52 protein-coding genes (1 of these 52 running past the window's edge) are annotated in these 57,671 nt (G+C 50.4%); 26 read left to right on the top strand and 26 right to left on the bottom strand.

Annotated elements, in window-relative coordinates; all coding sequences use genetic code 11:
- The 4 genes in view from FHP88_RS14970 to FHP88_RS14955 are tightly spaced (each overlapping or abutting the next) and all read right to left on the bottom strand, a layout consistent with a single transcriptional unit that may run on beyond the window.
- Window positions 1–220, bottom strand: the start of a protein-coding gene (locus FHP88_RS14970) for a Ni/Fe hydrogenase subunit alpha (RefSeq protein ID WP_144359899.1). Its footprint begins 1,286 nt before the window's first position; only the first 220 of its 1,506 coding nucleotides appear in the window; it begins with the start codon at window positions 218–220; its stop codon lies beyond the left edge, outside the window.
- Entirely contained in the window at window positions 213–752 is a 540-nt protein-coding gene (locus tag FHP88_RS14965; protein WP_144359898.1) for an NADP oxidoreductase, read from the bottom strand. Before FHP88_RS14965 ends, FHP88_RS14970 begins: the two co-directional genes overlap by 8 nt.
- Window positions 745–1,467, bottom strand: a complete 723-nt coding sequence (locus FHP88_RS14960; RefSeq protein ID WP_144359897.1) for a 2Fe-2S iron-sulfur cluster-binding protein — start codon at window positions 1,465–1,467, stop codon at window positions 745–747. The genes FHP88_RS14965 and FHP88_RS14960 overlap by 8 nt, the downstream gene beginning before the upstream one ends.
- Window positions 1,464–3,260 (bottom strand): NAD(P)H-dependent oxidoreductase subunit E, encoded by a 1,797-nt coding sequence (locus FHP88_RS14955; RefSeq protein ID WP_260843328.1) that lies wholly within the window; start codon window positions 3,258–3,260, stop codon window positions 1,464–1,466. The genes FHP88_RS14960 and FHP88_RS14955 overlap by 4 nt, the downstream gene beginning before the upstream one ends.
- Window positions 3,261–3,429: 169 nt before the next feature.
- Here FHP88_RS14955 and FHP88_RS14950 point away from each other — a divergent pair, with 169 nt between their 5' ends.
- Window positions 3,430–5,817 carry a serine/threonine protein kinase gene (locus FHP88_RS14950; protein WP_186297745.1) on the top strand — a complete coding sequence of 796 codons (2,388 nt, stop codon included), beginning with the start codon at window positions 3,430–3,432 and terminating at the stop codon, window positions 5,815–5,817.
- Window positions 5,818–5,863: 46 nt separating this feature from the next.
- Window positions 5,864–6,271, top strand: a complete 408-nt coding sequence (locus FHP88_RS14945) for a hypothetical protein (RefSeq protein WP_144359895.1) — start codon at window positions 5,864–5,866, stop codon at window positions 6,269–6,271.
- Between the two features lie 97 nt (window positions 6,272–6,368).
- Here FHP88_RS14945 and FHP88_RS14940 read toward each other — a convergent pair whose 3' ends face one another.
- Together FHP88_RS14940 and FHP88_RS14935 are read right to left on the bottom strand one after the other, a co-directional pair.
- On the bottom strand, window positions 6,369–6,575 hold the full coding sequence (locus FHP88_RS14940) for an aldehyde dehydrogenase (protein ID WP_144359894.1): 207 nt from the start codon (window positions 6,573–6,575) through the stop codon (window positions 6,369–6,371).
- Window positions 6,576–6,625: 50 nt separating this feature from the next.
- Window positions 6,626–7,279, bottom strand: a complete 654-nt coding sequence (locus FHP88_RS14935) for an HAD family hydrolase (RefSeq protein ID WP_144359893.1) — start codon at window positions 7,277–7,279, stop codon at window positions 6,626–6,628.
- 187 nt (window positions 7,280–7,466) lie between these two features.
- On the opposite strand from FHP88_RS14935, the gene FHP88_RS14930 reads away from it, so the two are divergent.
- Window positions 7,467–7,991, top strand: a complete 525-nt coding sequence (locus FHP88_RS14930; protein WP_144359892.1) for an RNA pyrophosphohydrolase — start codon at window positions 7,467–7,469, stop codon at window positions 7,989–7,991.
- Between the two features lie 6 nt (window positions 7,992–7,997).
- Window positions 7,998–10,262, top strand: a complete 2,265-nt coding sequence (gene ptsP, locus FHP88_RS14925) for a phosphoenolpyruvate--protein phosphotransferase (protein WP_144359891.1) — start codon at window positions 7,998–8,000, stop codon at window positions 10,260–10,262.
- A gap of 8 nt (window positions 10,263–10,270) precedes the next feature.
- Here the strand turns inward: ptsP and FHP88_RS14920 are convergent, their stop codons facing one another.
- Complete coding sequence (locus FHP88_RS14920; protein ID WP_144359890.1) at window positions 10,271–11,398, bottom strand: NAD(P)/FAD-dependent oxidoreductase; 1,128 nt, start codon at window positions 11,396–11,398, stop codon at window positions 10,271–10,273.
- A 260-nt stretch (window positions 11,399–11,658) separates the two neighbouring features.
- Here FHP88_RS14920 and FHP88_RS14915 point away from each other — a divergent pair, with 260 nt between their 5' ends.
- Entirely contained in the window at window positions 11,659–12,588 is a 930-nt protein-coding gene (locus FHP88_RS14915; RefSeq protein WP_144359889.1) for an ABC transporter ATP-binding protein, read from the top strand.
- The gene (locus FHP88_RS14910; RefSeq protein WP_144359888.1) at window positions 12,585–13,361 is read left to right on the top strand and encodes an ABC transporter permease; all 777 of its coding nucleotides are present in this window, start codon (window positions 12,585–12,587) and stop codon (window positions 13,359–13,361) included. The genes FHP88_RS14915 and FHP88_RS14910 overlap by 4 nt, the downstream gene beginning before the upstream one ends.
- A gap of 3 nt (window positions 13,362–13,364) precedes the next feature.
- On the opposite strand, the gene FHP88_RS14905 is transcribed toward FHP88_RS14910, so the two are convergent.
- The 4 genes from FHP88_RS14905 to mobB form a co-directional block, all read right to left on the bottom strand.
- Window positions 13,365–14,108, bottom strand: coding sequence for a substrate-binding periplasmic protein (locus FHP88_RS14905; protein WP_144359887.1), 744 nt, complete (start codon window positions 14,106–14,108; stop codon window positions 13,365–13,367).
- 61 nt (window positions 14,109–14,169) lie between these two features.
- Window positions 14,170–16,299, bottom strand: a complete 2,130-nt coding sequence (gene pdsS / locus FHP88_RS14900) for a proteobacterial dedicated sortase system histidine kinase (protein ID WP_144359886.1) — start codon at window positions 16,297–16,299, stop codon at window positions 14,170–14,172.
- Window positions 16,296–17,009 carry a proteobacterial dedicated sortase system response regulator gene (pdsR, locus tag FHP88_RS14895; RefSeq protein ID WP_144359885.1) on the bottom strand — a complete coding sequence of 238 codons (714 nt, stop codon included), beginning with the start codon at window positions 17,007–17,009 and terminating at the stop codon, window positions 16,296–16,298. Before pdsR ends, pdsS begins: the two co-directional genes overlap by 4 nt.
- 127 nt (window positions 17,010–17,136) lie before the next feature.
- Entirely contained in the window at window positions 17,137–17,715 is a 579-nt protein-coding gene (gene mobB / locus FHP88_RS14890; RefSeq protein WP_144359884.1) for a molybdopterin-guanine dinucleotide biosynthesis protein B, read from the bottom strand.
- A 458-nt stretch (window positions 17,716–18,173) separates the two neighbouring features.
- On the opposite strand from mobB, the gene FHP88_RS14885 reads away from it, so the two are divergent.
- From FHP88_RS14885 to FHP88_RS14875, 3 genes are all read left to right on the top strand, one after another.
- Window positions 18,174–19,553 carry a sigma-54 dependent transcriptional regulator gene (locus FHP88_RS14885; protein ID WP_313957296.1) on the top strand — a complete coding sequence of 460 codons (1,380 nt, stop codon included), beginning with the start codon at window positions 18,174–18,176 and terminating at the stop codon, window positions 19,551–19,553.
- 58 nt (window positions 19,554–19,611) lie between these two features.
- On the top strand, window positions 19,612–21,696 hold the full coding sequence (locus FHP88_RS14880; RefSeq protein ID WP_144359883.1) for a sensor histidine kinase: 2,085 nt from the start codon (window positions 19,612–19,614) through the stop codon (window positions 21,694–21,696).
- 108 nt (window positions 21,697–21,804) lie between these two features.
- Window positions 21,805–22,053: a hypothetical protein gene (locus FHP88_RS14875; RefSeq protein WP_144359882.1), complete on the top strand. Its 249-nt coding sequence runs from the start codon at window positions 21,805–21,807 to the stop codon at window positions 22,051–22,053.
- A gap of 17 nt (window positions 22,054–22,070) precedes the next feature.
- Here FHP88_RS14875 and FHP88_RS14870 read toward each other — a convergent pair whose 3' ends face one another.
- The gene (locus tag FHP88_RS14870) at window positions 22,071–22,985 is read right to left on the bottom strand and encodes a helix-turn-helix transcriptional regulator (protein WP_260843327.1); all 915 of its coding nucleotides are present in this window, start codon (window positions 22,983–22,985) and stop codon (window positions 22,071–22,073) included.
- Between the two features lie 295 nt (window positions 22,986–23,280).
- On the opposite strand from FHP88_RS14870, the gene FHP88_RS14865 reads away from it, so the two are divergent.
- Genes FHP88_RS14865 through FHP88_RS14855 form a run of 4 tightly spaced genes read left to right on the top strand, consistent with a single transcriptional unit; the run spans window position 23,281 to window position 26,990 of the window.
- Window positions 23,281–24,084, top strand: a complete 804-nt coding sequence (locus tag FHP88_RS14865) for an OmpA family protein (protein ID WP_144359881.1) — start codon at window positions 23,281–23,283, stop codon at window positions 24,082–24,084.
- Window positions 24,081–24,242, top strand: coding sequence for a hypothetical protein (locus FHP88_RS19200; RefSeq protein ID WP_186297744.1), 162 nt, complete (start codon window positions 24,081–24,083; stop codon window positions 24,240–24,242). The genes FHP88_RS14865 and FHP88_RS19200 overlap by 4 nt, the downstream gene beginning before the upstream one ends.
- Complete coding sequence (locus FHP88_RS14860) at window positions 24,220–26,400, top strand: marine proteobacterial sortase target protein (protein ID WP_144359880.1); 2,181 nt, start codon at window positions 24,220–24,222, stop codon at window positions 26,398–26,400. Before FHP88_RS19200 ends, FHP88_RS14860 begins: the two co-directional genes overlap by 23 nt.
- Before the next feature lie 11 nt (window positions 26,401–26,411).
- Window positions 26,412–26,990: a class GN sortase gene (locus FHP88_RS14855; RefSeq protein WP_144359879.1), complete on the top strand. Its 579-nt coding sequence runs from the start codon at window positions 26,412–26,414 to the stop codon at window positions 26,988–26,990.
- Window positions 26,991–27,172: 182 nt separating this feature from the next.
- On the opposite strand, the gene FHP88_RS14850 is transcribed toward FHP88_RS14855, so the two are convergent.
- A complete protein-coding gene (locus FHP88_RS14850) occupies window positions 27,173–28,699 on the bottom strand; it encodes a PLP-dependent aminotransferase family protein (protein ID WP_144359878.1) in 1,527 nt (508 codons plus the stop codon).
- Between the two features lie 239 nt (window positions 28,700–28,938).
- Between FHP88_RS14850 and FHP88_RS14845 the strand changes: the two genes are divergently transcribed.
- Both FHP88_RS14845 and haoB read left to right on the top strand, forming a co-directional pair.
- Complete coding sequence (locus FHP88_RS14845) at window positions 28,939–30,672, top strand: multiheme c-type cytochrome (protein ID WP_144359877.1); 1,734 nt, start codon at window positions 28,939–28,941, stop codon at window positions 30,670–30,672.
- On the top strand, window positions 30,669–31,694 hold the full coding sequence (gene haoB, locus FHP88_RS14840) for a hydroxylamine oxidation protein HaoB (protein ID WP_144359876.1): 1,026 nt from the start codon (window positions 30,669–30,671) through the stop codon (window positions 31,692–31,694). Before FHP88_RS14845 ends, haoB begins: the two co-directional genes overlap by 4 nt.
- A 318-nt stretch (window positions 31,695–32,012) precedes the next feature.
- On the opposite strand, the gene FHP88_RS14835 is transcribed toward haoB, so the two are convergent.
- Together FHP88_RS14835 and moaA are read right to left on the bottom strand one after the other, a co-directional pair.
- On the bottom strand, window positions 32,013–32,291 hold the full coding sequence (locus FHP88_RS14835; RefSeq protein ID WP_144359875.1) for a hypothetical protein: 279 nt from the start codon (window positions 32,289–32,291) through the stop codon (window positions 32,013–32,015).
- A gap of 110 nt (window positions 32,292–32,401) precedes the next feature.
- Window positions 32,402–33,430 carry a GTP 3',8-cyclase MoaA gene (gene moaA, locus FHP88_RS14830; RefSeq protein ID WP_144359874.1) on the bottom strand — a complete coding sequence of 343 codons (1,029 nt, stop codon included), beginning with the start codon at window positions 33,428–33,430 and terminating at the stop codon, window positions 32,402–32,404.
- A gap of 311 nt (window positions 33,431–33,741) precedes the next feature.
- On the opposite strand from moaA, the gene FHP88_RS14825 reads away from it, so the two are divergent.
- The 10 genes from FHP88_RS14825 to FHP88_RS14780 all read left to right on the top strand — a co-directional run bounded on the left by FHP88_RS14825 (window position 33,742) and on the right by FHP88_RS14780 (window position 44,276).
- Window positions 33,742–34,266, top strand: coding sequence for a DUF3305 domain-containing protein (locus tag FHP88_RS14825; protein ID WP_144359873.1), 525 nt, complete (start codon window positions 33,742–33,744; stop codon window positions 34,264–34,266).
- A complete protein-coding gene (locus FHP88_RS14820) occupies window positions 34,263–34,868 on the top strand; it encodes a DUF3306 domain-containing protein (protein ID WP_144359872.1) in 606 nt (201 codons plus the stop codon). The genes FHP88_RS14825 and FHP88_RS14820 overlap by 4 nt, the downstream gene beginning before the upstream one ends.
- Entirely contained in the window at window positions 34,861–36,486 is a 1,626-nt protein-coding gene (locus tag FHP88_RS14815) for a 4Fe-4S binding protein (RefSeq protein WP_144359871.1), read from the top strand. Before FHP88_RS14820 ends, FHP88_RS14815 begins: the two co-directional genes overlap by 8 nt.
- Before the next feature lie 95 nt (window positions 36,487–36,581).
- Window positions 36,582–37,244, top strand: coding sequence for a TorD/DmsD family molecular chaperone (locus tag FHP88_RS14810; RefSeq protein ID WP_260843326.1), 663 nt, complete (start codon window positions 36,582–36,584; stop codon window positions 37,242–37,244).
- A 32-nt stretch (window positions 37,245–37,276) separates the two neighbouring features.
- Complete coding sequence (locus FHP88_RS14805) at window positions 37,277–37,486, top strand: twin-arginine translocation signal domain-containing protein (RefSeq protein ID WP_144359870.1); 210 nt, start codon at window positions 37,277–37,279, stop codon at window positions 37,484–37,486.
- Between the two features lie 30 nt (window positions 37,487–37,516).
- On the top strand, window positions 37,517–40,411 hold the full coding sequence (locus FHP88_RS14800) for a formate dehydrogenase subunit alpha (RefSeq protein ID WP_144359869.1): 2,895 nt from the start codon (window positions 37,517–37,519) through the stop codon (window positions 40,409–40,411).
- Between the two features lie 16 nt (window positions 40,412–40,427).
- Window positions 40,428–41,057 carry a formate dehydrogenase FDH3 subunit beta gene (gene fdh3B / locus FHP88_RS14795; protein ID WP_144359868.1) on the top strand — a complete coding sequence of 210 codons (630 nt, stop codon included), beginning with the start codon at window positions 40,428–40,430 and terminating at the stop codon, window positions 41,055–41,057.
- Window positions 41,058–41,252: 195 nt separating this feature from the next.
- Window positions 41,253–42,350, top strand: a complete 1,098-nt coding sequence (locus FHP88_RS14790; RefSeq protein ID WP_144359867.1) for a formate dehydrogenase subunit gamma — start codon at window positions 41,253–41,255, stop codon at window positions 42,348–42,350.
- Window positions 42,347–42,988, top strand: coding sequence for a hypothetical protein (locus FHP88_RS14785; RefSeq protein WP_144359866.1), 642 nt, complete (start codon window positions 42,347–42,349; stop codon window positions 42,986–42,988). Before FHP88_RS14790 ends, FHP88_RS14785 begins: the two co-directional genes overlap by 4 nt.
- A 13-nt stretch (window positions 42,989–43,001) precedes the next feature.
- Complete coding sequence (locus tag FHP88_RS14780; protein ID WP_144359865.1) at window positions 43,002–44,276, top strand: (Fe-S)-binding protein; 1,275 nt, start codon at window positions 43,002–43,004, stop codon at window positions 44,274–44,276.
- 32 nt (window positions 44,277–44,308) lie between these two features.
- Here FHP88_RS14780 and FHP88_RS14775 read toward each other — a convergent pair whose 3' ends face one another.
- Window positions 44,309–45,433, bottom strand: a complete 1,125-nt coding sequence (locus FHP88_RS14775) for a GGDEF domain-containing protein (protein WP_186297743.1) — start codon at window positions 45,431–45,433, stop codon at window positions 44,309–44,311.
- Window positions 45,434–45,487: 54 nt separating this feature from the next.
- Window positions 45,488–47,491: an ATP-binding protein gene (locus FHP88_RS14770; protein WP_144359863.1), complete on the bottom strand. Its 2,004-nt coding sequence runs from the start codon at window positions 47,489–47,491 to the stop codon at window positions 45,488–45,490.
- Window positions 47,492–47,733: 242 nt separating this feature from the next.
- On the opposite strand from FHP88_RS14770, the gene FHP88_RS14765 reads away from it, so the two are divergent.
- On the top strand, window positions 47,734–48,528 hold the full coding sequence (locus FHP88_RS14765; RefSeq protein WP_144359862.1) for a c-type cytochrome: 795 nt from the start codon (window positions 47,734–47,736) through the stop codon (window positions 48,526–48,528).
- 71 nt (window positions 48,529–48,599) lie between these two features.
- Here FHP88_RS14765 and FHP88_RS14760 read toward each other — a convergent pair whose 3' ends face one another.
- The 9 genes from FHP88_RS14760 to FHP88_RS14720 all read right to left on the bottom strand — a co-directional run bounded on the left by FHP88_RS14760 (window position 48,600) and on the right by FHP88_RS14720 (window position 57,229).
- The gene (locus tag FHP88_RS14760; RefSeq protein ID WP_144359861.1) at window positions 48,600–49,889 is read right to left on the bottom strand and encodes an NAD(P)/FAD-dependent oxidoreductase; all 1,290 of its coding nucleotides are present in this window, start codon (window positions 49,887–49,889) and stop codon (window positions 48,600–48,602) included.
- A gap of 18 nt (window positions 49,890–49,907) precedes the next feature.
- Window positions 49,908–50,531, bottom strand: coding sequence for a c-type cytochrome (locus FHP88_RS14755; protein ID WP_144359860.1), 624 nt, complete (start codon window positions 50,529–50,531; stop codon window positions 49,908–49,910).
- 183 nt (window positions 50,532–50,714) lie between these two features.
- Window positions 50,715–51,656 carry an ankyrin repeat domain-containing protein gene (locus FHP88_RS14750; protein WP_144359859.1) on the bottom strand — a complete coding sequence of 314 codons (942 nt, stop codon included), beginning with the start codon at window positions 51,654–51,656 and terminating at the stop codon, window positions 50,715–50,717.
- A 37-nt stretch (window positions 51,657–51,693) separates the two neighbouring features.
- The gene (locus FHP88_RS14745; protein ID WP_144359858.1) at window positions 51,694–52,272 is read right to left on the bottom strand and encodes a NapC/NirT family cytochrome c; all 579 of its coding nucleotides are present in this window, start codon (window positions 52,270–52,272) and stop codon (window positions 51,694–51,696) included.
- Between the two features lie 391 nt (window positions 52,273–52,663).
- On the bottom strand, window positions 52,664–54,499 hold the full coding sequence (locus FHP88_RS14740; RefSeq protein WP_144359857.1) for a nitric oxide reductase activation protein NorD: 1,836 nt from the start codon (window positions 54,497–54,499) through the stop codon (window positions 52,664–52,666).
- A 2-nt stretch (window positions 54,500–54,501) separates the two neighbouring features.
- Window positions 54,502–55,497, bottom strand: a complete 996-nt coding sequence (locus tag FHP88_RS14735) for a 4Fe-4S binding protein (protein ID WP_144359856.1) — start codon at window positions 55,495–55,497, stop codon at window positions 54,502–54,504.
- 6 nt (window positions 55,498–55,503) lie between these two features.
- On the bottom strand, window positions 55,504–56,322 hold the full coding sequence (locus tag FHP88_RS14730; protein WP_144359855.1) for a CbbQ/NirQ/NorQ/GpvN family protein: 819 nt from the start codon (window positions 56,320–56,322) through the stop codon (window positions 55,504–55,506).
- Between the two features lie 28 nt (window positions 56,323–56,350).
- A complete protein-coding gene (locus tag FHP88_RS14725; RefSeq protein WP_144359854.1) occupies window positions 56,351–56,626 on the bottom strand; it encodes a cytochrome C oxidase subunit IV family protein in 276 nt (91 codons plus the stop codon).
- A gap of 9 nt (window positions 56,627–56,635) precedes the next feature.
- Window positions 56,636–57,229, bottom strand: a complete 594-nt coding sequence (locus FHP88_RS14720; RefSeq protein WP_144359853.1) for a cytochrome c oxidase subunit 3 family protein — start codon at window positions 57,227–57,229, stop codon at window positions 56,636–56,638.
- Window positions 57,230–57,671 lie beyond the last annotated feature (442 nt).

The following is a 57,671-nucleotide window of genomic DNA, read 5'->3' as shown; positions in this document are numbered from 1 at the left end:
GCAGTTCCCAGTAGGGACGACCCTGGATAAACTTCTCAAAGCCGCGAAACTCGACAATATGCAGGCGCGCCTGCTGGATACGGTTTTCATCATCCAGCAGAAGCGTCACCTTGCCATGGCCCTCAACCCGGGTCAGTGGCTCGATGGCGATGCGGCGCAGTTTTTCCGGCTGCGCTGCGGTCTCCAGCTGTTCGATAGTTACAGGTCTTTGCTCAATCATAGTGAATCTGCTGATAGGCGAACTGAATGGGTCTGCCGGAGAGCAGTTCATCCAGGAACGTGAAAATGGTGTCGGCGGAGGGTGGGCAACCGGGCAGGAAGTAGTCAATCCATACCACTTCATGGATTGGGTGCACCTGATTCAGCAACAGGGGGAGTTCAGGGTCATTGGGGATCTGTGGGTTATCGATCCCGGTACCATGAAGATAGGCCTCTTCCAGACACTCGGCCAGAGAGTATTGATTCCGCATGGCGGGAACGCCCCCATTGATGGCGCAGGCTCCGACGGCCACCAGAATCTTGCACTGGCGTCGAAAGGCCTTCAATATCTCGACGTTCTCGGCGTTACAGACGCCGCCTTCAATCAGCCCCAGATCGCATGGGCCCACTTTTTTAATATCCGTCAGCGGTGATCGGTCGAATTGAATATGCCCAACCAGATCGATAAGTCTTTCATCAATATCCAATAGCGACATGTGACAGCCGAAGCAACCAGCCAGTGAGGCAGTGGCAACCTTGATCGGACTACTCATCCGCTACCTCCTGATGTTTTGCAACATCACCGACCTGGCTGATGGGGGCTTGATCATAGAGTCGTTGGCCAATCGGTATGTTATACCCCTTATGTTTGGGCAGGATGGCACCTACCGGGCAGACCCGCGCGGCTTTGTCGCTGCTGTTAAAGGCAGAATCGGCCAGCTTACCGCTGGGTGAGTCGATGGTGAGATGGGCTTGTATGCCACGACCGCTGATGTTGAAGACCGCTTTTTTATCACTGTCACGACTGGCCCTGACGCAGAGTTCGCACAAGATACAGCGATTGAAATCGATAATGGTATCCGGATGAGAGGCATCTATGGACCGCTTGGGATAGAAGTGGACAAACTCCGGGGCCAGCATGCCACAGTGATAGGCCACGGCCTGTAGCTGGCAGGCGCCACTTTTTTCACAACCTGGGCAGGTGTGATTTCCTTCAACAAACAGCAGTTTCAGCAGCAGGCGTCGTTGCGTCACCAGCTCATGGGTTTCATTTTCGACCACGATGCCTTCGCCGGCAGGAGTCGTGCAGGCGGCGACACTGCGACCATTGATTAAGACGGTACAGAGCCGGCAACTCCCATGAGGTTTGAATTCAGGATTGTGGCAGAGATGAGGAATATAGATGCCGGCCGTCAGTGCCGCATCCATAATCGTTTGTCCGTTGCTAAATGGTACTGTGATGCCATCTATCTCGAACGAATTTGTCATACGCCACCCCCTTCCAGATGTGCATCAGGGTCGTCTCGCCCGGTCAGTAGACGGGCCTCCTCCAGAGAGGCGTCAAGATCGAAGGCTGGTTCAAAACTCGTGGCACGGAGTCGAGACTGAAATAGGCTGGGAAATTTACCCAGACCATCCAGTATTGGATTGGCTGCAGTCTGTCCCAGGCCGCAATGACTGGTCTTCTGCATAAGGCTACCGAGGATACTCATCTCATCCAGATCCTTAGCCGTGGCGTGCCCCACCATCACTTTACTCAGTTGTTTGGCCAATAGTGAACTACCTACGCGACAAGGGGTGCAGAAACCACAGCTTTCATGACGGAAAAAGTGGGTGAAATTTTCGATAGCCCGTAACAATTCTCGATTCTGGTTGAAGATCATAAAAGAGCCGCCAGTTGAAATATCTTCAAAGGCGATGGTGCGGTTAAACTCTGTAGCTGGAATCATGCGTCCTGCCGCGCCACCAATTTGTACCGCCAAGGTTTGCTGGGCACCACATGCATGGAGGATGTCACGGATTGATGTGCCAAATGGGAACTCATAAATACCGGGGCGTTCGCAATCGCCCGAGATGCTGAGCAGTTTAGTGCCGGGTGAGGCAGGGGTTCCAACTTGTCGAAACCACTCTGGACCACGCTGTGCAATCATTGCCGCATTGCAGAAGGTTTCAACATTGTTGACGACGGTAGGAAATCCGCAATAGCCCTGTGTCACTGGAAAGGGTGGGCGGGAGCGGGGAATGCCTCGCTTACCTTCCAGGGATTCTATGAGTGCCGACTCTTCACCGCAGATATAGGCACCTGCACCGAGATGGATCTTAATATCAAAATTGAAATTGGCTTGTCCCAGTATGGACTGTCCCAGCAGCCCTGCCTTTCGGCGTTGTTCCAAGATTTCATTCAATGGCTGCAGTAGGTAACGGTATTCCCCCCGAAGATAAATAAAGCCTGTACTTGAACCGATAACAGCGGCGCAGAGGGTCATGCCTTCAATCAGACGGTCTGTATGCGCTTGGAGCAGATAACGATCCTTGAAGGTGCCTGGTTCGCCTTCATCCGCGTTGCAGACGACAAATCGTTTTTCTGCATCAGCGGCGGCACAGAAGCGCCACTTCGATGCAGTGCTAAAGCCAGCGCCCCCACATCCGCGGAGTCCTGATTGTTCAAGTTGATTGAGCAGGCTGGTGGGTCCGTTTTTGAGTCCGGCAGCGATGGCGGCACCTGGGATGTATTCGCTGTTCAGGATAATATCTTTGCGTCGCGTTTTGCTAGACACCTCAAACAATGATCTAGGCCATTGATCAAGAGGTGTGCTGGCGTCTACTCGTTGAATAATCTGGTTAATGCGTTCGGTAGTTAGAGCGGTAAGCGTATAGCCATTAATCAGTGCTGCGGGTCCCTGATCGCCCATGCCGATGCAAGAGGTATAGTTCAGGCTGACACGTTTATCTGCCCGGGTTGTGCCTATCTCAATCCCCAATCCCTTTGCTAACAACTCTGCCAGTAGCCGGCTTCCCTGCATCTGGTCGGTGATGTTGTCACTGATGAAAATTTCATATTCACCTTGGTGAGTGGTGTGCAGAAAGCTATAAAACTCAATAACACCGACAATATGGGACTGACTTAGGCTTAATTGTCGTGAAAGTCGTTCTATTTCAGTCCAGGGAATATGGTGATACGTCTGCTGCAGCTCAATTAATCGCTGTAGCAGTTCATGCGCGCTTCCGTCTCCCGTGCTTGTCATGTGAGTGGTACTTTGTGGTGCATCATCTGCAATCATTATAGCGTCCGTTGATTTCCGTGATATGACAGGACAGGCTTCCAGCTGCCACGACCCTCAATATACCGCATAATTTGTTTTGACAATTAGGCGTGGATCAATAAGGAAAGTTTTTTCCATTGCTGCCGATATATTTATCATCTAGAAGATGGGTAAGCGTAGGAATAGTATGCCGAAGATAGGCCGGTTTGAAGTAAAAGAGAAGTTGGGTGCCGGTAATCAAGGTACGGTTTACCGCTGTATTGATTCCGAATTACACCGGTCAGTAGCGATAAAACTACTTGATCGCCAGATGTCGGGCGTCTCCAATAGTGTTGATAGCCTACTTAGCGAGGCCCGGGCTATCAGTCAGATTCAACACCCCAATATCGTATCCCTTTTTGATGTAGGCCACGATAAAAAGCGTCCCTATCTGGTTTTTGAATATGTTAAAGGGGAATTACTCTCTGATCGAATGAAGCGTAATAAACTGACGCTTCAGGAGTCATTGGATATCTTGGTGGGTATCTTGTCTGGTATTGACCAGGTACACCGCAAAGGAATTGTGCACCGTGATCTGAAGCCGGCCAACATCATCTTGAATGGCGAGGGTACGCCAAAGATTATGGATTTCGGTATTGCAAGGATTATTACCGGTACCTCTAACCCCGATGTCGAACTAACAGGTACGCCACGTTATATGGCACCTGAATATATTGTCGAAGGGAAGGTAAGTCCCCAGGCGGACGTCTTTGCTTTGGGGGCGATTTTTTATGAACTGTTAACCGGAAGAGTGGCATTCGATGCACCCGATCAACAGACGCTGCTAAAACATATTCGCGACAGTGCGGTAGTTAACCCCTCGGAGTTGAATTCAGAAATTGGTCAGCCACTGGATGCCATAGTGCAGAAAGCGCTTGAGAAAGAGCCTGATCAGCGATTTTCCAATGCCGGAGAAATGCTGGTTGCCATTAGCGAGTATCGCAAGAGTGATGATGAGAACACGGGCCTGGCGACCAAAGGTACAGTTGATTTTTTGTTACGAAGAATGCAGCACAAGAGTGATTTTCCTGTGCTCTCTGAATCTATTCGTACCCTCAATCGATTGACTGCATCCAATGATAAAGGGATGGATCAGCTTGCCAGTATTATCATTCGTGATTTTGCCCTCGCCAGCAAGATCCTGAAGGTGGTCAATTCAGCTTACTATAGCCATTTTGCTGGCCGCATCGGGACCATATCCCGAGCCATTGTTGTACTCGGAATTCAAACCATTCGATCCATTGCTGCGTCACTGATCTTCTTTGAGCATCTGCATAACAAGACACAGGTCGTTAAACTAAAAAATGAAATCGCCGCCGCGATTTTTAGCGCCACACTGGCGCGCCAGGCTGCAGAAGATGCGGAGTTGGAGCATGTAGAGGAGGGGTTTCTGTGTGGCATGTTGCATACCCTCGGAAAGATTCTGGTGACCTATTACCTGAATGATGAGAGTGAAGAGATTCTGCGCTTGGTCAAGATGGAGTCGATTCCTCAGGCGAAGGCCGAGCAGCGGGTGCTCGGGATGTCATTTCAGGATGTGGGCGTGGCTATTGCAGAGCAGTGGAATTTTCCATCAACCATAACTCATGGCATGGTAAAAGTTGACCCAGCTTCACCCGGCGAACTGAAAAAGAGTGACGTTAAATTGCGTCTGATTGCAAATTTTGCTAACGAGGCTACCCGTATTATTGGTGAATCAAGTGATGGTGGTGAACCCCAGATAAGGCAGCTGATTAAACGCTATAGACGGGGTTTGGCCATCAGTGAGAAACGCTTTGAAAAAATGGTAGAGGAGGCGCGGCGTGAGTTTGTTGAGTTGAGTGGGAGCCTCGGCTCTCATGCAAGCAATAATCCTTTTATGGAGCGATTATCTCGGCCATCCAAGCCGGATACGTCACATGTGGCTAAAGGAAAGAGTGTCAAGCACGACATCACAACAACACTCGCGCTTGAGCAGGCCGCCAATCTCCCCCCCTCTGAATCACTGATTACAGAGGCCGCACCGGATGATCCGGCAATTAATGCAGAGATTGTTCTAACAGAGGGATTGCAGGAAGTGACCGGGATGCTGTTGGATGACGAAACCAATGTTGTGCAGATTTTTAATGTTGTCCTTGAGACAATTTATCGCGCCCTGGCATTTCGGCGTGTTGTTCTCTGTCTGCAGGATCGTGCGACCAATCAGATGAAGGGCAAGCTTGGCTTCGGTGCCGATATCGACAATTTTTTACCCCGCTTTAATTTCCCAAAACAGTACAGTGCCGATGTATTTCATGCAGCGTTGAAGAATGGCGTTGACCTGGCAATCTCCAATGCCCACGATGAAAAAATTCAAGCCGATCTGCCTGAGTGGTATAAACAGATTTCAAATGCTGGGTCGTTTCTGATATTCCCCTTGGTAATCAAGCAGCGTCCGCTGGGTTTGATCTATGCCGATCACTCTCAACCAAACGGAGTTGTGTTGACTGCCAAACAACTGAACCTCATCAAAACCCTCAGAAATCAGGTGATTCTTGCGTTCAGGGCACGAATGTGAAAATGTTGTCATCACTCTGGTTGAGGCTGAAGTAGGAAAAGGCAGCATGTTGGAATATATCTTTTTTGATGAGCGTCCGTGGCGGTTATTCATAGACTACTTAATAGAAAAAGGGCTTCAGCCACTCTCGGCTCAGGAGGATCAGGGATTTATGGTCCGTTTACCGGAAGAGACTGATGATGCGCTCATGGATGACATCGAAGCTTACTATGATGAAATGCTGGATATGAACGAGGCGCTGTTCATCGAGCAGGCTGACCCGTCAGAGCATCAGCACGCTGCAGGTGTAAGCGTCAATCTGAGTGATGGAAAGGTTGTTCAGGCGATGGTGGATCCCACGCTTTTGAATCGTATCCTTGTTGTACTCAGTACCGATGAATTAGGCCAGTTTATCAATTCAATTGTGGATGCCGTTGAGAATCCTGATGAGCGTTCTGTCTGCAGGCGTCTGTAGGCCAATCTTAGAATGCGAAAAGCCTGATTATCGTTCCCACGCGGGAGCGTGGGAACGAGCGCACAAACCGGATAATTATAAGGGCGTGTGTTAAAGACTATTTCTTAGCCTCCTGTAACTTCTCCAAACGTGCCTCTTCGGCCGCCTCCTGTTTGCGTTCTTGCTTTTTCTGTTCAACCAGTTCGATATATTGCTTGGGGGTGAGGGTCGCCGCCCGCTCTGGTGCCTCCTTGGGCGCATAATAGGCATAAATGACCACGCCAATCAGAACGGCCACTATCAGCAGAAACGGTTTTTGTTCCATATGCTCTGTCCAGTATCAGTGCTTCACTTCAGAATACACCAATCAGCTCATTACCGCAGGGTAATGATGGGCCAACCCCGCTGTCCTGCTGTTTGGATTAAGATCTCATCGGGATCAACGGCGACCGGTTTATCTACAAGCTCAAGCAGTGGCAGGTCATTATGCGAGTCACTGTAGAAGCTGCTGTTAGACAGATCTTGTTGATGTGCCGCTAACCAGCTGTTTAGTCGTGATACCTTGCCTTCACGGAAGCTGGGTATGCCTGCGACCTCGCCCGTATAGCGACCATCGATCATCTCCGGGTCGGTGGCAATCAGATGCTCAATTCCCAGGGCTGAGGCGATAGGTGCGGTAACGAAGGCATTGGTAGCGGTAATAATCATCAGGGTATCCCCCGCCTTCCTGTGCTTCTCAACCAAAGCCCTTGCGGCGGGTAGCAAGATGGGTGCGATCTTTTTCTGCATGAATTCATGGTGCCATTCCTGCAGTTGTTCAATCGGGTGTTGGCTTAATGGTTTGAGCGAGAAACGGAGAAATTCATAGATATCCAGCTGCCCTGCTTTGTACTCCTGATAGAAACGGTTGTTCTCTTTTTCATACCACGCCGCATCAACGATGCCTTTCTCAGCGAGAAACACACCCCAGAGGTAGTCCGAGTCCCCATTGAGTAGGGTATTGTCGAGATCAAATATAGCTAATGGCAAAGCAGTTTCTCCTGGTTGAATCAAGCGGCCATTTTAACTCAGAAACGGGTGTGGAGTGTAATGTCAGGGCCACTCCTGGTGGACTGTAGCGAATGCCAATATTAAGGCTATATTACAAGTGGTTGCCGGGATATGGTTACTTGTGGAACAATCAAGCCAGTTTATAGATTCTTAAATAGGTTTTCTTTTGATTGATTCAGAAGGGTATAGACCTAACGTTGGTATCATACTTTGCAATCATCAGCGGCAGCTTTTCTGGGGGAGACGTATAGGGCAGGATGCCTGGCAGTTCCCTCAAGGCGGTATAAACGAAGGAGAGTCGCCTGAACAGGCGATGTACCGTGAATTAGAAGAAGAGGTGGGACTCAAGCAACACCAGGTAGAAATGGTGGGTGTAACGTCCGATTGGCTCAGATATCGCTTGCCAAAACGATTTTTGAGACATCACTGCAAGCCGTTATGCATTGGCCAGAAACAGATCTGGTATCTGCTTCGGGTGTTATGTGAGGAGACAGATTTCTGTCTTGACCATGCCCCGAAGCCAGAATTTGATAGCTGGCGTTGGGTAAAATATTGGCATCCGCTGCGTGAGGTGGTCTATTTCAAACGCAAGGTCTATGTACAGGCGCTTGAAGAGTTGGCGCCGCTGTTGTTCCCTGACGGTGCACCTAATAGGACACAGGCCAATTATCTGCGTCAGAACAGGCGCTAGCGGCTAGTGCTGGAGACACTTCATCGTATTGTCCAGGAGGTCAATGCCGCTCCCGATTTGGGTGAGGCACTACGGCTGATTGTGCAGCGGGTAAAGCAGGCGATCAGTGCTGACGTATGTTCTGTCTATTTGACCGATTTTGATCGGCGAGAGCACATCCTGCTTGCCACAGAGGGTCTGAATCCGGATGCCGTGGGTAAGGTTAGCTTACCTATGCATCGCGGTCTGGTGGGTCTGGTCTGTGAACGTGCAGAACCCGTGAATCTGGATGATGCCACTTCACATCCCCGTTATCTGTTTATCCATGCAACCGGCGAAACCCAGTATCGGGGATTTCTGGGTGTGCCGATTATCCAGAATCGTAAGGTGCTAGGCGTACTGGTTGTTCGCCAAGTAGAGCCCCGTAAATTTGACGATGATGAAGTTACCTTCCTGTTTACGCTTGCGGCTCAGTTAGCGGGTGCCATCACTTACGCCAGAGCCAGTGGTGAACTCAATCAGATCCAGCATACCCGCAGTCCCCTAAACCGTTATCTCAGTGGTCAGCCGAGTGCGCCGGGTGTGACTACCGGGCAGGCGGTTGTGGCCTATCAGCTTGCGGACCTGGATGCCGTACCTGATCGTACAACGGATGACCCTGGGGCTGAGATTACCGCCTTGAAAGAGGCAGTGGCCCTGACGCAACAGGAGTTGAAAAGCCTCAAGTTGCGTCTCTCTGCCGAATTGCCGGTTGAAGAGCAGGCGCTGTTTGATGCCCTGTTGTTGATGCTCGGTAGCGATACCCTGATCAGCCAGACAGTTGAACGTATTGAGCAGGGGCAGTGGGCACAGGGCGCCCTTCATCACACCATTGAAGCGCATGCCCGGGTCTTTGATAACATGGATGATGTCTATCTGCGCGAACGGGCCTCTGATATTCGGGACCTGGGTCGGCGTATTCTGATGCATCTTCAGCTGGATAAGCCCAGGGAGATTCTTTATCCGGATAAGACGATCCTGGTGGGTGAAGATATCAGTGCCGTGCAATTGGCCGAGGTGCCGATTGAGCGGCTGACCGGTATCGTCTCTGCCATGGGTTCCAGTTCATCCCACGTGGCGATTCTGGCCCGTGCTATGGGTATCCCGGCGGTAATGGGTGTGACCGATCTGCCGGTAGGACGTCTGGAGGGCCTGGATGTCATTATCGATGGCTATCGTGGGCGCGTCTATGTGACTCCCGATCCATCGGTCAGGGATGAGTATGCGCGTCTCGCCAAAGAAGAGACCGAGATAGCGGTAGAACTTGAGGCCATGAAAGGCCTTAAGGCTGAAACAACCGATGGCACCGCTATCCCACTGTATCTGAATACCGGTCTGATATCGGATGTCATGACGCTTGGGTTGGAGGAGTCTGAAGGGGTCGGTCTGCATCGAACAGAATTGCTCTATATTACCCGTGACCGTTTTCCTGGTGAAGATGTTCAGGTGGAGAGTTATCGGCAGTTATTGAGCTCATTCAATCCTCGTCCGGTCATCTTGCGCACCCTCGATATTGGTGGTGACAAGCCGCTTCCCTATTTTCCGTTTTCTGAGTCGAATCCCTTTCTGGGGTGGCGCGGTGTGAGAATCTCTCTGGATCATCCTGAGATCTTTTTGACCCAGATTCGCGCGATGATACGGGCTGATATAGGGTTGAATAATCTGCAGATCATGTTGCCGATGGTCAGTATGGTGTCTGAGGTTGATGAGCTGCAGATGTTGATTCAGCGTGCCTACGATGAGTTGATTGAAGAGGAGTATGAGGTATCAATGCCCCCGGTAGGGGTCATGATCGAGGTGCCTGCGGCGGTTTATCAGATTGATGAGATTGCCCGGCGGGTCGATTTTCTCTCCGTCGGTACTAACGATCTGACTCAGTACTTGTTGGCCGTTGACCGGAACAATCCACGGGTTGCGGATATCTTTGATGATATGCACCCGGCCGTGCTGCGTGCGATTAGCCAGATTGTTGAGGGTGCGGCACTCTATCGCCGCCCGGTCAGTGTCTGCGGCGAATTGGCGGGAAATCCTCTGGCGGCCATCCTGTTGCTCGGTATGGGGGTCGATAGTCTCAGCATGAGTGCGGGAAGTCTGCTCAAGATTAAGTGGGTTATTCGCAGTTTCAGTCGGGCACGGGCAAAAAGCCTGCTACAGGCCGCCCTGCGTATGACCGATGCCCGACAGGTGCGTGGTCTGATGGAGAAGGCGCTCGATGATATGGGTCTGGGTGGTTTGATACGCCCCGGTAAATAGGCTTCTGCCTAACGATACTGGCGCAGATACCACCACTCAAATAGACGCTTCAACCAATGGAATAGCCGCATCTGTGGCAGTGCGATGTTATAGCCGGGTGTTCGGGCGACCAGGCTGCCGCGGCTCTGACTGTCAACAATGCAAAACAGCTCGACCTTGAATGTATGGGTCGGCTGTTTGCCATCCAGTTCTGCCAGCAGGTTGGCTGCAGCTGCTTCGGCCTGAAGGTCTGCCATATGAGCTTGTTTTGGCATCCATTCCGGGCCGGGATAGCTGCCTGAATCACCCGCGACGTAGACCTGGGTCATGCCTTCGACCCGACAGCGCTTATCGGCTTTGATCAGGCCTCCTTCTGAGCGGGGTAGTTCGGTATTATCAAACCACTGATTGCCCGTCATGCCCGGCATAAAGAGGATCAGGTCTGCATCAAACTCTCCACCTTCGGTGATCACCTTGGTCTCGGTGAACTGTTTCATCTTATGACCCAGATGGGTTTCGATGCCGCGTTTTTTCATCTCACCCAGTAGGCCTTTTACGGCCTTTGGCCCGAGCCTTTTTCCAGGCTCAGCGGCGGGAGTGAAGAAGATGAGTTTGAATTTTTCACGGCGCCCTTCCCGGCGGAGTTGCTGGTCGATACCAAACAGAAACTCAAACATGGGTCCCCCGCGCATCGCGGATGGCTCTTTGGGGTTTCCGGAAAAGCCCACAGCAATGGTGCCGCCGGTCATGGCTTTCAGTCGGTCACGGATCTTTATCGCCGCCGGGATGCCCTCGCAGGGGGTGATCGCGTGTTCGATACCGGGGAGCTTCTTGATGAAGCGGCCACCAGAACAGATAATCAGGCCATCATTCTCAATATCTCCCTGGTCGGTCACCAGAATCCGACCATCCTGTTTCAATCCAATGGCTGAGCCTTGAAAGTACTTAACATTTTGTCGGTGGAAAAAATTGCTCAGATTGATCTGCAGATCTTCCGGTTTTCTCAGACCAGAAGGAATCCAGATAGTGCCGGGTAGGTAGGAGAATTCGGGCGCTGGTGCCACCAGGGTGATTTCCAGTGCTGGATCAGCGGCGCGCAGTTTTTGAACGGCTGTCAGTGCCGCAAAACCAGCACCGACAAGGGTGATTCTCTTCATGCCTTATACCTCGAATATATTATCTTGTGTCTAGCGCTTTTGGCGCATTATATCTTTTTTTGCCTGATCATTTCCCCTGTATCGAAAGGGATACATTGGGGGCATCTGTCAGGGTGATAAGTTTAGTCATGCGATAGGCGGTTGATTTCATTGGTGCCGGCTCCATATAGTGTGGGTAAGCTTAATCACACAAATCACCTCTTCAAGATCGGTTGGCCGTTTGAATGTCGCTCAAAACAATACCCGGATATATTTAACTAATGAATGCACTCGCCATCTCTGATCTGCGAAAGGTCTACAAGAACGGATTTGAAGCCCTCAAGGGGATTGATATCAATGTCGCGGAGGGTGATTTTTTTGCCCTGCTTGGGCCTAATGGCGCCGGAAAATCGACCGCCATAGGTATCATCAGCTCGCTAGTAAATAAAACATCCGGTCAGGTCGAGGTGTTTGGCCATGACCTGGATAAGGACCCTGAGGCGGTCAAGTCCTGTATTGGTCTGGTGCCACAAGAGTTCAATTTCAACATGTGGGAACGGATTGGCGAGATTGTCGTCAATCAGGCCGGTTTTTACGGGATTCCGCGAAAAGAGGCCTGGCGAAGGGCCGAAGCGAGCCTGAAACAACTGGATTTGTGGGACAAGCGCAATCAGATGTCCAGAACCCTGTCGGGCGGTATGAAACGTCGGCTGATGATTGCCCGTGCCTTGGTGCATCGACCCAAGCTTTTGATATTGGATGAGCCGACTGCGGGCGTGGATATTGAGATACGTCGCTCCATGTGGGCGTTTATGAGTGAACTGAATGCGCAGGGGACCACCATCATTCTCACCACCCATTATTTGGAAGAGGCCGAGAGCCTTTGTCGAAATATCGCCATTATCAATCAGGGACGGATTGTTGAGAATACGCGGATGGATCAATTGTTACGTCAGCTGCATACCGAGACCTTTGTGCTGAACTTGCGTGATCCTTTGGCTGATCTTCCCGGTCTTGATGGTTTTCAACTCAAGCGACTGGATGAGCAGCGCATAGAGGTGGCGATTAATAGTGATCAGAGTATTAATCACCTGTTTGAACAACTCACCAATAAAGGGGTAGGTATTACGTCAATGCGTAACAAGCAGAATCGTCTTGAACAGCTGTTTATAAATATGCTCGAGAATTCACGCAATGGAGCGGCACAATGACCCGCTATAGCCGCTATTGGACGGCCTTCCTCACTATATTTACCAAAGAGTTATTACGCTTTACCCGGATCTGGTTGCAAACAATATTACCGCCTGCCATTACCACTACGCTCTATTACATCATCTTCGGCAATCTGATAGGTTCCCGGATAGGTGAGATGGATGGTTTCAGTTATATCGATTTTATTGTCCCGGGTCTGATACTGATGGCGGTGATTACCAACTCATACTCCAATGTGGTCTCCTCTTTCTTCAGCAGTAAATACCAGCATCATGTGGAGGAGTTGATTATCTCTCCCGTGCCTAACTGGATCATTCTTGCGGGCTATGTTGCCGGAGGGGTCTCACGTGGGGTATTGGTCGGGGTAACGGTTACAGCTGTTTCGTTATTCTTCACTGATATTCAAGTACAAAGTTATGGCTGGACCCTGATGGTATTTGTATTGACCGCAATACTTTTTTCACTGGCGGGTTTTATCAATGCTGTTTATGCCAATAGTTTTGATGACATTACTATCGTTCCGACCTTTATTTTGACGCCACTCACCTATCTGGGCGGGGTGTTTTACTCAATCAACATGCTGCCTGAATTCTGGCAGCAAGTGTCTCTGGCTAATCCAATCCTCTACATGGTTAATGCCTTTCGCTATGGATTGCTCGGGGTGTCGGATATATCAATGGTCGCGGCATTAGGGATTGTGGTGTTGTTTATACTTGCGCTTACAACCTTTAGCCTGATGTTGCTCAGTCGGGGTATTGGCATCAAGACCTGAGGTTCATCGGCGGGGGATGTCCAGTGGGATATCCCGTGCGATTGTCTCAAGTCGATCCATTACCCTCTGGACATCAGGGTAGTTTTTATTCAGTACGAGATAGACGTCCAGCTGCGAGAGTATATGGTCTTGCACACCCTCAATGGGATTGTCGGCTAAGACCTCCGCAGAGGGGCCCGTGTAATCGAGCAGGTATTCGGCACGCTTGTGTGCCAGCATCGCGAAGGCGCTCTGATGATTTGGGGCGTTGAAGCGTTCGATTTTGTTCTCTTTGTTTCGTATGAATCGCCCCAGTGTGCCGTAGCTATAACCAAGAATGGTGATGACTCGTTTACCCTTTAAGTCATCCATGCTTTGAATGGGTGCTGCATTATTGAGTCTATAGACCCGCAACTCTGTACGGGTGACGGGTGCCTGGCTAAAGATGCAGCACTCTTTTAAGGAGTTTGCGCGAACCAGTATGGCGAAGTTTGAAATGCCATTTTTTAGATTACTAAAGAGTCTTTTTGCTGGATAAGGGGCGGAGTGCCATTTCATGTTGGCCTGACTAAAGAGCGTCGCTGCAAAATCAAGTAATGGGTTCTTTAAAATGCCTTTATCATCGGTACGAATAGTCCAGACCGATTGATTTGGATAAGCATATTCAATTTCAGGTGTGGAATCATCTGCCCAACTTATAGCTGGAAAGATGAGCAATGAAATGAGTGTCATGCCATATAGGGTGTTGTTGTAGACTCTGCTGGTCATGCGAGTTTCCTGAGGTTATTTTAAACGGCAGACATGCATGGCTACATTTATTGATAATAGCTCAACCATCGGTGTGTGGACGGGCCGTTTTTAAAATCGGTAGTACCAGGCTGAATTCTACCCCCTTTCCAGATGGCAGATTGCGGGCTTCAGTATGGCCGCCGTGGAATTCACTGATTAAGCGTACGAGATAGAGGCCCAGGCCCAGATGGGGTTCTCCCTGTTTGCTCTCGCGAATGGAGACCATGGAGGCGAACAGCTCCTGCTCCATACCGGGTGGCAGTACGGGGCCCTGGTTGCGAACGGCTAGCCTGAGTAAGCTGGTGCTTTGTTCGGTGAGTATCAACTCAATGGTTGTTTCATAAAGATGAAAATCAACCGCATTACTGATCAGTTTGTCCAGTGCCTGACTGATCAAGTCGGGTGCTCCTTTGATGAACAGTTGTCGGTCGAGCCCTTTGAGATTAAAGGTGACGTTACTGAATGCCTGTCGATAGCCCTCCAGTGCCATCTCAAGCATGGCATTAAGGTCAAACGTTTCGATCTCAGTTTGTATCAATTGTTGTTCCAGACGCGTCGCTTCACGCATGCGATGCAATATCAGCCCCAATCGACTGACGCCTTCTTCTGCACGCTGTATATAGCGAGATTGGGCCTCAGGATCACTATTATCGTTCAGGTTTTCAAGAGAGGATTTGACGATCGTCAGCGGCGTTCTGAACTCATGGGCGAGTCGTGATGCCATTGCCTCCAGGTAGCGATTGTATTCAGACAGCCTATTGAGCACGCTGGAGAAGCTCCGGCTGAGATCGCCAATCTCATCTTCTGCCTGGTCTGGCTTCAGTCTTCCCTGGATGCGTCCGTCAGGCGTGACAGCGGCCTCTATGTGGCTGCTAAGATGTCGAATGCGTCGGGTCAGCAGTGTGGCAAAACCAAGAATCGCCAACCCGGTGAAGAGAAACAACATCAGCGTAATGCCGGTGATCTTCTCCAGCGCCTGGTTCTGCAGGGTTAATATCTCATTGGTGCTCTGCTCAACCAGCACTGCACCGACGACGCCATGATCTGACTCGATAGGCCAGGCCGCCGAGAGTATGACGGCCTTTTCGTCCGGTGTGTGTCGTCGACGTGTTTGAGGTTGTCCCGAGAGTGCGGCTTCGATTTCGCCACCTTTTAAGCGGGCGCTGCGACTGAACTCATCTTCAAAGTGATGACTGGGTTGGTCCAGTATGAGTCGCAGCAAGGGTTGTAGCGGTGAGGGCAACGGCATATCCTCCGCGGTTATGGCATCGTCTACTGGCTGTAGTCGCCCCCTCCTGGCCAATACCAATTGCTGCCGATTGAGCACCCAGATACGCGCATTTTCATGCTGTAGTCCGCCGATCATACGGCCTATCTCTGGATCGGGCCGGATGATACGCCCCAGCAGGGGTTGACTCCCGTCCGATACCGTTGATATGAACTTTGCCGTTTCAGGTTTAGTGGGATCATCCAGATCGGATACGCTTAGGGCGATGCGGTCACCCACGAGATACTGAGGAATTCGCAGTTCCAGCGTATAACCGTGTTCGGATGTTTGCCATTCACCCTGAATTCTATCTTCTCTGCGCACGGGGTAGGGATCATTTTTACGGGTAGGCATCTGCTGGGCAGTGACCCAACCCGGCGCCGTCGTGGCAATGCGATAATCCACTTGCTGTCCACTCGCCTGCTGAATGCTGATCCGCACAGAGTCGCCGAGATCCATTCGAGTTGCACCAGGGGGCAGGTGCAACACCCGGTCATCCTTTATCCGGATGAACAGGTAGAGATGGCTGCCGTACTCCCCAAGGATGCTTTCAAACTGCCACTCCCCCTGCTCTGGATAGCGTTCAATGTTTCCCAGGTAGGGCAGCCAGTCTTCACTATAGCCATCCAGTTGTATGGATTGAGTGAGTGGGTTGAGATAGATGAGCGGCTCGTCTGAATCATCCTTTCTATCGTTCGATGTAGTGAGGAGCGTTGGGCTGTTATGCAGTATGGCTGCGACCGCTTGTGCCGTGCCGAGTAGCATGGTTTCCTGGGTCTGACGGAGAAATCGTTCGGTCTCCTGGATGTAACGGTAGCCTGCCCATGGGATGGCCAATAATGTCAAGGATACCAACAGCAGTTTGAAACGGATGCTGCGAAAAAAACTGCGTTGATGATTCATTCTTTGCTGAGAACTGGCGCTGCCATGTTCCAGCGATAGCCTATGCCATAGACAGTTTCAATGGCGTTGAAGTGACGGTCAATCTCTTCAAACTTGCGCCGGATGCGTTTGATATGGGTGCTGATGCTGGTGGCATCCACCAGGATATTGGCAGCGTCCATCAGTTGATCGCGACTTCGGACGTGGCCGGGGTGGATGCAGAGTGCGTGGACAAACCAGAATTCGGTGAGTGTCAGGTCAATGGGTGTCTCCTCCCAAGTCACCTGAAATCGATCCAGGTCAAGCTTGAGCCCGCCGCGTTCAATGACCTGCTCTTTCTGGATCGGCTGTTTCAACGCGTCCATACGACGGAATAGGGCAGAAATGCGTGCGGCGAGATGGGCCAGGGTGATGTCTTTGGTGAGATAGTCGTCTGCACCCAATCGCAATCCTGAAACGGTATCCAGTTCGCTGTCCCTGGCGGTGAGGAAGATTATCGGTAGCGTCGTGGAGAGGGAGCGGAGCTCACGGCAGAGCTCAAATCCACCCTCCATCTCATCATTCAGGCCGATATCCAGGATGGCCAGATCAGGTAACTGCTTGCGAAAGGCGGTGATTGCCTCTGTCCGGGAGGCATAACCACTGACCTGATAGCCTTGCCGGTTCAGTAGGTCGACATAGTTTTCCCGAATAGCGGGTTCATCCTCAACAATGGCTATCTGTTTTTTCATTAGGCTTCAGGCCGGTTTGATTGCGCACACTCTACACCAAAAACCCAGGCGAAATAAAACCTTTAACATGAAATAGAACGCACAAAAACACCGGAACTGCATGCCAGCAGAGAGCGACACATCCCCCTTATTGAAAGCGTTGCTGTCCCTGGAGAGGATACTGCCGAACGGGCTGTTTTTCAGAATGGAAGAGATGGCTGAGCAGAAAGTCGACCATAGCGGATGGATTATTCAGATCGAGTACAGGGATATGGCAGGGTGTCGTAGAGAGCCGCTCATCTGTTGCGATGGCAATGATGTTCGGGTCATTCGGATAGAGCAGTGGTTTGCCGAGCGAGGGTCTGTGCAGTTCGATCTTGGGGAACTGTTCCCGCTTAAAACCCTCCACAAGCACCAAGTCGAGTGTCCGGGTATCCAGTGCCTGCAGTAGATCGCCCAACTCAGGTTCGGCTCGTTGATCTTCCCGTTCAGTAATCAGGGCGATGCAATTGCGGGATGCCACCAGCATCTGGTCAGCCCCCGCTTTACGCAGGCGATAGCTGTCTTTGGTTGGATGGTCTATCTCAAATTTGTGGTGGGCATGTTTAACCGCGCCAACACGCAATCCCTGTTCTTTGAGCAGTGGCAGCAGCTGTGCTAACAAGGTAGTTTTCCCGGTGCCACTGAATGCACTAAAACCTATGAGTGGTAACGGGAACGAGATCATGTATCAGCCTCCAGTGGCAGTAAAGGGCGTTAATTGATCCGAAGTTCTGATGATTCGGTATCAGTGCTACACCGTTGGTAAATCAAGGCAGCAATAAGAGTGCCAATTGATTGGAATGGATTTGGTTCGATTATTGCCTTCCGATTCTTTGCGTTAAATAAGAATAAAGTCGTTAAAAGGGGTGATTTGTCTGAGATTTATGGGTGAATCTGGGATGTTTTGGCGTGTAGGGTCTATTTTTTAGTCAAGTAGATGAGCCATTTCACACCAAATTGTCTCAAGGGTTTGACTGGAAATCGGGTCAAAATGTCCCATACTGGTTATATGCAGGATCAGTGTTCAGGTCAGGTGCCATGCATCAGGGCTGAATGAATGATTATTTTCGGGTAGAAATAAAGCGGCTGTCATGGTGACGCGCGCTGAAGACAATAATTGTAAATCAACCAAGGGTGATTTCTGTGGCAGAGCAGGTAATGGATCAACAAGAGATTGAGTCAAGTACACGCATGACCTCGGTATTGATTGTGGATGATGAGCCGGGTATCCGTAGTTTTTTACAGCGAGGCTTGCAGAAGTATTTTGGCTTGGTTGAGACTGCAGAAAATGCGGCGGCGGCGGAGATACTGCATGAACGCTGTTATTTCGATCTCATTATTGCGGATATACGCCTGCCTGGTCGGACCGGTGTTGAATGGGTTACCGAGTTGCGGGAGCAGGGGACTGCTACAGGAGTAATTTTCATGACCGCTTATGCGGATCTGGAGACGGCTATTGCCGCGCTGCGGGCGGGCGCGGAAGATTTCATAATGAAACCGTTTCGCATGGAGCAGATGATGGCCTCAGTTAAGCGTTATATGGATCGGCAGAAAATGCAGCGGGAAAATTTTGTGCTACGTCGACAGGTAGACCACATCTTTGACAAATCTGGCATGGTGGGTGAGTGTGAACTGATTAAGAATCTCTGTCAGGTCATCAAGCGAGTGGCTCCGATGCCCTCTACTGTGCTGATTGAAGGTGAATCGGGTACCGGCAAGGAGTTGGCAGCGCGTGCGATTCATGAATGGAGTGGTCGTGTCGGTAGTTTTGTCCCGGTCAACTGTGGAGCGATCTCGGCGGAACTGCTGGAAAGTGAACTGTTTGGCCATATTAAGGGCGCCTTTACCGGGGCGCACCAAGCCCGGGAAGGACTCTTTACCTATGCCAATGAGGGGACGCTCTTCCTAGATGAGATTGGTGAGATGCCTCTCTCCATGCAGGCGCATCTTCTGAGGGTGTTGGAAGAGCGGACCGTTCGCCCGGTGGGTTCCAATAAAGAGGTGCCTGTGGCGGTGCGGATTATTGCTGCAACTAATCGGGATCTGAGTGAGCAGGTAAAAAATGGTCAGTTTAGAGAGGATCTCTATTATCGCCTTAATGTCCTCTCAATCCGCATGCCGTCACTGCGGGAGCGATTGGAAGATATTCCTCAGCTGACGGCTCATTTCAGTAAGTCGCTGGCCTCTGAATTGGGTGTGGAGCCTCCCCAACTCTCTCAGGCAGATCTGGCCTGTCTGCGCAACTATGACTGGCCGGGAAATGTTCGTGAACTGAAAAATGTCATCGAACGCTGTCTGTTGCTTAACAGCAGTCCCAGTCAATGTCTCAGCAAGCCCTCACTTTCAGATGACCCGGCTGATTCAAAGAGTGAAGGTGATGCACTGCAATTGGATCAAGTGGAGAAGCATCACATCCTGCGTGTACTGGAAGGTGAAGGTGGAAATAAATCGGCGGCAGCGCGACTATTGGGCATCTCACGAAAGACCCTGGAGCGGAAAGTACAGGCCTGGGGAGAGTGTTAACCGGCCTTAATATACGGTGAGCCTTCTCCAGCAAATTTTTAAGCAGATCAATGGGTCATTGCGTTACAAGCTACTGACCCTGGTGCTCTTCCCAATTGTACTGATCATGCCGATTGCACTGGTATTGGCAATCTACTGGGGGGCCAATGCCACTTACGATCAACTCTACCTAAAGGTCAATACAGACCTTTCTGTCTCGCATGATATTTTTCGGCGCATGCGCCAGGATTATCTGGGGCAGGTTGGGAATCTGACTGAATCCTATGCCTTTCGCACTGCTCTGGAAGAACAGGATTATGCGTCAATAGAAGCACAGTTACTCAGCCTCAAGACGGGGTCAGGCTTTAGTTATCTTCGATTGCTCGACCAGCATGGGCAAGATGTTCAGGCACGATCTGCTGAGCAATCAACACATATCCCGTCCCCTTCGTTGGATGCGGCTCTCCAGGGCGAGCCCAGGGTTGGTGTCGAAATTTTCAGTCAGGCTGATCTCAAATTACTTTCAGCAGACCTTGCGCAACAGTATCACCTGCCCTTGATCCCTACCCAGAAGGCACGACCTACCAAACGAACAATTGAGGATCGGGCGATGATGATTCGCGCCATACATCCGGTGCGCGATCTCAGTGGAAAGGTGGTTGCCGTAGTCGATGGGGGGGTTTCACTTAATGATAACTTCAGTTTTGTCGATACCATCAGTGACCTGGTGTACGGCCCAGGCAGTTTGCCTGAGGGCAGTATTGGAACGGTAACGGTCTTTATTGACGATGTGCGTATTACCACCAATGTCCCATTAAGGCCGGGAGAGCGGGCGCTCGGCACCCGGGTGTCGAATGAAGTGCGCAGTAAGGTACTGGATGAGGGCGAGGTCTGGATAGACAGTGCCTTTGTGGTGAATGACTGGTACCTGTCAGCCTATGAGCCGATTATTGATGTTCATGGAAAGCGTATCGGTATGCTCTACGCCGGATTCCTGGAAAAGCCATTTCGTAATGAGCTTTGGAAGGCGCTTGCCATATTGGTGTTACTGTTTTTGATTCTGATGGGCATCTCCTCACTGTTGGCGGTTTTGGGCGCCAAGTCTATCTTCAAACCACTGGAGACTATGAGTCGGGTGGTCAGGGCTACCCGGGAAGGTGAGGCGCGGCGTATAGGTTCTGTCGCGTCCAGGGATGAGATTGGTGAGTTGGCCCGTGAGTTTGATGCGATGCTGGATCTGTTGGCTGAGCGGAATCAGCAGATTCAGGCCTGGGCTGATCAATTGGAAGATAAAGTCAAAGAACGTACCGCTGAATTGCAAAGTAAAAACCAGGATCTGCAACGGACCATTCGGGCGTTGCGTGAAACTCGCCAGCAACTGGTTATTGCAGAGAAGCTGGCGGCGCTGGGTGAGCTAACGGCTGGTGTCGCCCATGAAATCAACAATCCGACGGCGGTCATGCTGGGTAATCTGGATGTCATTACTGCCGAGCTGGGCGCGGCACTGCAACCGGTAGAGAATGAAATTAAACTGGTAATCGAACAGATTTATCGAATAAGGGATATTGTCAATAACCTGCTGCAATACTCCAGGCCTGATGAGTATGCAGGTTATCTGACCCATGTTGATGTGAATAGCGTGGTTGAGCATACCTTGGCCCTGGTGCGTCATTTACGTAAAAAGTCTGAGTTTGAGATTACACTTGATTTGCAGGCCGATAGATTGGTAGAGATCAATGAACAAGAGTTGCAGCAGGTGCTGGTTAACCTTGTGGTGAACGCAATTCACTCATTAAAAGGCCGCGTTGGTGTGATACAGATTCTTAGCCGAAACTGGAGTGATAAAGGTATTCAGTTTCAGGTAAAGGATAATGGGTCAGGCATGGATGATAATGAGATGGGTCGTATCTTTAATCCCTTTTACAGTACCAAGCAGCAGGGTGAAGGAACGGGTTTGGGTCTATCAGTCAGCTATGGCTTGATGAGACGCTATGGTGGAAATATCACAGTCGAATCTGAGGTCGGCGTGGGTTCCTGTTTTACCGTCTGGCTTTTGTGCGTGCCGGTGATGGCGAGTGACGAAGAGACCATTGAAGAGCAGCTTCAGTCCATGCATGGCCAACAGGAATTGGATGAAGACCAGCCATCAGAATCGCTAGGGTAAACGCAACAGCGTTCGGTTGTTATATTCAGGTTAGCTGCGTATTGGGGTATTTTGCGCTATGATTCGCAATGAGGCTGGCAGAGATTGAGATAGAGAGAAGGTACGGTTATGACCGACGAACATGGTTTATTTCTTGAAAAAGAGCTCGAGAAGCTGGATGAAAAGCGCCGGGAAATTTTAGATCAACATACCCGACTTCTCGAGAAGAATGCCTATCTCATTCAATGGGGTCAGGTTGTTGCCGCGATGATTGCCGACGGCAGTATGACGGCCGATGAATGGAGTACTCGCTGTTTCCAGTATTTAGAGGGAACCAAGCTGGAAAGTGCATTGAAGGGATTAAATACCCCAGATTAATCTAACACCTACCTGTTCTAATCATCACCCCATACCAGATCGCCAGCTCCCTCCAGGTTATAACCCGTCAGACGTTCCGCCATGGATTGGCAGGGTTGCGATTTTAGACGTGTGATCAGGTCCTGGAACAGGCGCCTGAACCAGATGTTTCTTGGCAGGGCGATATCAAACGACTCCCAGCCAAAGGTAATAAAACCCAGGCCATATTCCTTGGCAATGGCGCGTGCTCCTGGCGCCACATCACACTGCTTCATGGCGATTGCCGCTGCTGCTTCCCGCGCCGATAGTGCGCTGACCTGATTGTTTAGTTCATCTTTACTGATGCTGTAGTGGCTTAACAATTCGAGCAGAAAACGTTGACTTCCTGACCCGGTTTGTCGTGTCGCCCAGCGATAGCGATTGTGAAACAGTAAATCGACGTCACTGGATTTGATATTGATTTCGGGGCTGATCATAAGCCCTTGCTCGCGCCGGAATGCACGGATTAAGACCCATTGATGATGTTGGGAGTATTGGCTGAGCAGGGCGGGATGACGCAGGTGGCTCTCACTATCCGGTCCCCAGTGTACGCCACAGGCATCAACACGGTTGGCCTGCAGTAGATCCAAACCAAGTCGCGTACCCGTGGGTGTATAGCTGATAAGGGCATGGGCGCCCGTCTGTCGCGCGAAGTCTTGTATTAATCGGTACAAGAGGGGGTCACCACCCCCTGAAATGACCAGTCGATCCGTGAGTAATCCTCCGTGGGTCGAGTCGAGCATCCAGCGATCAACCAGCTCTCGGGGAAACATCCATTTACCCGTCACTTTTGTAGCGGGAATGCCGCCTTCATTCACCAGGGCGTAGATCTTCTTTTCATTCAGGTGCAGGTATTCAGCGACCTGCTTAACACTCATAAAAACATCGCTGTGTTGTGACATTACAGCTGCCATCAGTTTATTCCCTATATGACCATCGGGTCCGTCTTCTTTTTACGCAAAAATCATACCTTTCTTGTTTCTGCTTGCCGTATTCCGTCCAACCCCTCCGTTACGGTGATTCAGCTATCGAAATAGATATCAGAAAGAGGGGATGTGGTCTGATTTGTACCAACAGGGTCAGGACAGTTGGACAAATTGCCACATTGTTGCCCGAATCTGCCATCGCTCTGCCCGCTTGACGAAACCGGCTTGCCACCTGAACAGGGTTTAATAGCCCACAGATAACAAGCAACCGGCGCAAGTCTGGATGACTGACACACCAGGGAAGGTGCGCTGGACCAATCAGGAGCAGGTAATGAACCGAGCAGTACTTTTTCCCCTTATGGCTGGATTGGCATGGGGCAATTGCGCCAGTGCCTACGAAAGCAATTATCTCAATGCCGTCCATGATGTTGAGCAGTGGCAGGGTGGTCACTTCAATGAACAGGAGACTGCACCAACTTATTCAGAAGAGTGGCAAGGTGCCGGTATTGGGGGTATTGCTGGCGTTATTCTGGCGGGCCCGCCCGGATTTATTATCGGTGCCGCAGGTGGTGTGTTGGCTGGACGGAATTCTGGACTGGAATCCGATTTGCACACCACGCGGCAGGAGGTGGCTCGCCTACAACAGCAACGAAAACAGGATGTCGCCCAACTGGCTGAGCTGTCTCAACAATTACGCACCGCTCACTCGCATAACAAACAGCAGCTTCAGGCCATTGCATCGGGCTTTATCTATCGAATCCAATTCCGAACCAATCAGAGTGCCCTGGAGCTACAGGATCAGCAGGCGCTTAAAGCACTGGCGCAAGCATTAGGCACGCTGCAATCACTCAGGGTCCATGTCCAAGCCTTTGCGGATAAGCGGGGTCGTACCTCGAACAATCAGACACTGACTGAAGCGCGTGCCCTGAGCGTTACTGATCAATTGGTTCAGTGGGGCGTCCCCTTTAAGCGCATAGAAACCCAGGCCTATGGCGAAGCAAATGCTCAGTATGACCCGAGTGATGTTGAGGGTCTGGGTTACGACCGCCAAGTGATTATTCGATTTTGTTATCAGGAGGCCACATGAGCCGTGTCATACAGCCGTTAAGTGAGCACTTTCTCTACTGTTCACCGGAAGCCATGTGTCGGGATCTCTATCGACAGCGAACGATACCCAGTAACAACAAAAAGATACCTCAAAAGCAAAAAGCGGGAGACCACCATGGCCGAGCAAAAGCCGATTAATCATTTAGGTAAAGACATGCTGTTCACTTCGCTGGCTTCCCTGTTTGCTGGCATGGTCACGGCACTGCTTTTGGGATTGCTCGTGTTTATCTGGAGTAACAGTGCGGCAGCCGCCGAATTAAACAATAAGTCAAACTATCAGCCTATCCGTATGGATGAAGTAAAGCGTGGCAGTCTCTTGATGAAGCTTGCCAGTGGTGGTGTATCGGTGGATGCGCCCTTGTTGAATACCGATGTGAAAATGACCATCAGCGGCATAATGGCGCGTGTCGTGGTCAAGCAGCAGTTCAAAAATACGGCTTCAGAGTGGGTGGAGGGTACTTATGTATTTCCACTACCTGATGATGCGGCGGTCGATCGGATGCGTCTGCGCATCGGTGAGCGTTTTATTGAGGGTGAAATACAGGAGAAGGAACAGGCGAAAAAAACCTATGAAAAAGCAAAGCGAGAAGGGCGCAAAGCCAGCTTGCTGAGTCAGGAGCGGCCCAATATCTTCACGACTGCCGTTGCCAATATCGCACCGAATGAAACCGTACAAGTCGAAATTGAATATCAACAGACACTGCATTATGACCAGGGTGGTTTCAGGTTACGTTTCCCCTTGGTAGTGGCGCCCCGGTACATTCCTGGGATACCCACTGGGCCCTCTGAAATAGTCGCCTTTCAAGGGAGTGGCTGGGCAAATAATACTGATCAGGTAACGGATGCCTCACGTATTACCCCGCCGGTAGTCGATCCCGCTGAAGGTCCTATCAATCCCGTCAGTATACAGATCGGTCTGGATGCCGGGATGCCACTGGCAAAACTGGAGAGTAGTTATCACAAGATCACAGTCGAACAGGATGGAAAGGGGGTGCATCAAATTCATTTGCAGGATAGCGCAGTCCCCGCTGATCGGGATTTCGAACTTCACTGGGTGCCGCGTGCAGAAGCCGCACCGCATGCCGCCCTGTTTACGGAAAAGTGGGATAACAGCGACTATGCGTTATTGATGGTAATGCCACCTGTCAGTCAGCAATCCATTGATAATCCTGTACCAAGAGAAGTGATCTATGTGATTGATACCTCTGGATCTATGCACGGTGATTCAATCGTACAAGCCAGAGAGGCACTCAAGTTGGCACTACAGCGATTAGCACCCAACGATCGATTCAATGTGATTCAATTCAATCATCAGACCGATGCGCTGTTTCCTCAAGCCGTACAAGCCAGTGTAAAAAACATTCAATGGGCCACAAAGTATGTCAATGGCTTGCTCGCCGATGGGGGTACCGAGATGTTGCCGGCGTTACAGTTGGCACTGCGCCAGCATGCAGAAAAGGGTGTGCTGCGTCAGGTTGTGTTTCTAACGGATGGCAGTGTTGGCAATGAAGAAGCACTGTTTAAACTGATCCACGAACAGCTCGGTGAGAGTCGCCTGTTCACCATCGGCATTGGTTCGGCACCTAACAGCTTTTTCATGACCCGGGCGGCAGAGTTTGGTCGAGGCACCTTTACCTATATCGGCAAGGTAGAAGAGGTGGGTGAAAAAATGGCGGCGCTGTTTGCAAAATTAGAAACACCCCTCCTTACGGATATCTCCATTCAGTGGCCAGAAGGACAAAGTGTAGAGATGTGGCCGTCAAGAATACCCGATCTTTATGCCGGTGAGCCGATTGTTCTGGCGGTGAAAATGCAACAGTCAGCAACCCAGTTGGATATCACAGGCCAGGTTGCCGGTAATGAATGGAAGCAACAAGTCACGCTCAAGGGTGGTGCGCAGGAGTCCGGTGTACATCTCCTCTGGGCGCGCAGAAAAATTGCCGCGCTGATGAATGAAAAGGCCAGAGGGCGGGATGAGATGCAAGTGCGCAATGATGTGTTGGCAGTTGCCCTGCCACACAAACTGGTCAGTCAATACACCAGTCTGGTGGCTGTAGATAAAACACCCTCACGCCCAATCCAAGAGGGTCTAAAGAGCAAGGCCATGCCGACCAATCTGCCCAAGGGTTGGCATGCCGAAAAAGTATTTGGCAAATTACCGCAGACGGCCACAGCGGCAGAACTGAATATTCTGCTGGGTCTGTTCCTGTTAGTGTTGGCTGGATTGTTTAAGTGGTGGCAACGTGATCAGCGCATCACGACGCACAAGTTAGGTTTGAACATTGGCCGGGGATAGAGGCAAAAGGCATGAAAAAATGGACAACGCCATTCATCACCTTTCTTGTGTTAGTAGGGCTTTGGCAGATCAGTGAAGGAGGTTACATCAAGGCCAAGGCCCTGCTCGCGCAACAACTCCTCAAGAGCGCCTGGGAAGAGACGCAAGCAGGAAACAGTCGTGTCCGTCCATGGCCCTGGGCTGACACCTGGCCCGTGGCAAGAATGGAGATTGAGCGGCTTGGGATTGATCAGATTGTACTTGAGGGTTCGAGTGGAAGATCACTTGCCTTTGGTCCTGGGCATATCGCTGGAACAGCGCCACTGGGTGGCTTGGGTAACAGTGCTGTAAGCGGCCATCGTGATACACACTTTCAGTTTCTTCAGTATCTACAACCCGGCGATCAGATCAGGATAACACCGACCACAGGTGAATCCTTGATGTATGCCGTAATTAAGAGGGATGTGTACGATGAACAGGATACATGGCTGTTAGAGCAGAATAGCAATGGATTGACCCTGATCACCTGCTATCCGTTTGATGCGTTGATACCCGGTGGGCCAGGACGATTTGTTGTGAGAGCGATACCGGTTGCTGGTTTTGTTATGTGAGCAGGGGACATTTATCAGGAGTGCGTCGGAATCAGCGGCAGGTGTCGTAAAACTCCCCGGGGTACATACTCTATTTTTATAATGATTTACATTATTACCGGAGATAAATAGGACATATATGTTCAGGGTTGCCCATTAAGCCATTACCGACCCTATGCATACTCTAATTTGATATGCTTTGCTTAAGCCAACTCCAGATAGTGTTTTTGGGTCAACGCGGTGGGGTGTTCTGTTTTTTCTAATGCCCTTGCTATCCTGATAATACCTTCTTTGATCTGTTGCTCAGTAAGCGATGAGTAGCCGAGCATCAGCATACGCTCGTGTTGTTCTTTATTGCCTGAGCAATAGGCATCGCCCTTGGGCAGTGAATAGATACCCACGCCGACATGGGCTGCAATCGATTCGAGTTTTGTTGCAGCAGGAAAATGATCAGGTAGTTTCCAGGTCAGGTGCATGCCGCCTTCAAGACCGGTGAGTTCGACGTCCTCAAACTGTTCCTGAAGTGTCTTGATAAGACAGTCTCGTCTGTTGAGATAGGTGTGTCGAATACGTCGCAGGTGATTGGCAAAGCCGCCCGAGCGGATAAACTCTGCAACAACAGCTTGTTCCAGCCAAGGCTGGCCGTTATTGAGCAGTGTCTTGACGGTGCGTGCTGGCTCTATCAATGCTTCCGGCAGAACCATATAACCCATTCTTAACGAGGCACCTATAGACTTTGAGAACGTGCCAAGATAGATGACACTGTCGTTATGATCGAGACCCTTCAGCGCTGTCAGAGGCGATCCGTGGTGGCGAAAATCGCTGTCATAATCATCTTCGATCAAGTAGGCCCCAGTCTGGTTGGCCCATTCCAGTAATTCCAGTCGGCGCTTGAGTGACAGGGTATATCCGAGCGGATATTGATGGGAAGGCGTCAGGTAGGCCAGCTTGATCTCACCTTTCGGAAGATGGGCGGTTGTCAGTCCTTCAATATCAACTGCAATAGGATTCAGCTTTGCACCGTAACTCTCGAAGACATTAGCCGCACCTTGGTAGGCTGGACACTCAATGACAACTTCTGTCTCTTCAGTGATAAACAGTCGCGCAATAATATTCAGCGCTTCCTGACAACCTGCAACGATCAGCACCTGTTCAGGGCTAACCGAAATTCCTCTTGCTGGACCCAGATGATCGACTATGGCCTTGCGCAGACGAAAGATACCGGATGGGTCGTTGTACTCTGTCAGGTTGTCATGGGCGAGCTGAAGTTGACGGATGGTCAGTTGGCGCCAGCGACTGACAGGAAATGAGCGCGGGTCAGGTCGCCCCACTTTGAAGTCGATATCGATCTCTTCTGATTTTGGTTTGTATACGGTATGAGGAGTGCCACTGAAGCGGGGCAGGCATCGGCTCTGCTGAGAGATGTCCTGTTTTTTGTGTTGTTCAGGACAGGCATCCAGTAGTAATGAGGCTTCCGGGATATGGCTGGTCACAAAGGTGCCCACCGCCGGTTTTGTTTCAAGATAGCCTTCTGCAATCAGTCGCTCATAAGCCAGAAGGGTGGTATTACGTGAGACATTGAGTTGGGTTGCCAATTCCCGGGTGGCGGGCATCGCGATTCCGGGTTTTAGTCCGCCATTCAGAATGAGTCGCCGGATCTCATTAAAGAGTTGATTTTGAAGGGTGCTTTGATCATCCTTGTTAATCGTCAAAGGAAGCTGGTTTGTCATCGCTCAACCTCTGTGGCCAATGGCTCTGGCCCTATCATAAGTAGTGTATGCGTTCTTCCGATAGTACCAGTATAGAAAATTTCCATAATACCAGGGTGGAAATAGCGCCCCTTCTCCTGCTGGTACCATTTTTTTATTCCGGATTGGTCCTTTATTCCTCCCCATATCTAGTTTTTTATGACACCAGGACACGAGGTGTCCGACTTTGTCATGGGCAGTAGCTCACGGGGGGAGAGGTTATGTGCAGCACAAAAAAGAGAAACTTACTTATCGCAAGCAAGTTGTTGCTTGTTCTGATAGGCATTCTGACACTCAGCCCCACTTGGGGTGATATCCCTAAAGAGACCTATAAGGCCTTGGGATTGAACGAAGAGTCGGCATCACCGAAACAGCTCTATGACAAGTTGGTTGATCGCTACACCGATCCCAAGCAGGGGGCGGGCAAAGGAAAATTTGCCGATAAATGGGAGCCGATGTCCATCGATCAATATTTCAATCCATTGAGTTTCTATAAACCCCCGACAACTGAGACACACGCCTCTACGGGGCAGGAGTGTATCACCTGCCATGAAGATCGGGATGAAACCCCTGGGGCGGTGGCAGCCTGGCGTAAAAGCACGCACTCCAATCTGACGGCGCTGCGTAATTTACCACCAGATGACCCCCGTTATTACAAGAAGGCACTGCTAGAAGAAGCGGAAAAAAATCTAAGGTCTTTGGGGAAACTGGACAAGCATGAACAGCTCAATCAGGTCTCCTGTATTGATTGTCATGTGGGGATAGGTGCGAAGAAGGGCAAGCATGACAAAGATCTGCGTATGCCGGATGCGGCTGTTTGTGGTCAATGTCATCTGAAGCAATTTGCAGAGCGTGAGTCTGAGCGGGATACGATGGATTGGCCACAAGATCAATGGCCTGATGGCAGACCCTCACATGCGCTGGGTTATCAGGCGAATGTTGAGTTGGCCACCTGGGCGGCTATTGAGGAACGTGAGATTGCCTCGGGTTGCACGATGTGTCATGTCAACGCACCGAAGTGCGATACCTGTCACTCCAGGCACCAGTTCTCTGCAGCCGAAGCGCGCAAACCAGAGGCTTGTGCCACTTGTCATAATGGTGTTGACCATAATGAGTATGAGCAGTTTTTACTCTCCAAGCATGGAACGGTCTATCAGGCGCATGGAGATGGATGGGATTGGGAGCAGCCGCTTGAAAAGGCTATTGAGAAAGGTGGCCAAACCGGTCCCACCTGTGCGCTATGCCATATGGAGTACAAGGGGAAGTTCGGCCATAACGTGGTTCGCAAAGTGCGTTGGGCGTTTAATCCCACGCCTGCTATAGCCGATAATTTAAATCACAAGTGGTTTAAGGAGCGTGAGGAGGCGTGGATCGATACGTGTGATACTTGCCATTCTCCGAAGTTTGCCAAGTCCTATTTTGAAATCATTGATGGCAGCATCAAACAGGGTATTGCCAAAGAGCAAGAGGCCAAGGCGGTTCTAACCAAGCTCTATGATGATGGGTTATTGCCGGGGCAAAAAACCAATCGTCCGAAACCCCCTGAGCCAATTGAAGATGCGCCGGGCGGTTTCTTTCAGCTCTTCTGGGCAAAGGGTAACAATCCGACAACTATTGAGCGTGACCATGCACAGATGTGGGAGCATGATCTGATCAAACTCTATAAAGGTGTAACGCATGGTAGCCCCGGTGGTTATACATACACTGAGGGTTGGTCACCACTGATTGGCGACTATGCGCGGATTATGGATGAAGACACAAAGTTGCGTGATATGGCGGCACTCAAAAAACGTGTGGCGGATCTGGAAGCCAGCTCCAAACACAGCATGTTCAATCTGGATACCTTTGAGAAGAAGGCCTCGATAGGTGGCTTGGGCGGCGGTTTGCTACTGGCCGGTTCACTGGCCATGATCGGTGTGCGCCGGCGCAAAGAACAGTCCGGGGAGGAGGCATGACTGCCATAGCTATTGAGAGAGAACAGCGGCTCAAACGTCATTACCCACTTGCCGCTGTTCTGCTGGTATCCATCGGTATCATGATGTTGGTTTGGGTGGGGATGGAACTTATGCGCCCTGTTGTCCCTGTCTATGAGTATCATTTGGAAACCAATGGTGTGCTTGGCGATTTTAAAGAGCTGGGTGCGAGTGAAAAAGCCCAGTCCGTCAGTGTGTCTCGCTTCCAATTAAAAATGCCTGATAACACGCAGCCTTTAGCCGTTGCCTATGTGGCCTATCCTGATGCTGAATCCCCGGTACTTCTACAATGGAATAATCTGCTGGCAGAGCCGGTGCTTTATGAAACAGGTAATCTCGCTGCACTGTTAGAGATGGTGCCTGTGCTGGAGAAGCAGGCCGAGGGGGATGTCCCTGTGCTTGGTTGGTGGGACACAATGCGTATCTTGTCAATTGTGTGTCAGTGCCAGCCCCTTACAATACCCCACCAGGCAACACCCTTGATCGTACCACTGCCGTGGTTGGCAAAGCAGGATCAGGTGGAGAAAAAAGAGCAAGCGTTCTGGCAGGTCGGATCGGCAAAAGAGGGTAACGTTTTTTCACGCTATGCAGCCGCACTTGCTATGGAGTCAGATGCGGGATTGAACCGCTTACGTGAGATGTCGGGTGAAAAATCGCTGCTGCTGATCCTGAATATTACGGATGCCTATAAACTTGGTACGCTCATGCCAGATCAGATTGGGATTGGTTTCAAGGATTTTCCTGGAACCGGTGATATGCATGGCATGATTCAGCGGGTAAAGGATTGGCTTCAGGAAGAAGGTTATAAACACTATGCTGTACTGCGCCCTTCGGAAGAGTTGGTGAGGGTCTATTTTCTCACAGAAGAGAGCGATGGTGATCGCCTGGTAAGTCGTTTGCTACCTTTCAACAAGCAGGGACCAAAAGGCATGGAGGGTGTTAAATTGGTAGCCCAGCAGAGTGGCTATTGGGTGTACGAAATTGCCCCTCTGAACAAATCATGAGTTTTAAGGGATTCAACAGAATAGGGTATTGACGGTCACTGAGTTATTGAATGTTGATAAATGTAGATATGAAAGAGTTGAATGTGGAAGGGGGGTATAACACCGTCCGCCAGCACGCGCTCCTTTTAATGGGGCTGGCTATTCTGAATGGGCAAGCTTGGAAAATAAAAATGCTCCCAGTCGCTCAGTAACTGATTAATTGAGAGTGGGATTTTTGTCAGACTGGGCTGGGACGGGTGAGGCAGCAAGACTGTCATGTAGAGTTTCATCCTTAAAAATCGATGTCTCTACAACCGGCTGCGCTCCCGGGTTCAAAATTTACTGGGTAGATGGAGCTTTAAATTCAGGATGATTCACGATGAAGTGTTTCAGCGCTTTCTCGAGAACTTCGGCATGTGACTGATTATTATTTTGCTTGGCATGCTGAATATCTTCAAGGATCATTCGTTTGATCATTACAGTTCCTTCCGGGAGATGCACCATATATTGCGCCATCTCCAGGGCTACAATTTCCGGGACGTGTTCGTGCTCTGCGATTGCCAGAATCTCTTCTTCATCCAGTTCGCATAGGCCCAGGCAGTCTTCAAGTGTTAGCATAATCTGGTCCCTCCAGTTGGTTTTCCTCTTAGCCTAACTATGTCAGATGACAATCATCATTGCGTTGATGCAAATCATCTGAAATTGGTGAGGTTATTGGTTCCGGAGAACTAACCGCCTGTTGCATTCATATGCCGGAACAGCACTGGTTGGGATGTGAGATCAAAATCATGACCTTTCGGTTTCAGATCCATCGATTGAATAATGGCATCCCGCAGTGGTTCGTTGTCCAGTGGATGGGCACGGAGTACGCGGCGAAGGTCAACAGAATGCTCTTGCCCCAGGCAGAGCAGCAAGCGACCCTCTGCGGTCAGGCGAACCCGATTGCAGCTATCACAAAAGTTATGGCTGTGGGGTGAGATAAACCCGACACGGGTTTCAGTGCCATCTATTCGATAGTAACGGGAAGGGCCGCCAGTCGTTTCAGTGGTTGGGATCAGGCTGTGTTGCTTTTCTATATCGTGCAGGATTTGGTCACTGGAATAGTAGGCGTCCGCACGATCATGCTCGCTGATAACACCGAGGGGCATCTCTTCGATAAAGCTGATATCCATGCCACGATCCAGGGCGAACTGGACCAGGTCATTCACCTCATCATGGTTGCGATTCTTCAGGATGACCGAGTTGATCTTGATGCGTTTAAAGCCGACTGTCCGTGCGGCTTCGATGCCATCCAGTGTCTTTTTGATTTCCCCCACCCGGGTGATTTCATGGAATCGTTCTGGCTGCAGGGTATCCAGGCTGATGTTGATGCGCGTTACACCGGCTGATTTGAGCTCTTTGGCATATTGCGGCAACAGCGTGCCATTGGTGGTCAGGGTGAAGTCATTCAGGCCCTCCAGTTGACCGAGTGAATCAAACAGCTGAATGACATTGCGTCGGGTGAGCGGTTCGCCACCCGTGATCCTGATCTTGTTGACACCCAGTTCTACAAAGGTTTTTCCGATGCGTTGCAACTCTTCCAAGGTGAGAAGCTGTGAGCGTGGGACAAACTGCATATCTTCTGACATACAGTAGACACAGCGCAGGTCACACCGGTCAGTAACAGAAATCCGGAGGTATTTGATCTGCCTGCCGTACCTGTCTATCAGTGGCTGATGCAGATTTGTGTCGACACCGTTTACCTGAGTTTGATCCATGCGTGCTCCTATAAGACTGAGTTTAGAGTGAGCTACAGGCAAATACCATACCCATTTACTAGGGTTATTGCAGTAGTGGGCTGATTAGACAAATTGTCTCGATTTACAACCCGCAGGGCCACCGCAGATAGGTTCTATTTGTCTCAGTTAGTCCAGATGGACTGTGACATTTTGCCGCAATTTTCATCGCTTTTATATTTTATTGTCTGGGGTAATAAGCGTCAGCGGGGCTGAAAAACTGGCTTTGTGCAGGCTGGTACGGTCTTTGCGTCGAAACCGTAACACATTATGCAATAAAGAGGTGGTCGGCCATGTTTCAAGAGCCTGTTGAGGATTTAGATGAGAGCGTCCCCTCTGAATTCTTAATCTCGGTCGTTATGGAGCGCAAGCCTTGTCAGAGCCCGTGGCTTGATGCCTCTTGGACGGCCGTGGGCGTGACGGCTCAACTGTGGAGTGAGGCCGCTGCATCACATCAGGTCACGTTGATACACGAGCAGGGGGAGACACAGCAATTCCTCAATAGCGGTTATCAACTGCAGCTGCATGTGGATGAGTGTGAAAGCTATTACCACAATCTTTGTTCTGATTCCCCGCGCTGCTTTGTCATTGCCACAGAAGATGATCAGGGTGTTCCGGTGCCAAAGGTTGTCTCACTCAGTTTTGATGAGGCACACGCCTATCTGGAGTGTGATGAGATGGTGTATGCCGTTGCGATTCCCCCGGAGTTATATCGGTGGTGTGAGCTGTTTGTGCTGAATCACTATGTACCTGTGTTGAAAAAGAAGCGACGTTTAACGGATTGGAGTGCGAATGACAAGAGTGGGCGTGAGCAATGAGTAGTCGCGATCGGGAATATTCTATTGCTGAGGATCAGGGTGGATTCATCTCGCGCTGGTCAAGAATGAAACAGGCCACACAGCAACAGGACGAATCAACGGAAATGGCTACTTCGGATGATGAGGCCACTGTTGAAGCCCCGCCTCTCAGTGATGAAGATATGCCGCCGATTGAATCGCTGACTGAAGCGTCTGATTACAGCGTTTTTTTCTCTGAGAAAGTCAGTGAGGCATTACGTCAGCAGGCCCTCAGAAAGCTGTTTCACAGTGCCTCTTTCAATGTCTGTGATGGCCTTGATGATTATGCCGATGACTTTACCAGCTTTGCCAAATTGGGTTCGATTATTACCTCGGATATGCGGCATCAGATGGCTGTTGCAAAAGAGAAGCTCGAGGCTGCGCTGCAGTTGGAATCGGATGCTGAAGTAGCTGCAGAAGATAACGATCAGCAGGCGGCAGATGGTGTGAGTGGGGTAGACGTTGCGGAAGAGCCAAATAATGAAGCCATACCTTTGTTAGATGGATTTCCAGACGAATCAAATGTGGATGATTTGCTGATGGCTGAGCAACCCGAGACAGAAGGCAGGATAGAAAATGAGTGACCAGATAACAGATTCCAGAAAAGTCAGAAATGCCAAGGCCAAAGAGGCGGCACTTTCGGCAGCACAACAGGTAGTACTAGAGCCGACCGATCTGGTGGAGTTTCAGTCACGAGGACGCGTCATTGTCATTGGTAACGTGGAAGCGATGGAGTTTGCGCCACGTTTAACGGCACCGCTACAGCCGCAACTATTGTTGCTTGAAGGGGAAGAGTTGCCCGGTGTTCCGGTTATTTCGCAGGGTGGTAGGTCTGTGCAGATAACCGGCCATTTAGGTGCCTTCACTGTTCAGTTGGGTGAGGCCGGAAAACCCAATGCCGAGACATTATCGGCTGATCTGATTCTGGATCTGGGGTTAGAGCCGCAGTTAACCATGCCCATGAAGCCACCGGGTTATATCGTTGCAAAGACCGATGAGCTGAGTCTGATTGAGGCGGATGAGCAGTTGCGTGATCTGGTAGGTGTCTTTGATAAGCCACGTTATTTCAATTATGACGCATCAATCTGTGCGCATAAACGTTCTGGGCATGTTGCTTGTACCCGTTGTATAGAGGCTTGCCCGGCAGAGGCGATCAGTTCACTGCTTGAAAAAGTTACGGTGGATTCGAATCGTTGTCAGGGTGGTGGTGTGTGTGCCACGGTCTGTCCGAGTGGTGCCATGCGTTACAGCTATCCACAGGCGAAAGATACGCTGGAACAGATACGGTTGATGCTGAAGCACTACCGCGAAGCGGGTGGTATTGACCCGATAGTCGTTTTCACGACTCAGGATGAGGTGACGGATATTCCGCTTCAGGGGAATCACCTCCCGATAAGGATTGAGGAGTTGGCCAGTGTGGGTTTGGAGGTGTGGCTTTCTGCGCTGGCCTATGGTGCCAGTAGTGTCTGGTTGCTTGAAGACGATGCCATGCCCCAACGCGTTCTGGATGCCTTGCAACAGCAGTTTGTTACGGCTCAAGAACTGCTGTCTGCCATGGGCTATCCCAGCTCGGCCCTACGGCTGGTTGATAAGCAGGCTGTTGAGTGCAGCGGGCCCGAGGTGCACATGCCAGCCATTAAACAGGCCAATTTCTCTGGTTTGGGGGGCAAACGGCCAACCGCCTACATGGCGATAGATCACTTGTTTGAACAAGCGGCGCGAGCGCGACCGATGGCGAGTCTCTCAGTAGGCGCGCCATTTGGTATGGCGCAGGTAGATGCCAGTGCTTGCACCCTCTGCCTCTCCTGTGTGGGGGCTTGTCCTGGTAAGGCGTTGCTGGCCGGGCAGGACGCACCTCAGCTTCGCTTTATCGAGGCGAACTGTATTCAGTGCGGTATGTGTACTCGCACCTGTCCTGAAGATGCCATCTGGATTACCCCCCGGCTGCTGTTTGATCGTGAGGCGAGGGCGAAGATTCGTCTGTTACATGAAGAGCCACCGTTCTGCTGTACCGAATGCGGCAAACCGTTTGCAACCCGTTCTGTGATCGAGAATATGCTTAAAAAACTAGAAGGCCACTGGATGTTTAAAGACGCCCGATCCCGGAATCGTCTGACTCTGTGTCAGGATTGCCGGGTGGTGGATATTGCGCAAGATCCTGAGGCGATGGCCCAGGGAATGATGGGCGAAACGCTCCAATGAGGATGGTGAATAGGTTATTTCACTCCCTTTTTGTCATTTTTTTCCATGCCTTATTGGCCCATTGATTGCTCAATATAATTCCTGAGGAAGTTGTGATGGCAAATCAGAGTGAAGCGATGCAGAGTGAATTAATAGCAGAGGACGTTCAGACTAACGAGCTGCATGCCCATAATGGGTCGATGCTCTCTGAGGAGCAGGGCTACCGTGCAGGTGCCTATGGCGTATTGGCCGCATTACTTGCCAGAACGCCTGATCAGCGCGTGCTGGAACAGATTGCAGGCTTCTCATCCATTGACCAGGCCGGTGGTGAGATGGCGCTCTCCATGTCGATGCTTGGACTGGCGGCAGCCACTTGTCGAACAGAATCGATTGATGATGAGTTTCATGATCTCTTTATTGGTTTGGGTCGGGGTGAGTTGGTTCCTTATGGCTCCTGGTATCTCACGGGATTTCTAATGGAGCGTCCCCTGGGTCGATTGCGCGATGATCTGTTCGCCCTGGGTTTCCAGCGTGATCCTGACGTCCATGAACCAGAAGACCATATGGCGGCGCTTTGTGAGGTGATGCAATTGTTGATCCTTGAAGGCCAGTCCCATGAACGGCAAGCACACTTCTTCAATACACATATGTCAGGTTGGGCGCAGCGCTTTTTTAACGATCTCAGTCAAGCGAAATCGGCAGTATTTTATCGGGCAGTAGGTCGCTTCGGTATTTCATTTGTCGAGCTGGAAGCGCGTTACCTGGCTATGCAGGTTTAATCACCCTTTATCCCTCTCGTGGAGGAGACGTAATGAAAAAAGATAAGAAGCAAGCGCTGGCTACCGATCGGCGAAAATTTATTCGTGGTTCACTGGTGACCGGAGTGGGTGTGGCCGCAGCGGCTGTACTACCGGGTACTGTGCTGGCGGTGGAGAGTGATGTCGCTACGAAAGAGGAAGGGCAGAAAGGGTATCACCTGACTCAGCACATCCTTGATTACTACAAAACAATGGCTAGCTGAGTCGCTCCGGTAGCGTAACAGGGGATAGAGATGAAACTGAAGAAACGATTAGATCAGAAACCTGGACTACCGTCTGATGCCACACAGCAGTCGACAAAAGTCAAAGGTAATGCAATCAGCCGACGTGCCTTCCTGCGCAACTCCAGTCTGATGACAGGGGGTGCGGTATTGGCGGGTGGATTTACACCGGGCATTATGAAAAAGGTTGAGGCGCAATCCGCACCGGCGGGTTCTACTCAGCAGGTGAAGACCATCTGCACGCACTGCTCCGTGGGTTGCGGCATTGTGGCAGAGGTACAAAACGGTGTCTGGACGGGTCAGGAGCCCGCGTTTGATCATCCGTTCAATCGGGGTGCGCATTGTGCCAAGGGTGCTTCAGTGCGTGAGCATGGACACGGCGAACGTCGCCTGAAGTATCCGACCAAACTGGTTGATGGTAAATGGAAACGGGTCAGTTGGGATGAGGCGATCAATGAGATCGGTGACAAGATGTTGCAGATCCGTAATGAGTCGGGCCCTGATTCAGTTTACTGGCTTGGTTCAGCCAAGCACAACAACGAACAAGCCTATACATTTCGTAAGTTGGCGGCCATGTGGGGCACCAACAATGTAGATCATCAGGCACGAATCTGTCACTCCACCACGGTTGCCGGTGTTGCCAACACCTGGGGCTACGGTGCGATGACCAACTCCTATAATGACATCCACCATTCACAAGCGATTCTGTTGATAGGCAGTAATCCTGCTGAAGCCCACCCGATTGCTCTGCAGCATATTTTTAAGGCGAAAGAGCAGAACAATGCACCCGTGATAGTGATTGATCCCCGGTTTACCCGGACGGCAGCCCATGCTGATCACTTCCTGCAAATTCGTCCTGGAACCGATGTGCCGATCATTTGGGGCATGCTCTACCATATTTTCAAAAATGGCTGGGAAGACAAAGAGTACATCAGTCAGCGGGTTTACGGTCTGGATGAGGTGAAGGCGGAAGTCGCCAAGTGGACCCCGGATGAAGTTGAGCGGGTAACGGGCGTACCTGAAAACCAAGTATTTGCTGCCGCCAAGGCAATGGCTGACAACCGTCCGGGTACCTTTATCTGGTGTATGGGTGGTACTCAGCACACGGTTGGTAATAACAACACACGGGCTTATTGTGCCTTCCAGTTAGCGCTGGGTAATGTGGGTGTCTCGGGTGGTGGAACTAATATTTTCCGGGGACATGATAATGTTCAGGGAGCCACCGATTTTGGTGTCCTTTCACATACGCTACCAGGTTACTATGGGCTTTCTGCCGGCGCGTGGGGCCACTGGTCAAAAGTTTGGGGTGTGGATCTTGACTGGATAAAAGGTCAATTCGATTCGGCCTCTTATGAGAAGAGTAAGGATAAAGACATCAGTCCCATGTATACCAATGGTATCCCAGTGTCACGCTGGATTGACGGTGTCTTGGAAGAGAAGGGAAATATTGCCCAGAAGGATAATCTACGGGCAATGGTTTTCTGGGGACATGCACCCAACAGTCAGACCCGTGGCAAAGAGATGAAGAAGGCCATGGAGAAACTGGACATGATGGTGATCATTGATCCCTATCCGACCGTCTCTGCGGTGATGCATGATCGAACCGATGGTGTCTATCTGTTGCCGGCGGCCACGCAATTTGAAACCTACGGTTCCGTGACGGCATCCAATCGGTCATTGCAGTGGCGGGACAAGGTCATCGAACCCCTGTTTGAGTCGCTGCCTGATCAGACCATCATGTATAAACTTTCCAAGAAACTTGGATTTGCTGAACAGCTGTTTAAGAACGTTAAGATCAATGGTGAAGAGCCGCTGATCGAAGACATTACCCGTGAATTCAACAAGGGCATGTGGACCATTGGTTATACCGGTCAAAGTCCTGAACGGATGAAGAAGCAACAGCAGAACTGGGGTAACTTCAACTACGATACGTTGTTAGCCGAAGGCGGGGCCTGCGATGGTGAATACTTTGGCCTGCCCTGGCCCTGTTGGGGTACTGCTGAGATGGGGCATCCGGGTACACCCAATCTGTATGATCCCAGTAAGGCAGTCGCTGATGGTGGTCTGACCTTCCGTGCCCGATTTGGCGTTGAGCGTAACGGTGAGAGTTTGCTGGCCAATGGTTCGTATTCCAAGGGGTCGGAGATCAAAGATGGTTATCCCGAGTTCACCGATAAGTTGCTGAAGAAACTGGGTTGGTGGAATGACCTGACACCCGATGAGCAAAAACTTGCTGAGGGTAAAAATTGGAAGACGGATCTTTCCGGTGGCATCCAGCGTGTGGCGATCAAACATGGTTGTGCCCCCTTTGGTAATGCCAAAGCACGTACCGTAGTCTGGACATTCCCTGATCCCGTGCCTGTCCATCGTGAGCCACTCTACACCAGTCGACGTGACCTGGTTGAGAAATACCCGACTTATGAAGATCGGAAGTCGTTCTACCGTCTGCCGACTCGCTATGGCTCTATTCAGGCCAAGGATTACTCAAAAGATTACCCCATTATTCTTACCTCAGGTCGTTTGGTTGAGTATGAGGGGGGTGGTGATGAGACGCGCTCCAATCCTTGGTTGGCTGAATTACAACAAGATATGTTTGTCGAGATTCATCCACGTGATGCGAACAATGCAGGCGTGAAAGAAGGCGATGATGTCTGGGTTGAGGGTGCCGAAGGAACCAAGGTGAAGGTGAAGGCAATGATTACCCGTCGTGTTGCGTCAGGTGTCGCCTTTATGCCGTTCCACTTTGGTGGACACTTCGAGGGTAAGGATCTGCGTTCCAAGTATCCTGCAGGTGCTGACCCTGTTGTGCTGGGTGAAGCCGCCAATAGTGCCATGACCTATGGTTATGACTCGGTGACTCAGATGCAGGAAACCAAGTGCAGTCTCTGCAAGATCAGCAAAGCGTAAACACGAGGATAAAAAAATGGCTCGAATGAAATTCTATTGTGACGCTGAACGCTGCATCGAATGCAACGGCTGTGTTACTGCCTGTAAAAATGAAAATGAAGTGCCCTGGGGTGTTAATCGGCGTCGCGTTGTCACCATCAAAGATGGTGAGCCGGGCGAGCGCTCGCTCTCTGTAGCCTGTATGCATTGCTCCGATGCGCCCTGTGCAGCGGTCTGCCCGGTTGACTGTTTCTATACCACGGCGGACGGTGTGGTGCTGCATGACAAGGATATCTGCATTGGTTGTGGCTACTGTTTCTATGCCTGTCCGTTTGGTGCGCCACAGTTTCCTGAAGACGGTGCCTTTGCCTCGCGTGGCAAGATGGATAAGTGTACCTTCTGTGCCGGTGGGCCAGAGGAAGATCACAGCCATGAAGAATACAGCAAGTACGGCGCCAACCGCTTGGCAGAAGGCAAGCTGCCATTGTGTGCCGAGATGTGTTCAACCAAGGCGTTGTTGGCGGGTGATGCCAATGTGGTCTCCAACATCTATCGTGAACGCGTCATTAACCGTGGTGCGAGTGTGTTGAACAGAGGCGTCTCATATCAAAATGCCTCACTTCGTCAGACGCGTGGTATGGAAGGTAAGGCCAGCAATAAGAAGTAGCGACCGTTAGATATTGCGCTTATTGATGAGCCAGCCATATGTTTAATCTGGCTGGCTCATCATGGGGCTATAGATTACTGCGGTGAAACACGGATAAAGAGATTGACTTAGGTGGTGGTTACAGCGCTAGGAGATTTTTATGTTCGTACGGCCACTGCATCTTTACGCTACTAGCTGGTCTTTTAGGAGATACTGATGAGAAGGGCTTTAATCCCACATAAGGGGTATGGCATAGGTGACGACTGGGTTTTTTATCTGCTCATCCTGATAATGCTGTCACCTCTGCTAGTGATGTCAACGGCAAGTGCTGAATCCGGCAAAAATACACAACCTATTCAAATTCCCAATCCATCTGCTGACCTGTGGCGAGAGGTGCGCCAACGCGACGCTATTGCTGTAGGTAATAGCCAAGTTAAGAGTGCCGACAGTGGTGTACTCATTAATCCGTATGGTGATAAGTGGCGGAATTTCCGCATGACGCAACTGATACCTTATGGTGGTTACCTATTGGCCGGTATGCTGTTACTGCTGATCATCTTTTTTATAGTACGCGGCCGCATAAAGGTCGTGTCGGGCATGAGTGATAAAAAGCTGTTTCGCTATTCTCTCTACGAGCGAACCATTCACTGGTGCTTGGCTGCAATTTTCCTGTTTTTAGCCTTCACTGGATTGATATTGCTATTTGGTCGTTCTCTGTTGATACCAATAGTGGGTCAAGAGTTCTTCTCGCTACTCGCCTCTGCGAGCAAGGAGGGGCATAACCTGTTTGGGCCATTGTTTGCTGTGGCACTGGTCCTGGTTTTCTTTCGTTTTGTGCGGCGTAACATTTATCAAAAGGGTGATCTTACCTGGTTGTTGAAAGGTGGAGGCTTGATTGGCAAGGGCCATGTGCCGTCTAATTTTTTCAACATGGGTGAGAAAAGCATGTTCTGGATGCTGGTGTTGGTTGGGGGCGTGATTGTCGGCTCCGGTCTTGTGCTGGTTTTTCCTGTGTTTGGGCAAGGACGTGTGCTGATGGAGTTGTCGCATGTTTCCCATGGCATTACGACGCTGGTAATGATTGTGGTCATCATGGGACACATCTATATCGGCTCTGTGGGTATGGAGGGAGCCCTTGATGGTATGACCACAGGTTATTGCGATCTGAATTGGGCGAAAGAGCATCACGAGCAATGGGCCGAGCTTTGTGAAGAGCAGAATGAGGTCATTATGGAAGATGAGGTATCTCGATTGCAGGGTGACACTAAAGCCAATTCAATGCCATCGAGTCTAACGCAGGAGACAGGGCAATGATCGGGGAGCTGATTGATGGTCCTTTATGGTATTTTGCGTTTGGAGTTTTTGTACTCGGCGTGATCTATCGGATTATTTCGATTCTACGTGCGGGATTAAAAAAGGATTTTTCACGCCCTCGGGCGGAAGGTTCTGCCGGTGCGCTACGTACTCTATTCAGCCGGTTTATACCAAGGCGTGATGTTGCCACTCGCGGCCGACTCACTGTAATTGCAGGTTATCTATTTCACCTGGGATTATTTGCACTGCTTATTTTTGCGCAACCGCACGTGACGTTTTTCTCGGAGAGAATAACGGGTTTTAGCTGGCCTGCTTTGCCCTATTGGGCCTTTATTGTCAGTGCGGAACTGGCCTTTATTGGTCTACTCTTGCTCTGGTTACATCGGGTATTGCATCCGGTTACCCGCTTGCTCTCATCCATTGATGACTATGTCGGAATCGGGTTGGTCTTTCTGGTAATGCTTACGGGTTGTCTGGCATTGGCGCAGGCTTTTGAACCATTGCGGTTGCTGCATCTGTTTCTTGCTGAACTACTACTGATTTATTTCCCATTTAGCAACCTGATGCACGCTTTTACCTTTGCGTTTAGTCGTGCCTATACCGGTGCAACAATGGCGCGCAAAGGTGTGAATGCCTAAGATGGGAGAGACTATGAGTTATAATTTCGCAAAAGGTATCGAAGTTCTTGATCAGCAAATTGATTCTAGAATTGAGGCCTATTTCTCCTCCTGCGTTCATTGCGGTCTCTGTGCCGAGGCATGTTTGTTTTATACCGAGACCAGTGATCCTCGTTATACCCCGATCTATAAGCTGGAGCCTATGCGCCGGTTATGGCGTGAAAAGCATACATTTTGGGGAAAATTTTTGATCAAGATGGGCTTGAGTCAACCGCTAAAAGAGCAGGACTTTGCGGATTGGGAAACGCTTGTCTATGACAGTTGCACCATGTGTGGTCGTTGTTCCATGGTCTGCCCAGTTGGTATCGATATTACTTACATGATTCGCAAGGAACGTGAAGGATTTTCTGCTGCTGGGTACACGCCTGTGGGCTTGCAGGAGGCAACCAAGCGCGCATTGACCATTGGTAGCCCAATGGGGGTTACATTGAAGACCCTCAAGGCGGCATTAGTCCATGTTGAGAAGAGTACTGGTCTGAAGATCCCGCTTGATCAGTCAGGTGCGGATTACATGGCCCTGTTTTCATCGATGGAGGTGGTGAATTTTCCAGAATATATTGAAAGCGTTGCACGCATTTTTGCTGCAGCTAATGTCTCCTGGACAATCAGCAGTGAGGCGTTTGAGGCGACCAACAGTGGGATACAAATAGGTAGTCATGACGCTGCCAAAGAGATCGTTAGCCGGGTTGTAATTGCGGCTGAGGCATTAGGCGTCAAGTATGTCATTAGCCCCGAATGCGGACATGCCTATACTGCGATTCGTTGGGAAGGCCCCAATCTAATCGGTCGTGCATATAAATTTGAAGTTATTCATATACTGGAGTTACTTGATCAATTGCAAAAGGAGGGTCGCCTGCAATTTACGGGTAAAACCGACACGCCTTTAACCTTCCATGATCCTTGCCAAATAGTGCGTCGTGGTGGCGTTATAGAGTCCCCGAGAACACTGCTTGATTCAGTCTCATCTGGATTTGTCGAGATGACTGACCATGGGAGTATGAACTGGTGCTGCGGTGGCGGTGGCGGTGTCAGTGCCAACGAACGAGCGGAAGATTTGCGATTGAAGGTGTTTGATCGCAAAAAGCAGCAGATTGAATCGCTCGGTGTGACAACAATGGTTACCTCCTGCGCTAACTGTCGCATAGTGTTGGAGGAGGGAATAGAGGATCGCGAGATGGATGTTGAGGTTATCGGATTAACTGAACTTCTCGCTGAGTATCTGATGGATAACTCAACACCTGCTGCCTGATCTAAATAACGGTGATCTCTGCTGTCTCGGAGTTAATCAAAGAGGTGTGTTGTGTGAATAGAGACTCGATTACGCCCGTTGTTCTTTGATTCATAGAGCGCCGTATCAGCCTGTTTTAGCAACTCTTGGGTTGACTGGTTTTGGTATTCAGCAATGCCGATGGAAACGTGAATGGTGAGTCCCTGGTCAATATCATCGTGAGTATATCCAGCAACCTTTTCTCTGATACGTTCGGTAACCGTTTTTGCTTCTATGATTCGAGTGTTCGGCATAATCAGGAGGAACTCTTCTCCGCCATAACGGCCAATACTGTCAGGGCTACGCAGTTCCTTTGATACCAGACTGGCGAATCGTTTCAGAACAGTATCGCCAGCATGATGACCGTAGGTATCGTTAATTTCTTTGAACAGATCCAGATCCATCAGGGCAATGCAGAAATGATTGCCACTTCGTTCTGTTCGCTCCCACTCCTTGGAAAGTTCGCTCATGATTGAACGTCGATTATGCAGGCCGGTAAGTTCGTCCGTAACGGCCAATTCTTGAATCTTCTTCAAAGCCTTGTTGAGATGGGTGTTTCGCTCATTCAACCGCTCACGTAGTCGATTCAGATAAGCACCCATCAGGGCAAATGAGGGTAGTACAATAATAAGGGCAGCCCAGTACAAGATCTCAAGATTGATGTCGATCGTCTCAGGGCGATTCTGTATGAGGAGTTGTAGCATCAAGCCATAGGCGGCAATGGAAAAGGCATCTAACAGCAGAAATTGTCGAAAGCTGAGCCTGAAAACGCCGAAGAGATGACTGGTAAGGTAGAGGAGTAACAGTATGCCGCGGCCATCCGTGACCAAGTATGAAATCTGTACCGTTAAAATCGTACTGGCAACAATCTGCAATGATGTCAGGCTGGGGTCACTGAAGCGCAGATTGAGACCGGTTTTGAATAGCACGAAAAAGAGTGCGTTGATTAAAACCATCAGGCCAATGAAGTAGAGGTAGTACTCCATTGTGAGATATCCGAGCCAGACCAGTAGGCCTACCATGAAGGCGCCAATCAGATAGCTTGTTACTGCCATTAGATAGCGCCGAAAACGTAACTGCTGGGCATAGGTGGCCCGCATGGCTTGATTTTCGCGCTCTATGATTTCCTGATGATCCATATAAGGTTTTTCCTTCGGCTGGCCAATCATACACCACATACATGGTAAGCGTGTCTACAGATAGGTCAGCAGTCTGTGATAGATCTCTTTCAGTCCAACCGGCTTGCTGAGGTAATCATTCATCCCCGCATCAAGGCATCGTTCACGGTCACCCGGCATGGCCAGTGCGGTCAGTGCTATTATTGGGGTGTTCGCCAGAACAGGGTGGTTTCGTAGTTGGCGGGTGACCTCCAAGCCATCCATATCGCTCAGCTGGATGTCCATCAGGATAATACCCGGAAGATGCTCATAGGCCAGCTTTAATGCTTCAATGCCGCTGCCCGCACTCACAACATTAAACCCTTGAAGGCGCAGAAAATCACTCATCATGGCTTGGTTGGCCGGGTTATCTTCTGTCAGCAGGAGAGTGACGCCTTGTATCGACTGGTGTTGTGCAGGTGATCCGGCCAAGTGTGCTTCGGTCAGCTTTTGGTGATGGGCGCAGTTGTCATCCCTGGACCAAGGGAGCGTAACGGTAAAGCGACTGCCTTTACCCACTTCACTTTCAACTGCCACATCACCGCCGTGCAGTTGCGCCATACGTTTTACTAGGGTGAGACCCAATCCGGTGCCGCTGTATCGGCGGGTTGATTCATTATCCAACTGTACAAAAGGTTCAAACAGGTGTTGCAGTTGTGTGGTCTCAATACCAATTCCATCATCCCAAACGGAGAGTTCAACCTGGCCCTGCTCATCGTTACCTTTAATCTGAAGGCCAATCTTGCCGCCTTCTGGGGTGAATTTGATGGCATTGCTCAATAGATTGACCAGCAGTTGCTTCAAGCGCCGCCCGTCACCATGGATCAGTTTTACTGAAGGGTCAATCTGCTGTTCAAGATGATGGCGTTTCATATTAGCGGGTTGGCGAACCAGCCTCAGGCTGGCTTCGACAAGCTGGTCTACCGGGAGATAGTCCCATTTCAGCTCCATTTTTCCTGATTCGACCTTGGCGACATCCAGGATATCGTTGATTAGCGTTAGCAAGTGGCGTGAGCTTTCTTGAATCGTGCCCAACGCACGATTCTGGCCGCTGTTTACAGGGCCGTATAACGCATCTTGAAGCATTTCAGTCAGTCCCATGACCGTAGTCAGTGGTGTACGCAATTCATGACTCATCGTCGCCAGGAACATATCTTTGGTCTTGGCGGCTTGTGCTAACTCAGCGTTGGCAATGTTGAGTGCAAGTGTTCTCCGCTCTACCCGTTCAGACAGTAAGGATTTCTCATGCTTCAGTTCATTCTGCGAACCGGCCAGACTCTCTTGCATGGTTTTGAGTGCTTGTAACAGTTCACCGGCCTCATCGTTGCCTCTTTCCGGTATGGGGCCTGTGAGGTTTCCCTGGGTGATGCGCCGGGCAACGTTTGTGGCTTGAACAATGGGATGCGCGATCATTCGATCGGCAAGCCAAACCAGTGTAATGATTGTCAGAGTTAACAGGCTGATAACGGCAATAAGAATACGCTGTTCAATCTCTCGCTGATGATGCGTCAGTTTTTCGAGTTTTTCCTGTTTGTACATTACTGCGGACGCGACAACTTGGTCCATCAGTTCAGTGGGTTGACGATCTATTCCCCTAACCTGCCTATCGACTTCGATAGTGGTATCGCTACTGATCTCTTTAATAGAATCGAGTGCCTGTCGGTATTGTTGACCCAGGTTGAGGTGGGCCATTTTAAAATCAGAGGCGGCCTGCCAGGCCGGTGTATTAGGTTCCAGCTTACTCAATAGAGTAACAATGCTGTGTTGTGTTTTTTGCTCTTCTTGCTGAAATTGATCCAGGTATTTCTGGTAGAGGAGCGGTTGATGACCTCGAATCAATATGTTTTTCCACTCTTGAACCTGTTTTTTGAAGTGGACTTGGGTGGCAAGACTTTCCGTTACAATCTGGAAGGTCTGCTCGGCTATCTGGCTTGCATTATTTGTCGCCTGCTTGAAACTGATTGAAGCATAAAAGCCGACAGCTAAATTAATGACCAAGGCTGTGCTGATGGTGGTGAAGAGTTTCCATCGGATATTCATTTTGACATGATTGTCCTAGCCAGATTTCACGGAAGCCTAGTGTACATTAGAAGTGATCTGGCACCGATAGTGAGACATCATAAGCCCTTTTGATATTTCTATTTATTCTACTGCTAAGGGAAATACCCTATTGATGTCTCATATTTGTAACAGTTACGCTTCAAAGCTACGTGCCTGTAACATTGCGGTCATATAATAATTATATGCAACAGTTCCGAAAGGGTACCAATAGGGAGGCGGAAATGGTGTTTGGAAAAGGCGTAAAAAGCATTCTCTTTGCAGTGCTGAGTGTCAATGCCAGTTTATTATCAGCACAAGGCTTAGAAGAGGCCGCGCGCGAAGTCGAGAAAGCTATTCACTTGACGCCTGATATACAAAACGGCAAGAAGGTCTACATGATTTGCACGGTTTGTCATCGGCCGGAGGGCTGGGCCAGCCCGGATGGCATGTATCCACAGATTGCCGGGCAGCGGGCCAGCGTACTGATTAAGCAATTGGCTGATATACGAGCCAGAAATCGTGATAACCCAACCATGTTGCCGTTCACCTCTCCAAGATTATTGGGGGGTGCCCAAGAGATTGCCGATGTCGCCGCCTATATTTCCCAATTACCCATGAGTCCAAATAATACTGTTGGACCTGGTTATGACTTGGCCATGGGGGAGAAGCTGTATGCGGAGGAGTGTGCTGAGTGTCATGGTAAGTCAGGCGAGGGAGATATAAAAGATCATATTCCGATGATTCAGGGTCAAAATTACTATTATCTGATTCGTCAGTTTGATTGGATTCGTTCAGGTAAGCGGCGAAATGCGGATTCTAAGATGGTAAAGCAGATCCAGCGGTTTACTCCACGTGAAGAGCTGGCTGTGCTGGACTATGTATCGAGGATTGAACCACCAAAGGAAAAGCTCGCCACGCCGGGTTGGTTGAACCCAGATTTCCCCAATTATGCGCGTAACCCATGGCCGCAAATGCCGATGCCGCAGATGCCTCAAATGCCCATGCCGCAGATGCCGATGCCACAAATGCCTCGGTGAGTTGTTGTTAGATGGATATTAATAAGAAACGGGGCCAGATGGCCCCGTTTCTTTATTGCGCTAAGGTTCTATCAACCAAAGATATCGTGGGTGATGTTTTTGAACCAGCTGTGTGCATAAAGTACTTCACGTTTGAACACTTCTGGACTGGCATCGCCGGGTGTCAGGCCACCAGAGACGGAAGCGATCTTGGAGCGGTCTTCCGTCAAACGGTAAACGGCCGCGACAGAGAATCCATAGTCTTTGCCCGCAATCGAGTAGCAGGTATTGACGTAGGACGGCGTACCGGGCTCTTGACCATTCATCATGGCTACGATGGCGGCTGCACAGACCTTGGCCTGCGAGTTACCAGAGTAACCTGACTTAGGCATGCTGGATGCGATACTCGCATCACCAATAACATGGATATTGGGATGAATCTTGGATTCAAACGTACCCAGGTCAATGGGGCACCAGCCGCTGTCGTTGGTCAGTCCCGCTGCAAAGGCGATAGCACCGGCCTTTTGGGGTGGGATAACATTGAGAACGTCGGCCTTGATCTCATCACCAAAGGCGGTAACGATGGAGTTGTTGGCTGCATTGACCTTCACAACACCAGCCTCTTCCTGCTGGCCATGCCATTCGATCATGGCATTGTCGGTCTGATAGCCATACATCTTTTTCCAGGCGCCGGTGAACAGGCCTTGCTTGGAGAACTTAGGCTTTGGATCAAAGATCATAACCTTTGATTTAGGCTTGTGATGCTTCAGATACATAGCGATCTGACTGGCACGCTCGTAAGGTCCAGGAGGGCAACGGAAAGGGTTGGGTGGTGCCGCAATGACGACGGTACCGCCATCCTTCATGTCTTCCAACTGTTTACGCAGCATGGCAGTTTGTGGGCCGGCCTTCCAGGCGTGTGGAATCTTCTCAGCCACCGTGGCGTCGTAGCCTTCGATCTTGTCCCATTGGAAGTCAATGCCGGGAGCGACAATGCAGCGGTCGTAGGCGTATGTGCTGCCACTGGAGGTCTTTACGACCCGTGCCTTGGCGTCAATACCCGTTACCTTATCATGGACGACTTTTACGCCATGCTTTCCGAGCCCGGTATAGCCGAACTTGATGGAGTCCATGGAGCGTTCGCCACCCAATACTTCGTTGCTCATGTAGCAGGTGTAGTAGTTGCTGTTGGCTTCGATCAGCGTCACATCCATGGTCGGATCAGCCATACGGAGATACTTTGCAGCCGTAGCGCCAGCAGTACCGCCGCCAACTACAACGACCTTTTTGGAAGCGCCCAGAGCAATGTAGGGTACACCGATCATGCCGGCTGCTGTTGCAGCACCAGCGGTTTGAATAAATCCTCGACGTGTAATCTTCATGTTCATATGTCCCCTGTCTTATTTCTGCTGGCTTGCATAGAAGTTGAGCAGAGCAATGACGCCATCACTACCTTCACGTTCAAGCATCTCTTCCAGTTTCTTCTTCATCTTTTTCGTGGCTTCGCGATCACCTGCTTTGTAATCAGCCAGTGTCCAGTTGACATACGGCGTCCACTGGCCGGCCAGTACGCCAGCATCATCTTCGGCTGATTGACCGCCGTCGGCATGGCATTTCTCACAGTACTTGTCGTGGAGCTTGGCGCCTTTGTCGGCTAAAGCAGGATCGAAATCCTGTTTGGCCTTCATGAACTTTTTGCCACTGTAGAAACTGGACATCGCCTTGATTTCGTCTTCGGTGTAACCCTTGGCGATACGACCCATGATGGTAGAGGGGATTTCACCACTGGCGAATCCGGCCATGGTCTCATTGAAGTAGGTTGGTGAGAGTCCTGCGATAGATGGAGCGGCTGGTCCCATACTGTTGCCGCCCGTGCCATGACAACCGGCACAGGTATTAGCTAGCATGGCGGCGTCAGCGCCCATCATCATTTTTGGCTTATCATCGGTAGCAAATGCTGAAAATGCGGCCCCAACCGCTAATCCAGCAACCAATGCGGCCTTCGTTAAGGTTTTATACGCCATGATACCTCCTTTGGTTTTCAGGCTTTTTTGTTAAAAAGAGAAGATGTAAATGCACTCTTTTTTACAATGCATGAACTCCAGATTGTCTGGAGTGTCCTGCATCACTTTACTGACATGAATAGTCTGTTCTCATGTCTGGATGTACCGGAATTCCGGATACAATTTAGTTCGCACACCCTATTTTCAGGGTTCACCCTTCAGGATTGCGATGACTTTCTTATTTCTTTTCTTTTTGGCGATATCAACGGCTGTGCGGCCGCTATGATCTGTTTTATTGATATCAGCACCATTTATTAATAGTAGTTTTACCAGCGGCTCATTGCGCGTGGTCGCTGCTTCCATAAGCGCTGTAACACCATCATTATCAGCTATATTGACATCAGCCTTACGTCGGAGCAATAGTTCAACGGCCTCTAAATGCCCTTGCCCGACTGCCCAAATAAGCGGGGTGGCGCCATCCATGTCATGCGCGTTAACGTTCGCTCCACGTGCAAGCAGCACTTCCATTACCTGGATATGACCTTTATCGGCGGCCATGATGAGTGCCGATGTACCATGATTATCGCGCGCTTCAATATCTGCGGCATGATCAATCAACATGGCTGCCGTTTCGAAGTGTCCTTTTTCTGCGGCATGTATCAGCGCTGTTTTACCTTCATTGTCACCCAGGTTTGGATTGGCGCCCTTATACAGCAGCTGTTCAACCATGTCGGTCAGCCCGTATCGGGCGGCAATAATGAGTGAATCCCAACCCGCCCGTGTTCGGGCATTCAAATCTGCACCACGCTCCAGCAACATCGCTGTGAGTGCGGAGTGGCCATTCTCTGCCGCAAAGGTGAGGGCGGTACAGCCTGCACTGGCTTTGGCGTTCACATCAGCGCCGCGGGAAAGTAGCAATGCTGTGGTTTCAATATTGTTGTTTTGGATCGCCATCATCAGGGCAGTCACGCCAAACTGGTTGCCGCTGTTGATGTTGATCCCTTCATCCAGCAGTCGGGTGACTGTATCGATATCCCCGATACTGGCAGCCAATCGATATTCAGCCTCTTTCGGGTTCTCACTTGCCCATGCTGGGCTGGTAAGAATAAGGCTAAACAGTATGGCGAAGACCCTTATCTGCTTCATTGATCTCTACCGTTTCTCTGGTTATACCCTGAAAAGTTCAACCTTTATTCTCTTCATTGACGGTTTCTTCGGGTTCGTCAGGTTCTGTATGAGCGATGCCTTTATGGCAATCAATACAGGTTTCACCTTCATCAACCGCCGTGGAGTGACGTTTACGCGCCATCCGATCCTGTGAACTCAGGTCCATCTGGCTAAAATCGTGGCAACTCCGGCATTCTCTGGAATTAGTCGCCTTCATCTTGGCCCAGACGCGACTGGCCATGTCCCAGCGGTGTGCTTCGTACTTTTCTTTTGTATCGATGGTGCCGAGAATTTCGTGCAGGACATCTTTGTAGGCCAGTACCTTGGCGACCATTTTTGGGCCAAATTCTTTGGGTACATGGCAGTCAGAGCAGGTGGCGCGAACACCGGAGATGTTCTGGTAGTGAACGGTCTCTTTGTACTCTTCCAGATTGACTTTCATGGAGTGACAGGAGGTGCAGAACTCCATCTCATTGGTTGCAGAGAGTCCCATATTAAATAAGCCGGTAAAGAGTACGCCTGCCGAAAATACAAGCACAAGAATGAGAACGAATTTTTTTCGTGAGATGGTCCCGCTGGTGGAACTGCTTGCCATACACTACCCTCAAAACGTTTCCATGGATCAAAGGGTCAAACAACGCTAGGGGTAGTGTGTCGGCTAAAATGATTGGCTTACATATACAATTATGCTGCCAATTTCATTAACCTGCTTCCCCGCCTGTAACGCCTCTCTTACATAGAATTTATCTTTATTATTCACAATGATGGTACGGGATATTATGGCTTTTTGCAAAGCAGCTAAAGGTTTTCCACTAGTTGTTTTTGGCGGGGGTTAATTGCGGGAGCGGAATGCTAGGTAATAGCGTAATTCATTGATTATAAAAAATAATGCTATGTTATTCGGATAGAATTTTTTTGCGCATTCATTTTTGCTGTGCTGCGATCAGAAAATTGAATGGTTTTTTTGCGATAAATTGGAATGATTCTCATGCCGTCAGTTTTACATACAAAAGCGGTAATTCACGAGGTAGCTGTGATGGCTTGTGGATCACCACGTAACTGCCTGTTCCAAAGAGATGGGGCAGATAGTCATTGGCCTTTGCATCGATCGTGACACAGAAAGGTTGTAGTCCGAGTTGCCTTGCTTCATGAATAGCCTGGCGTGTATCTTCAATACCATAACGCCCCTCATATTTATCTAAATCGTTCGGTTTGCCGTCAGTAAGTATCAATAACAGTCGACGCCCAGAAGGTTGGTTTTTCAGTAGTTCGCTGCTGTGTCTGATTGCGGCACCCATGCGTGTGTAATAGCCTGGTTTGATGGCATCTATGCGTCCTCTGATCATCCCTGAGTAGTGCTCATCAAAGCTTTTTATCTGATGAACGCGGACAGGATCCCGCTTGCGTGAAGAGAATCCGTACATGGCGAACTGATCCCCCGTGGCGGCAAGACTTTCCGCGAACAAGTAGAGTGAGTCCCGAATGACATCAATGACCCTGGCGTGGTTGTTGACCCAGGTATCAGTCGAAAGTGATAGATCGGCAAGCAGCAGACAGGCCAGATCGCGAGCGCCAACACGGAGATCTTTGTAGAGGCCGTCACTGGCCGAGGTATGCCCTGCGGCTCGGTCTGTGGCATAACGCAGATAGGCATCAATATCCACTTCACAGCCATCTTGTTGCCCGCGATGCCAGATGCGTGCGGGCATCAGGTGTTGAAACTGAGCGCGCAATTTTCTGGCCGTTTTTCGTAGTGTTTCTGGTAGATCCCTGGGCTGGGCGTCTGCGGCCATCATTGGCACGATTCGGCAGTGGTCTGGGATCAGCTTCTGTTTTTTGAAGTCCCACTCCGGTAGTAGTATACCTTCACCCAGCACCAGATCATCATTCGCCTCAGAGGGTAGATCCAAATCAAAGCGTAGTTTGCCTGCGGAGGCCTTGGCATCGCGGCTTACGCTGAGGTTATCCATGTCTTTGAGCGCATCTGCGGCACTGTCAAGATCTTCATTCTCTTCAGAGCCCCGGTCCAGGTTGGCAAATTCGCCCCAGGTGAAGATATTCTCCATGCGAACGGTGATCAGCCCCTTATCTTCTTGTTCCGGTTTCTTGGCGCGCTCAGATTTGTGGCGCTGCATGTCTTCAATCTCTTTTGTTTCGCCCTGGCCTCGCTCACCCTCTTCGTCACCCGCGCGACTGGTTGAGGGCGCAGATATGGGAGGGAAGGGGTGTAGCCAGAGGGGTACCGGCTGTGGAGGTCTTTTTGCTGCAGGCAGTTTTTCAACGCTTCCTGGTTCGAGTAGGGCCTGCCGGATAGCGTGTTCCTGGGCTGCTTCAGCCGGTGGGAGTTTATCTTCTGGTGTGCGTTCTGCCAGATGGGCGTCTACCAACGCTGCATAGCGTTTAGCAATGCCTGGATAGTTATGTAATGTTTTTATCGTCAGGCGTTGGTTCTTGTTCAACCATGCCTCCTCTTCCTGATGGTCGCCGACAGCCAGGGCAGCAAGCCAGGTGTAGAGGTAGTGGTTGAGTTGTCTTTCTGGGAAATAATCGATCACTGCCGGTAGTCGAAGTGACTGCTCATCGCGCCACGCCAGTTCAACGCGTCGGTTACTTCCGGCAATGCGCTGTAGCAATCCCCGCCGTGCACCATGTTCTGTGGCATTGGCGGCGGCGACTTCGAGCCCGCCATCACCTCCCAAGGCACGGAACATAACGCCCATAATCTGCTCGATATCTTCCAGATGCACGGCCGCTTCGGGATAGCGGGTTTCCGCCGCACGTGTAATCATCCGGTGCCAGAGTTCACCAACTTTCTCTTCCAATGTTAGGTTTCTCCGGTTTGCTGGTTACGATCGTCGGAATTAGGCTGTCTGGTCCGTTTTCCGTTGCTGTCCCGGCCAGTAACCACGGGAATGGCTTCCAGGTCATCCACCCATTTTAGTAATCCAGGGCGTTTCTCCTGTGCTTGTACCTGATTACAGGCCGAGATGCATTGGGCGCATTCAGTGCAAGTAAACATCTTGCGCTTGATAGAGCGGGGCTTGAGTCGCATGGGGCAGACATTGTCACAGGCGTTATTGCAATCAGAACAGAGGTTGGCCCGGTTTCTGTCAAAACCGACAACCATCCCTTTATTATTGGCCATCCAGGCAAGACTTTGAAAAAGTCCCACGGCACAGCCAAAACGACAAAACAGATGGCGGGCAAACATGAACTCGATAAAAAGTAGCAGCGTTCCTACACCGAGAAACCGCATCTGATTAGGTGTCAATGAAGCCGTCAAGAGGTTCTGATAGATCTCAAACGGGGGTAACAGGTAAGTAAGCAATGATAGTGCCCAGAGGAACGCGAAGAGTAATGCAGCCAGGATCGTGACTGGCCAATAACGCCTATCGGGTTTCTGTATCTTTCCATTGGGTTGCAGTTCAGGTAGTGGGTTTTTCTCCCAGATACTGGGTTTGCCGCTGGCGCGATACATCAGTTTGTTGATCGTCTCCACGACTGAAAAGTGTGGGCAGAGCCAGCCACAATAGAGCCTGCCAAAACGCCAAGCGCTCCAGATCAACCCGCCACCCACCAGGGCAAGTGGGAGAAATCCCCGAACAATCAGATTGAAGGCGGCTTCGCCGGGGCCAATCTCCCCAGCGATAAAGGCATCCAGCCCAAGTGTCCAGTGCTGGCCTAGAAAGAAGAAGTGATTCTGGGTAAGATCGAATCGAAACAGATCTAAAGGCGGGGCGAGAACAAACAGGGTAAAAAAACCGGCCTGAAACCAGAACCGATTTTTTTGTTGTTTGGTGGCTTGACTGACAAGGCTCATCAGGCATTAGCGTCCGAACGCAATTTCCACTACTTCCATCAGTGCACGAGTGGTTTCATCGTCATCCGTGAGGGGTTCTACCATGGCCGCCCGACACGCCTCTACCGGGTCATAACCACCGAGTATCAGGGTGGCGGTATAGACCAATAGGCGGGTGGATGCAGCCTCTTCCAGATCATGATCTTTCAGTGCGCGAAGCGAATTAGCCAGATTGACCAACCGCTTGGCCATCATGCCATCAATGCCAGTTTCACCGATGATCACCTCTTGCTCCAACTCGGCATTGGGGAAGTCAAAGCGCGCGGCTACAAAGCGTTGACGGGTGCTGGGCTTCATCCCCTTGAGCAGATTCTGATAACCTGGATTATAGGAGACGACCAGCATGAACTCGGGTGGCGCATGTAGAATTTCACCCGTTCGTTCAATAGGTAGAATACGTCTGTCATCAGTCAATGGATGTAATACCACGGTCGTATCCTTACGGGCCTCAACCACCTCATCCAGATAGCAGATGGCGCCCTCTCTGACCGCCCTGGTCAGTGGACCATCACTCCAGTAGGTACCATTCTCACCAATCAAATGTCGGCCTACCAGATCGGCCGCAGTCAGGTCGTCATGGCAGGCGACTGTGTAGACCGGTCGATTCATACGAGCAGCCATGTAATTGATGAATCGTGTCTTACCGCAGCCGGTTGGACCCTTAATCAGCATGGGTAGCTGATGTTTGTAGGCATGCTCGAACAGCTCAATTTCATTGCCCTGCGGCTTGTAGAAAGGGGTCTCTGTTTTCAACGTCTGTTCTGCGGTTGGGGTCGCATTGGTCATCCGGATAAGTCCCGTAGTCAGTAAACTATTATCGAGCAAGAATGAAGGCTGTGGTTATCAGGCTGCCTGGAATGATTAGCCAAACTGAAACAGGCCAGCGCCATAGGCCGCGAAGACCGCCTAAACCCATGAAATAGGCCCCTACCAGGTGACCCTTGATCATGGCAATACCTAATACGAACAGGGCAATCGTCAGTCCACCCATCTGTTGTTCACCGATATAGAATGTCACAAAGGTGAGTGTAACCAGTAGTACAAATACCCAAGTGCAGGGGCGCATGCCTAAAAAAGTTTTTTTGCTCATGGTCATTCCTTAGCGCATGACGTAGACGAGGGGAAAGAGGATCAGCCACACCAGATCGACCATATGCCAATAGGAGGCTCCTGTCTCTACGCCAGTGTGTTCAGTGGCGTTATAGCCGCCTTTTTTTGCCTTGATAGCAACTGCAGCCAGAATCACCATGCCCATGATGACATGCATGAAATGGAAGACGGTCAATGACAGGTAGAACATGTAAAAGGTATTGGTACTCAGGTTGATGCCCTGACCAAAATGATGGGCGTACTCCCCCACCTTAACGACCAGGAAGACAGCGCCCATTCCCATGGCTGCAACTAACCAGCGTGAACAGATTAGGTGATGGCCATCCTTGATGGCGGCTACGGCGCGCACTACAAAGTAGGAGCTCGTAATCAATGCCAGCGTATTGATTAGTGCGGCTTCACGGTCCAGGTGGAGTTGAAACTCGTTAAACAGCGCCACATTATTCATTCGGGTAAAGGCATAGGCACCAAAAAAGGCCGCAAATACCGACAGCTCTGCGAGGATAAATATCCAGATCGCCAGATCACCCGGAGGGTAGCGATTGACTGTGTTCAGGTTGATGGCGTCTACTGCCTGTGTCATCGGTTTGATTCCATTGGGAAAGCTGCTGGGTGTGTATTAGATCTTACAAATCAGCAGGTTAATACATGATGGAAGGCTAAGGTAACAGAAAGGGCGTGGGGGAAGAATTGATAAATGTTAAATCAATGAAAAAATATCCAACTATTTTAGTCAAGTAAGTGATGATGTCCTGAAAATAGGCGTGACACGCCCTTGGCAATTTGCTCCCGCACATCCCTGTGCTTCGCGGTATACGTCCCTCCCTGGACATAAAAAAGGCCGGCTCAAAGAGCCGGCCTTTCATGTGGAGCGTTAAGCCCCCAGGATGTTACTTAAACTCAGAAGCGACGGCCTCTGGCTCATCCTGACCGATAAAGAAGCTGGCGATATAGACCACCAGACCGATCAGGAACATCACACCGGCAATCTCACGCAACCAGTAGAACAGTGAGATCTGATCCTG

This window comes from Sedimenticola selenatireducens (assembly GCF_007625115.1).
Classification (GTDB): Bacteria; Pseudomonadota; Gammaproteobacteria; order Chromatiales; family Chromatiaceae; genus Sedimenticola; species Sedimenticola selenatireducens_A.
Note: the sequence above shows the minus strand (reverse complement) of the source record. Positions and strands in the feature narration are given on the sequence as shown.

Coding starts and splice junctions, on each gene's coding strand:
- haoB (WP_144359876.1), top strand. CDS start 30,669: ATGACTGCCATAGCTATTGAGAGAGAACAGCGGCTCAAACGTCATTAC.
- FHP88_RS14905 (WP_144359887.1), bottom strand. CDS start 14,108: ATGACCAGCAGAGTCTACAACAACACCCTATATGGCATGACACTCATT.
- FHP88_RS14785 (WP_144359866.1), top strand. CDS start 42,347: ATGATCGGGGAGCTGATTGATGGTCCTTTATGGTATTTTGCGTTTGGA.
- FHP88_RS14720 (WP_144359853.1), bottom strand. CDS start 57,229: ATGACACAGGCAGTAGACGCCATCAACCTGAACACAGTCAATCGCTAC.
- FHP88_RS14850 (WP_144359878.1), bottom strand. CDS start 28,699: ATGACAAACCAGCTTCCTTTGACGATTAACAAGGATGATCAAAGCACC.
- FHP88_RS14950 (WP_186297745.1), top strand. CDS start 3,430: ATGCCGAAGATAGGCCGGTTTGAAGTAAAAGAGAAGTTGGGTGCCGGT.
- FHP88_RS14910 (WP_144359888.1), top strand. CDS start 12,585: ATGACCCGCTATAGCCGCTATTGGACGGCCTTCCTCACTATATTTACC.
- FHP88_RS14820 (WP_144359872.1), top strand. CDS start 34,263: ATGAGTAGTCGCGATCGGGAATATTCTATTGCTGAGGATCAGGGTGGA.
- mobB (WP_144359884.1), bottom strand. CDS start 17,715: ATGATCTCGTTCCCGTTACCACTCATAGGTTTTAGTGCATTCAGTGGC.
- FHP88_RS14940 (WP_144359894.1), bottom strand. CDS start 6,575: ATGGAACAAAAACCGTTTCTGCTGATAGTGGCCGTTCTGATTGGCGTG.
- pdsR (WP_144359885.1), bottom strand. CDS start 17,009: ATGAAAAAACAGATAGCCATTGTTGAGGATGAACCCGCTATTCGGGAA.
- FHP88_RS14730 (WP_144359855.1), bottom strand. CDS start 56,322: ATGACCAATGCGACCCCAACCGCAGAACAGACGTTGAAAACAGAGACC.
- FHP88_RS14955 (WP_260843328.1), bottom strand. CDS start 3,260: ATGATTGCAGATGATGCACCACAAAGTACCACTCACATGACAAGCACG.
- FHP88_RS14835 (WP_144359875.1), bottom strand. CDS start 32,291: ATGCTAACACTTGAAGACTGCCTGGGCCTATGCGAACTGGATGAAGAA.
- FHP88_RS14770 (WP_144359863.1), bottom strand. CDS start 47,491: ATGAATATCCGATGGAAACTCTTCACCACCATCAGCACAGCCTTGGTC.
- FHP88_RS14915 (WP_144359889.1), top strand. CDS start 11,659: ATGAATGCACTCGCCATCTCTGATCTGCGAAAGGTCTACAAGAACGGA.
- FHP88_RS14725 (WP_144359854.1), bottom strand. CDS start 56,626: ATGAGCAAAAAAACTTTTTTAGGCATGCGCCCCTGCACTTGGGTATTT.
- FHP88_RS14805 (WP_144359870.1), top strand. CDS start 37,277: ATGAAAAAAGATAAGAAGCAAGCGCTGGCTACCGATCGGCGAAAATTT.
- FHP88_RS14825 (WP_144359873.1), top strand. CDS start 33,742: ATGTTTCAAGAGCCTGTTGAGGATTTAGATGAGAGCGTCCCCTCTGAA.
- FHP88_RS14870 (WP_260843327.1), bottom strand. CDS start 22,985: ATGGCAGCTGTAATGTCACAACACAGCGATGTTTTTATGAGTGTTAAG.
- moaA (WP_144359874.1), bottom strand. CDS start 33,430: ATGGATCAAACTCAGGTAAACGGTGTCGACACAAATCTGCATCAGCCA.
- FHP88_RS14750 (WP_144359859.1), bottom strand. CDS start 51,656: ATGAAGCAGATAAGGGTCTTCGCCATACTGTTTAGCCTTATTCTTACC.
- FHP88_RS19200 (WP_186297744.1), top strand. CDS start 24,081: ATGAGCCGTGTCATACAGCCGTTAAGTGAGCACTTTCTCTACTGTTCA.
- FHP88_RS14920 (WP_144359890.1), bottom strand. CDS start 11,398: ATGAAGAGAATCACCCTTGTCGGTGCTGGTTTTGCGGCACTGACAGCC.
- FHP88_RS14815 (WP_144359871.1), top strand. CDS start 34,861: ATGAGTGACCAGATAACAGATTCCAGAAAAGTCAGAAATGCCAAGGCC.
- FHP88_RS14965 (WP_144359898.1), bottom strand. CDS start 752: ATGAGTAGTCCGATCAAGGTTGCCACTGCCTCACTGGCTGGTTGCTTC.
- FHP88_RS14855 (WP_144359879.1), top strand. CDS start 26,412: ATGAAAAAATGGACAACGCCATTCATCACCTTTCTTGTGTTAGTAGGG.
- FHP88_RS14760 (WP_144359861.1), bottom strand. CDS start 49,889: ATGAAGATTACACGTCGAGGATTTATTCAAACCGCTGGTGCTGCAACA.
- fdh3B (WP_144359868.1), top strand. CDS start 40,428: ATGGCTCGAATGAAATTCTATTGTGACGCTGAACGCTGCATCGAATGC.
- FHP88_RS14790 (WP_144359867.1), top strand. CDS start 41,253: ATGAGAAGGGCTTTAATCCCACATAAGGGGTATGGCATAGGTGACGAC.
- FHP88_RS14780 (WP_144359865.1), top strand. CDS start 43,002: ATGAGTTATAATTTCGCAAAAGGTATCGAAGTTCTTGATCAGCAAATT.
- FHP88_RS14865 (WP_144359881.1), top strand. CDS start 23,281: ATGACTGACACACCAGGGAAGGTGCGCTGGACCAATCAGGAGCAGGTA.
- pdsS (WP_144359886.1), bottom strand. CDS start 16,299: ATGAATCATCAACGCAGTTTTTTTCGCAGCATCCGTTTCAAACTGCTG.
- FHP88_RS14960 (WP_144359897.1), bottom strand. CDS start 1,467: ATGACAAATTCGTTCGAGATAGATGGCATCACAGTACCATTTAGCAAC.
- FHP88_RS14845 (WP_144359877.1), top strand. CDS start 28,939: ATGTGCAGCACAAAAAAGAGAAACTTACTTATCGCAAGCAAGTTGTTG.
- FHP88_RS14800 (WP_144359869.1), top strand. CDS start 37,517: ATGAAACTGAAGAAACGATTAGATCAGAAACCTGGACTACCGTCTGAT.
- FHP88_RS14775 (WP_186297743.1), bottom strand. CDS start 45,433: ATGGATCATCAGGAAATCATAGAGCGCGAAAATCAAGCCATGCGGGCC.
- FHP88_RS14765 (WP_144359862.1), top strand. CDS start 47,734: ATGGTGTTTGGAAAAGGCGTAAAAAGCATTCTCTTTGCAGTGCTGAGT.
- FHP88_RS14755 (WP_144359860.1), bottom strand. CDS start 50,531: ATGGCGTATAAAACCTTAACGAAGGCCGCATTGGTTGCTGGATTAGCG.
- FHP88_RS14810 (WP_260843326.1), top strand. CDS start 36,582: ATGGCAAATCAGAGTGAAGCGATGCAGAGTGAATTAATAGCAGAGGAC.
- FHP88_RS14945 (WP_144359895.1), top strand. CDS start 5,864: ATGTTGGAATATATCTTTTTTGATGAGCGTCCGTGGCGGTTATTCATA.
- FHP88_RS14745 (WP_144359858.1), bottom strand. CDS start 52,272: ATGGCAAGCAGTTCCACCAGCGGGACCATCTCACGAAAAAAATTCGTT.
- FHP88_RS14875 (WP_144359882.1), top strand. CDS start 21,805: ATGACCGACGAACATGGTTTATTTCTTGAAAAAGAGCTCGAGAAGCTG.
- FHP88_RS14860 (WP_144359880.1), top strand. CDS start 24,220: ATGGCCGAGCAAAAGCCGATTAATCATTTAGGTAAAGACATGCTGTTC.
- FHP88_RS14735 (WP_144359856.1), bottom strand. CDS start 55,497: ATGAGCCTTGTCAGTCAAGCCACCAAACAACAAAAAAATCGGTTCTGG.